The 55672-nt window shown below is 65.3% G+C and carries 54 protein-coding genes and 1 pseudogene (1 of these 55 cut by a window edge); 37 read left to right on the plus strand and 18 right to left on the minus strand.

Annotated elements, in window-relative coordinates:
* The coding region (locus tag Q0J54_RS00005; protein ID WP_296303213.1) for a hypothetical protein at positions 1-279 on the minus strand (279 nt) is incomplete at its 3' end.
* A 229-nt stretch (positions 280-508) separates the two neighbouring features.
* On the opposite strand from Q0J54_RS00005, the gene pyrH reads away from it, so the two are divergent.
* The 7 genes from pyrH (at position 509) to tsaB (ending at position 7067) form a co-directional block, all read left to right on the plus strand.
* Positions 509-1225, plus strand: a complete 717-nt coding sequence (gene pyrH, locus Q0J54_RS00010; RefSeq protein ID WP_296303214.1) for a UMP kinase — start codon at positions 509-511, stop codon at positions 1223-1225.
* A gap of 108 nt (positions 1226-1333) precedes the next feature.
* On the plus strand, positions 1334-1894 hold the full coding sequence (gene frr, locus Q0J54_RS00015) for a ribosome recycling factor (RefSeq protein ID WP_296303215.1): 561 nt from the start codon (positions 1334-1336) through the stop codon (positions 1892-1894).
* A 178-nt stretch (positions 1895-2072) separates the two neighbouring features.
* Positions 2073-2795: an isoprenyl transferase gene (locus Q0J54_RS00020; RefSeq protein ID WP_296303216.1), complete on the plus strand. Its 723-nt coding sequence runs from the start codon at positions 2073-2075 to the stop codon at positions 2793-2795.
* Complete coding sequence (locus tag Q0J54_RS00025) at positions 2785-3591, plus strand: phosphatidate cytidylyltransferase (RefSeq protein WP_296303217.1); 807 nt, start codon at positions 2785-2787, stop codon at positions 3589-3591. Before Q0J54_RS00020 ends, Q0J54_RS00025 begins: the two co-directional genes overlap by 11 nt.
* 211 nt (positions 3592-3802) lie before the next feature.
* Entirely contained in the window at positions 3803-5116 is a 1314-nt protein-coding gene (dxr, locus tag Q0J54_RS00030) for a 1-deoxy-D-xylulose-5-phosphate reductoisomerase (protein ID WP_296303219.1), read from the plus strand.
* 1 nt (position 5117) lies between these two features.
* Positions 5118-6233 carry an RIP metalloprotease RseP gene (gene rseP, locus Q0J54_RS00035; protein ID WP_296303220.1) on the plus strand — a complete coding sequence of 372 codons (1116 nt, stop codon included), beginning with the start codon at positions 5118-5120 and terminating at the stop codon, positions 6231-6233.
* 3 nt (positions 6234-6236) lie between these two features.
* Positions 6237-7067: a tRNA (adenosine(37)-N6)-threonylcarbamoyltransferase complex dimerization subunit type 1 TsaB gene (tsaB, locus tag Q0J54_RS00040; RefSeq protein ID WP_296303222.1), complete on the plus strand. Its 831-nt coding sequence runs from the start codon at positions 6237-6239 to the stop codon at positions 7065-7067.
* A gap of 173 nt (positions 7068-7240) precedes the next feature.
* Here tsaB and typA read toward each other — a convergent pair whose 3' ends face one another.
* Entirely contained in the window at positions 7241-9070 is a 1830-nt protein-coding gene (typA, locus tag Q0J54_RS00045; protein WP_296303223.1) for a translational GTPase TypA, read from the minus strand.
* A gap of 119 nt (positions 9071-9189) precedes the next feature.
* On the minus strand, positions 9190-10032 hold the full coding sequence (locus tag Q0J54_RS00050) for a purine-nucleoside phosphorylase (RefSeq protein ID WP_296303225.1): 843 nt from the start codon (positions 10030-10032) through the stop codon (positions 9190-9192).
* Between the two features lie 160 nt (positions 10033-10192).
* Here Q0J54_RS00050 and Q0J54_RS00055 point away from each other — a divergent pair, with 160 nt between their 5' ends.
* The 10 genes from Q0J54_RS00055 (at position 10193) to Q0J54_RS00100 (ending at position 20542) form a co-directional block, all read left to right on the plus strand.
* Entirely contained in the window at positions 10193-11623 is a 1431-nt protein-coding gene (locus Q0J54_RS00055) for a biotin carboxylase N-terminal domain-containing protein (protein WP_296303360.1), read from the plus strand.
* Positions 11624-11694: 71 nt separating this feature from the next.
* Positions 11695-13947, plus strand: coding sequence for a carboxyl transferase domain-containing protein (locus tag Q0J54_RS00060; protein WP_296303226.1), 2253 nt, complete (start codon positions 11695-11697; stop codon positions 13945-13947).
* A gap of 18 nt (positions 13948-13965) precedes the next feature.
* The gene (locus Q0J54_RS00065; protein ID WP_296303228.1) at positions 13966-14613 is read left to right on the plus strand and encodes a biotin attachment protein; all 648 of its coding nucleotides are present in this window, start codon (positions 13966-13968) and stop codon (positions 14611-14613) included.
* A 9-nt stretch (positions 14614-14622) separates the two neighbouring features.
* On the plus strand, positions 14623-15378 hold the full coding sequence (locus Q0J54_RS00070; RefSeq protein ID WP_296303229.1) for a hypothetical protein: 756 nt from the start codon (positions 14623-14625) through the stop codon (positions 15376-15378).
* Positions 15379-15437: 59 nt separating this feature from the next.
* On the plus strand, positions 15438-15983 hold the full coding sequence (locus tag Q0J54_RS00075; RefSeq protein WP_296303230.1) for a single-stranded DNA-binding protein: 546 nt from the start codon (positions 15438-15440) through the stop codon (positions 15981-15983).
* A 356-nt stretch (positions 15984-16339) separates the two neighbouring features.
* Positions 16340-17296, plus strand: coding sequence for a UDP-glucuronic acid decarboxylase family protein (locus Q0J54_RS00080; RefSeq protein WP_296303231.1), 957 nt, complete (start codon positions 16340-16342; stop codon positions 17294-17296).
* A 281-nt stretch (positions 17297-17577) separates the two neighbouring features.
* Entirely contained in the window at positions 17578-18138 is a 561-nt protein-coding gene (locus Q0J54_RS00085; protein ID WP_296303232.1) for a hypothetical protein, read from the plus strand.
* Positions 18139-18182: 44 nt separating this feature from the next.
* Positions 18183-18740, plus strand: coding sequence for a hypothetical protein (locus Q0J54_RS00090; RefSeq protein WP_296303233.1), 558 nt, complete (start codon positions 18183-18185; stop codon positions 18738-18740).
* Between the two features lie 42 nt (positions 18741-18782).
* Positions 18783-19511 (plus strand): hypothetical protein, encoded by a 729-nt coding sequence (locus tag Q0J54_RS00095; protein WP_296303234.1) that lies wholly within the window; start codon positions 18783-18785, stop codon positions 19509-19511.
* Positions 19512-19741: 230 nt separating this feature from the next.
* Positions 19742-20542 (plus strand): hypothetical protein, encoded by an 801-nt coding sequence (locus tag Q0J54_RS00100; protein WP_296303235.1) that lies wholly within the window; start codon positions 19742-19744, stop codon positions 20540-20542.
* Positions 20543-21144: 602 nt separating this feature from the next.
* Here the strand turns inward: Q0J54_RS00100 and Q0J54_RS00105 are convergent.
* Positions 21145-22203, minus strand: coding sequence for a glycoside hydrolase family 99-like domain-containing protein (locus tag Q0J54_RS00105; protein ID WP_296303236.1), 1059 nt, complete (start codon positions 22201-22203; stop codon positions 21145-21147).
* 27 nt (positions 22204-22230) lie between these two features.
* On the minus strand, positions 22231-22920 hold the full coding sequence (locus tag Q0J54_RS00110; RefSeq protein WP_296303238.1) for a DUF721 domain-containing protein: 690 nt from the start codon (positions 22918-22920) through the stop codon (positions 22231-22233).
* A 99-nt stretch (positions 22921-23019) separates the two neighbouring features.
* Here Q0J54_RS00110 and Q0J54_RS00115 point away from each other — a divergent pair, with 99 nt between their 5' ends.
* From Q0J54_RS00115 to Q0J54_RS00175, 13 genes are all read left to right on the plus strand, one after another.
* A complete protein-coding gene (locus Q0J54_RS00115; protein ID WP_296303239.1) occupies positions 23020-23949 on the plus strand; it encodes a metalloregulator ArsR/SmtB family transcription factor in 930 nt (309 codons plus the stop codon).
* Between the two features lie 34 nt (positions 23950-23983).
* Positions 23984-25405 (plus strand): adenosylhomocysteinase, encoded by a 1422-nt coding sequence (gene ahcY / locus Q0J54_RS00120; protein WP_296303240.1) that lies wholly within the window; start codon positions 23984-23986, stop codon positions 25403-25405.
* A gap of 263 nt (positions 25406-25668) precedes the next feature.
* Complete coding sequence (locus Q0J54_RS00125) at positions 25669-26115, plus strand: 6-carboxytetrahydropterin synthase (RefSeq protein WP_296303241.1); 447 nt, start codon at positions 25669-25671, stop codon at positions 26113-26115.
* Positions 26112-26843, plus strand: a complete 732-nt coding sequence (locus Q0J54_RS00130) for a 7-carboxy-7-deazaguanine synthase QueE (RefSeq protein ID WP_296303243.1) — start codon at positions 26112-26114, stop codon at positions 26841-26843. Before Q0J54_RS00125 ends, Q0J54_RS00130 begins: the two co-directional genes overlap by 4 nt.
* Positions 26844-26891: 48 nt before the next feature.
* A complete protein-coding gene (gene rnhA, locus Q0J54_RS00135; protein ID WP_296303244.1) occupies positions 26892-27371 on the plus strand; it encodes a ribonuclease HI in 480 nt (159 codons plus the stop codon).
* A gap of 346 nt (positions 27372-27717) precedes the next feature.
* Positions 27718-28680, plus strand: coding sequence for a hypothetical protein (locus Q0J54_RS00140; RefSeq protein ID WP_296303245.1), 963 nt, complete (start codon positions 27718-27720; stop codon positions 28678-28680).
* Positions 28681-28798: 118 nt separating this feature from the next.
* On the plus strand, positions 28799-29302 hold the full coding sequence (locus Q0J54_RS00145; protein WP_296303246.1) for a C-GCAxxG-C-C family protein: 504 nt from the start codon (positions 28799-28801) through the stop codon (positions 29300-29302).
* Positions 29299-29544 carry a hypothetical protein gene (locus Q0J54_RS00150; protein ID WP_296303248.1) on the plus strand — a complete coding sequence of 82 codons (246 nt, stop codon included), beginning with the start codon at positions 29299-29301 and terminating at the stop codon, positions 29542-29544. The genes Q0J54_RS00145 and Q0J54_RS00150 overlap by 4 nt, the downstream gene beginning before the upstream one ends.
* Before the next feature lie 100 nt (positions 29545-29644).
* Positions 29645-30349, plus strand: a complete 705-nt coding sequence (locus tag Q0J54_RS00155; protein WP_296303249.1) for a site-2 protease family protein — start codon at positions 29645-29647, stop codon at positions 30347-30349.
* 189 nt (positions 30350-30538) lie between these two features.
* Entirely contained in the window at positions 30539-31519 is a 981-nt protein-coding gene (gene trpS / locus Q0J54_RS00160) for a tryptophan--tRNA ligase (RefSeq protein ID WP_296303361.1), read from the plus strand.
* Positions 31520-31526: 7 nt separating this feature from the next.
* Positions 31527-31997, plus strand: a complete 471-nt coding sequence (gene ruvX / locus Q0J54_RS00165) for a Holliday junction resolvase RuvX (protein ID WP_296303250.1) — start codon at positions 31527-31529, stop codon at positions 31995-31997.
* A gap of 127 nt (positions 31998-32124) precedes the next feature.
* On the plus strand, positions 32125-33174 hold the full coding sequence (gene mltG / locus Q0J54_RS00170; RefSeq protein ID WP_296303251.1) for an endolytic transglycosylase MltG: 1050 nt from the start codon (positions 32125-32127) through the stop codon (positions 33172-33174).
* 8 nt (positions 33175-33182) lie between these two features.
* The gene (locus Q0J54_RS00175) at positions 33183-33431 is read left to right on the plus strand and encodes a hypothetical protein (protein ID WP_296303252.1); all 249 of its coding nucleotides are present in this window, start codon (positions 33183-33185) and stop codon (positions 33429-33431) included.
* Between the two features lie 373 nt (positions 33432-33804).
* Here the strand turns inward: Q0J54_RS00175 and Q0J54_RS00180 are convergent, their stop codons facing one another.
* The 3 genes from Q0J54_RS00180 to Q0J54_RS00190 form a co-directional block, all read right to left on the minus strand.
* Positions 33805-35250, minus strand: a complete 1446-nt coding sequence (locus Q0J54_RS00180) for a tetratricopeptide repeat protein (RefSeq protein WP_296303253.1) — start codon at positions 35248-35250, stop codon at positions 33805-33807.
* Positions 35251-35315: 65 nt separating this feature from the next.
* The gene (locus tag Q0J54_RS00185) at positions 35316-36713 is read right to left on the minus strand and encodes a sel1 repeat family protein (protein ID WP_296303254.1); all 1398 of its coding nucleotides are present in this window, start codon (positions 36711-36713) and stop codon (positions 35316-35318) included.
* A gap of 16 nt (positions 36714-36729) precedes the next feature.
* Entirely contained in the window at positions 36730-37014 is a 285-nt protein-coding gene (locus tag Q0J54_RS00190; RefSeq protein WP_296303256.1) for an integration host factor subunit alpha, read from the minus strand.
* 70 nt (positions 37015-37084) lie between these two features.
* Here Q0J54_RS00190 and Q0J54_RS00195 point away from each other — a divergent pair, with 70 nt between their 5' ends.
* A complete protein-coding gene (locus tag Q0J54_RS00195) occupies positions 37085-38266 on the plus strand; it encodes a radical SAM protein (protein ID WP_296303257.1) in 1182 nt (393 codons plus the stop codon).
* Between the two features lie 83 nt (positions 38267-38349).
* Positions 38350-38511, plus strand: a pseudogene (locus Q0J54_RS00200) (serine dehydratase beta chain); the annotation flags it as partial.
* A gap of 44 nt (positions 38512-38555) precedes the next feature.
* Here Q0J54_RS00200 and Q0J54_RS00205 read toward each other — a convergent pair.
* The 6 genes from Q0J54_RS00205 to Q0J54_RS00230 are packed head-to-tail and all read right to left on the minus strand — an operon-like array spanning position 38556 to position 44731.
* Positions 38556-39383 carry a glycosyltransferase gene (locus Q0J54_RS00205; protein ID WP_296303258.1) on the minus strand — a complete coding sequence of 276 codons (828 nt, stop codon included), beginning with the start codon at positions 39381-39383 and terminating at the stop codon, positions 38556-38558.
* Positions 39380-40687, minus strand: coding sequence for a glycosyltransferase (locus tag Q0J54_RS00210; RefSeq protein ID WP_296303259.1), 1308 nt, complete (start codon positions 40685-40687; stop codon positions 39380-39382). The genes Q0J54_RS00205 and Q0J54_RS00210 overlap by 4 nt, the downstream gene beginning before the upstream one ends.
* A 29-nt stretch (positions 40688-40716) precedes the next feature.
* Positions 40717-41529 carry a histidinol-phosphatase gene (locus tag Q0J54_RS00215; protein ID WP_296303260.1) on the minus strand — a complete coding sequence of 271 codons (813 nt, stop codon included), beginning with the start codon at positions 41527-41529 and terminating at the stop codon, positions 40717-40719.
* On the minus strand, positions 41526-42539 hold the full coding sequence (gene ribF / locus Q0J54_RS00220) for a riboflavin biosynthesis protein RibF (protein WP_296303261.1): 1014 nt from the start codon (positions 42537-42539) through the stop codon (positions 41526-41528). Before ribF ends, Q0J54_RS00215 begins: the two co-directional genes overlap by 4 nt.
* Positions 42540-42541: 2 nt before the next feature.
* A complete protein-coding gene (locus Q0J54_RS00225) occupies positions 42542-43015 on the minus strand; it encodes a hypothetical protein (RefSeq protein WP_296303263.1) in 474 nt (157 codons plus the stop codon).
* 12 nt (positions 43016-43027) lie between these two features.
* Positions 43028-44731 (minus strand): DEAD/DEAH box helicase, encoded by a 1704-nt coding sequence (locus tag Q0J54_RS00230; RefSeq protein ID WP_296303264.1) that lies wholly within the window; start codon positions 44729-44731, stop codon positions 43028-43030.
* 431 nt (positions 44732-45162) lie between these two features.
* On the opposite strand from Q0J54_RS00230, the gene thiS reads away from it, so the two are divergent.
* The 5 genes from thiS to Q0J54_RS00255 all read left to right on the plus strand — a co-directional run bounded on the left by thiS (position 45163) and on the right by Q0J54_RS00255 (position 52333).
* On the plus strand, positions 45163-45363 hold the full coding sequence (thiS, locus tag Q0J54_RS00235) for a sulfur carrier protein ThiS (protein ID WP_296303265.1): 201 nt from the start codon (positions 45163-45165) through the stop codon (positions 45361-45363).
* An 85-nt stretch (positions 45364-45448) separates the two neighbouring features.
* Positions 45449-46267 carry a thiazole synthase gene (locus Q0J54_RS00240; protein WP_296303266.1) on the plus strand — a complete coding sequence of 273 codons (819 nt, stop codon included), beginning with the start codon at positions 45449-45451 and terminating at the stop codon, positions 46265-46267.
* A gap of 18 nt (positions 46268-46285) precedes the next feature.
* The gene (gene thiH, locus Q0J54_RS00245) at positions 46286-47407 is read left to right on the plus strand and encodes a 2-iminoacetate synthase ThiH (protein WP_296303267.1); all 1122 of its coding nucleotides are present in this window, start codon (positions 46286-46288) and stop codon (positions 47405-47407) included.
* Positions 47408-49179: 1772 nt separating this feature from the next.
* Entirely contained in the window at positions 49180-50157 is a 978-nt protein-coding gene (locus tag Q0J54_RS00250; protein WP_296303268.1) for an AEC family transporter, read from the plus strand.
* A 457-nt stretch (positions 50158-50614) separates the two neighbouring features.
* Complete coding sequence (locus tag Q0J54_RS00255) at positions 50615-52333, plus strand: amidohydrolase (protein WP_296303269.1); 1719 nt, start codon at positions 50615-50617, stop codon at positions 52331-52333.
* A 406-nt stretch (positions 52334-52739) separates the two neighbouring features.
* Here Q0J54_RS00255 and Q0J54_RS00260 read toward each other — a convergent pair whose 3' ends face one another.
* The 4 genes from Q0J54_RS00260 to Q0J54_RS00275 all read right to left on the minus strand — a co-directional run.
* Positions 52740-53867, minus strand: coding sequence for a DUF362 domain-containing protein (locus Q0J54_RS00260; RefSeq protein WP_296303270.1), 1128 nt, complete (start codon positions 53865-53867; stop codon positions 52740-52742).
* Positions 53864-54448, minus strand: coding sequence for a flavin reductase family protein (locus Q0J54_RS00265; RefSeq protein ID WP_296303271.1), 585 nt, complete (start codon positions 54446-54448; stop codon positions 53864-53866). The genes Q0J54_RS00260 and Q0J54_RS00265 overlap by 4 nt, the downstream gene beginning before the upstream one ends.
* Positions 54449-54624: 176 nt before the next feature.
* Positions 54625-55071, minus strand: a complete 447-nt coding sequence (locus Q0J54_RS00270) for a pyridoxamine 5'-phosphate oxidase family protein (RefSeq protein ID WP_296303272.1) — start codon at positions 55069-55071, stop codon at positions 54625-54627.
* 79 nt (positions 55072-55150) lie between these two features.
* A protein-coding gene (locus Q0J54_RS00275) for a flavodoxin family protein (protein WP_296303273.1) crosses the window boundary here: on the minus strand, positions 55151-55672 show its 3' portion. It continues 138 nt past the right edge of the window; 522 of the gene's 660 nt are visible here — the last part of the coding sequence; its start codon lies beyond the right edge, outside the window; its stop codon occupies positions 55151-55153.

The following is a 55672-nucleotide window of genomic DNA, read 5'->3' on the forward strand; positions in this document are numbered from 1 at the left end:
TGCCGTACCAAAATGGTGGTCCATCCGCTTGTCATTGAAAAATTCCCTGCCCTGGTCATAGGTAATACTTTTGAAAAGCCAGGCAGGAACTCGCGAAAAAAGCTGTTTGATCCCTGCCGCGACAACGGTGCTTGAGCGATTCGCGCTGTACGTCGCCATGAGAAAACCGCTCTTGCGTTCGACAGCTGTAATGATGTAGCCACTTTTGCGGTTCCCATGGAGCATGCCGCCGGGGACTGTCGGACGGGGGACGGCCTGCGGGGTTCGTTTGCCCGTCATCTTTCCCGGCAAGGTTTTTTGCGGGATGGATGGGGGGGCGCGGGGGGAAGGAAGGGGGCTTTTTTGCAAAAAAGCCCCCTTCCTTCCCCCCGCATGATACCGGCAGAAGACGCCATGCACGGCCTCTGGCGGGGGAGGGGAGGCAAAAACGCTTTGAGATGTGCGCCGATTCTGCTAAGCTGACGCCACTTTGTCCGATAACGCATCAACCCTAACAAAGGTGGTCCACATGGCGAATCTGCAATACAGGCGCGTTCTGCTCAAGCTGAGCGGCGAGGCGCTGGCCGGCGAGCACAAGACCGGCATCGATCCCGATACCGTGGCGGCCATCTGCGACGAGATCGGCGGGCTGCTGGAAATGGGCGTGGAGCTGGCGCTGGTCATAGGGGGCGGCAATATTTTTCGCGGGCTTTCCGGCTCCGCCCGGGGCATGGAGCGTTCTTCGGCGGACTACATGGGCATGCTGGCCACGGTGCTCAACGCGTTGGCGGTACAGGACCGGCTGGAGAAGCAGGGCTTTCCCACGCGGGTGCTCTCGGCCATCGACATGCAGCAGGTCTGCGAGCCCTTCATCCGTCGCCGGGCCCTGCGGCATCTGGAAAAGGGCAGGGTGGTCATCTGCGCCGCGGGCACGGGCAATCCCTATTTCACCACGGACACCACGGCTGCCCTGCGCGGCATGGAGCTGAAGTGCGACGCCATCATCAAGGCGACCAAGGTGGACGGCATCTACGACAAGGACCCCGCCAAGCATAGCGATGCCGTGAAGTTCGACAGCATCAGCTATGACGAGACCCTGTCCCGTCATCTGGGGGTCATGGATGCGGCGGCCTTTGCCCTGGTGCGGGACAACAACGTCCCCATCATCGTCTGCCGCATGTTCGGCGGCGACATCCGCCGGGCGGTGCTTGGCGAGCCCGTGGGCACCATCGTTCACGACTGCTAGCGATCTTCCCCGTGCCGGGAGCTGTCGCGCCCGGCGGTGGTCCGCGAGCCATGTCCGGCACGGAGACATGGCGTTTTCCCCTAACGAACAGACATTCAGGAGCTTTTCATGGATATCGAAACCATCCTGCTGGATACCGAAGACCGCATGGAAAAAGCCATGAGCGCGCTGGAGCGCGAATTCGCCAAGCTGCGTACCGGCCGCGCCTCCACCTCGCTGGTGGACGGCATCAAGGCCGACTACTACGGCACGCCCACGCCCATTTCCCAGATGGCTTCCGTGGCCGTGCCGGACAGCCGCACCATCACCATCCAGCCCTGGGACAAGGGCGGCATCGCCGTGGTGGAAAAGGCCATCCTCAAGTCCGACCTGGGGCTCACGCCGGTCAACGACGGCAAGATCATCCGCATCAGCATCCCGCCGCTCACCGAAGAGCGTCGTAAGGAGCTGGTGAAAGTCTCGCGCAAGTACGGCGAAGAGGCCAAGGTGGCGGTGCGTAATGTACGCCGCGACGCCAACGACAGCCTGAAGAAGCTGGAGAAGGACAAGACCATCACCGAAGACGAGCAGAAGAAGGCCGAGGCCGACGTGCAGAAGCTGACGGACAAGTTCGTCGGCGAAGTGGACAAGAAGTGCGCGGCCAAGGAAAAGGAGATCATGGACATCTAGGTCCTGTGCGGGCTGCCTGCGCGCCGCACGACAGGGCGGCTTTCCGGGCAGAGCGGGCAGGGCGGACGGGGCGGAAGGTTCGCCGCAGGGCGGCGACACGCTCTTCCGCTTCGCCCGGATGCCCGCCGGCCGCCCCGGACAGGAGCGGCGTCCCGCCACAAACAGACGCTCACGCGCTATGGAACAGCAATTCCCTCACCTTCCCCGACATCTTGCCATCATCATGGACGGCAACGGCCGCTGGGCGCAGTCGCGCGGTCTTGCCCGCGTCGAAGGCCACAAGGCCGGCGCGGAAGCCGTGCGTACGGTCGTCACTGAATGCCGCCGGCTGGGCATCCCGCACCTGACGCTCTATGCCTTTTCCAGCGAGAACTGGAACCGGCCCAAGGCCGAGGTGGCGGCCCTTTTCAGCCTGCTGCTCGAATTTTTGGGCAAGGAAGTGCCGCGCATGGAGCGCGAGGACATCCGTCTCATGGTGCTCGGCGATGTGGACGGCCTGCCGCTGCCGCAGCGGACGGCCCTGCGCCACGGCATGAACCGTACCGCCCACTGCCGCAGCATGACGCTCAATCTGGCACTCAATTACGGCGGCCGGGCGGAGATCGTGCGCGCCGCGCGCCGTATGGCCGAGGCGGGCCTTGCCCCCGGCGACTACACCGAGGAGAGCTTTGCCGATTATCTCTATACGGCCGGCCAGCCCGACCCCGACCTGCTCGTACGCACCAGCGGCGAGCAGCGCCTGAGCAATTACCTGCTCTATCAGTGCGCTTACAGTGAATTCTACTTCACCCCCGTGGCGTGGCCCGATTTCGGCGTCGAGGCGCTGCATGAGGCGCTACGGGCCTTTGCCGGACGATCCCGCCGTTTCGGGAAAACGCAGGAGCAAATTGATGCCTGTTGACCATGCTACCGACATTCGTCGCACCCTGACCGGTGTCCTTCTGGGCGCGATCATCCTTGCCGTGCTGGCTGTGCGCGGCTGGCCGCTGTTGTGCGTCATCCTGGCGGTGTCCGCCCTGGGGCTCTGGGAGTTCTTTTCCCTGTTCTGGGGCCCGCGCGGCCGTATCCCCAGCCGCATCTGCGCCATCGCCCTGGGCTGGGGCATGCTCATCCTGAGCTGGATGCACCGGCCCCAGGACGCGCTGGTCTGTCTGGGGGCGGGCTTTGTGCTGGCCTCCATGAGCTTTCTCTTCCGCTGGGACGTCATCGAAGAGGACGCCTTTTCCTCCAGCGGCATCTTCATGGCCGGTCTGGCCTATGTGCCGCTGCTGCTGCTGCCGGCCACCTATCTGTCTTCGGTGAAGCTGCTTTTCGTGCTGGCGGCCGTGGCCATTTCCGACACGGCGGCCTATTTTGTGGGCACGCGCTTCGGCCATCACAAGCTCTGGCCCCGGGTCAGTCCCAACAAGAGTTCCGAGGGCGCGGTGGGCAGTCTCGTGGCCTGTGTCCTGTTCTGCATCATCTACGGGGCCTGCCTGGGGACGGCCAACTGGTTCGCCTTCGCCCTGCTTGGCGTGGCCATCAATGCCTTTGCCCAGGTGGGCGACCTCTTTGAATCCGCGCTCAAGCGTTCGGTCAACGTCAAGGACTCCGGGCATCTGCTGCCCGGCCACGGCGGCGTGCTGGACAGGGCCGACAGCGTCCTTTTTGCCATGCCCATGTTCGCCGTGGTGGATCAGTGGTTTTTCTTTTTCTGAGGCCGACCGCGCCGTGCCGCGAGACGTTCGGTCCCTGAGCGGCGCGGACAGGCCCGGGCCGCCGCGCCGTCGTTTGGCCAGCCTGCCCGCTCCGTTTCCCGCCATCTCCACGATCCGCCGGCTGTCCGTTCTCCGCACGGTGGCTCCCCTTCTTCCGCAACGCTCCGCAATACCGCAAGAACAGCCGCCCTGTGCGGCAAGGTGAGGAATTATGTCCAGTTGCTGGCCGGGACGCGAAGGCCCGGCGATTCGTTATATTTCAGCCGCCCCCTCGCCGGAATGGCAGCAGAGGCAGCGGCATGATCTCGTCATCCTTGGCTCCACCGGCTCCATCGGGCGCAATGCCTTGGGCGTGGTGGACAGCCATCCGCAGCGCTTCCGCATCCTGGCGCTCTCCTGCGCCCGCAATGTGGACATGCTGGCCCGTCAGGCCCGGCGCTACCGCCCGCGTCTGCTGGCCGTGCTGGATGAGGAATCGGCCTATGACCTGCGGACGCTCCTGCCGGCGGACTATCGGCCGGAGATCCTCGTGGGGCCGCGGGGCTATGCCGCGGCGGCCTCCCTGCCCGAGGCGGACACCGTGCTCTCGGCGCAGGTGGGCGCCGCGGGGCTGGAGGGCACGCTGGCGGCCGCTCTGGCCGGCAAGGTGATCTGTCTGGCCAACAAGGAATCGCTGGTGCTGGCCGGAGAGCTGCTGCGCCAGCTGTGCGAGCGTACCGGCGCGTCCATCCTGCCGGTGGATTCGGAACACAATGCCATCTTCCAGTGCCTTGCCGCGCGGGATCAGGAAGTGGCGCGCCTTGTGCTGACCGCCTCCGGCGGGCCCTTCCGGGATCGCGGTCTCGAGGAGCTGCAACACGTCACGCGCGAGCAGGCGCTCGATCATCCCAACTGGGTCATGGGCGCCAAGATCAGCATCGACTCGGCCAGCATGATGAACAAGGCGCTGGAAGTGGTGGAGGCATTCCATCTTTACGGCGTTCCCGTGGACCGTATCGACGTGCTGGTGCATCCGCAATCGCTGGTGCATTCGCTGGTGCAGTTGCGGGATGGCAGCCTGCTGGCTCAGCTGGGCACGGCGGACATGCGGCTGCCGCTGGCCCATTGCCTGCTCTGGCCGCACACGCTGGATTGCGGCGTGCCGCCGCTGGATCTGGCGGCCGCGCCCGCGCTGGAGTTCCGGCATCCCGATACCGGGCGCTTCCCGGCGCTGACCTTTGCCCGCCGGGCCCTCAGCGAGCGCGGCGGGCTGTGCGTGGTGATGAACGCCGCCAATGAGGCCGCCGTGGAGCTCTTCCTGGCCGGCCGCTGCGCCTTCACCGACATCACCCGCTTCATCGATGAAGCCATGCGGCGTCATGCCTCCACGGGGCCGGGCCATGCGCCGCTCTGCGGAAAATTGCACGCGCCGGCCGGCGACGACCTTGCCCTTCGCACGGAAGTGGCTACCTATGTACGACAGATAGAATACCTCGATACCCAGAGCCGCGCGCTCGTACACGAGCTGGCGCGGGACGGAGCCTGACATGCTGTTGACCATCATTGCCGCCGTCATCGTTCTCGGCGGCCTTATCTTCTTCCATGAGCTCGGACATTTCCTGGTGGCCCGCGCCCTGGGCATGGGCGTGACCACCTTTTCGCTGGGCTTCGGCCCCAAACTCGTCAAAGTGAAACGCGGCAAGACGGAATACGCCCTGTCGCTGGTGCCCCTGGGCGGCTATGTGGCGCTGGTGGGCGAAAACGACGACAGCGAACTGCCCGAGGGCTTCACCCAGCAGGAGAGTTTCGCGCACCGGCCCGCCTGGCAACGCCTGCTGGTGGTGCTGGCCGGTCCGCTGGCCAATGTGCTGCTGGCCTGGCTGCTCTGCTGGATGCTCTGTCTCGGCTGGGGACAGGCCATTCTGTTGCCGCAGGTGGGCAGCGTCACGGCGGACAGCCCCGCCGCGGCCGCCGGCTTGCAGCGCGGCGACCTCATCCTGCGCGTCAACGGCGCGGAAACGCCGGACTGGCAGAGCATGGCCGACGCCATCGGCGCGAGCAACGGCCGGCCCGTGACCCTTCAGGTGCTGCGTCCCCTGCCCACGGCCTCGGGCGAACTGCGCCCCGGCCTGCCGGAGACCGGCGAGGAGCTGCGCCTCACCCTGACGCCGAAGCGCGCCATGCGGACCACCATTTTCGGGGAGCAGGAAAGCGCCTGGCTCATCGGGGTCAGCGTCAGCGGCAATATGCGCTATGAGGAGCTGAGCTTTGCCGAGGCGGCGCTGGCCGGCGCGCGGCAGACCTGGGGCATGGTCGAGCTGACGGCGGAAAGCTTCCTCAAGCTGGTGCAGCGGGTGGTCCCGCTGGATCAGGTGGGCGGGCCCATTATGATCGCCCAGCTCGTGGGCGAACAGGCCGAGCAGGGACTGGCCGGCGTGCTGGGCCTGGCGGCCCTCATCAGCATCAACCTGGCCATCCTGAACCTGCTCCCTGTCCCCGTGCTGGACGGCGGCACGGCGCTCTTCTGCCTCATCGAGATGATCTTCCGGCGGCCCGTGCACGAAAAGGTGCAGGAATGGGGCATGCGCGTGGGGCTTGCCCTGCTGGTGGCCCTCATGCTGCTTGCCACCTACAACGACATCGCCCGCATCATCACGGGGTAGGCCATGAACGGCACAGGACCGGAGCTCATCCTCAACGCCGCCGAAGGGGCGTTACAGATCATCCTGACCGAGGACGGCCGCCCGCTGGCCGCGCAGGAATGGCACAGGCCGGAACGCGCCACGGAGATACTGGCTCCCGCCCTGGCGGAGATGCTCCGGCGGCTGGAGCTTGGGACGGGGGATCTGCGCCGCATCGCCTGCGTGCGGGGGCCGGGCTCCTTCACCGGCATCCGGCTGGTGCTGGCCACGGCGGCCGCCCTGCGCCGGGCGGGCACGGCCCGTCTGGCCGGACTGGACTACATGCAGGCGCTGGCCACCTCGGCGGTCATGGCGCGGGGCATGCTCTGGGGCGGCCAGATACATGTGCTCACCCATGCCCGGCGTAACCTCGTGCATTATCAGCCGTTCATGGCATATGGGCCGGTCATCCCGGCCTATCCCACGGCGAATGTGCGCCTCCTGCCGCCCGCCGAGGCGCTGGAGGCCGTCAACGCCGCCGTGGCGGACAGGGCGGGGCATGAACCGGCGGAAAGCCGGGCCGGGCTGCCGCTGGTCTGCGGCGGCGCGCTGGCGCGTAACGCGCTGTTCGCGCCGCTGGACGAGCGGCATGATCTGGCCGCGCTGCCGCGCCTGGTCCAGCCCTCGCTGGAGGCCCTCTGCCTGCTGGCCCGTCACGGCGATTATTTTGCCGCGGATGTGGAACCGCTCTATGTGCGCCCCTGCGATGCGGTGGAGAACCTGCCGGAACTCTCCCGCCGGCGGGGGCTGGACGGCGCGGCCACCCTGGCCGAACTGGAACGCCTGCTCCAGCTGCCGCCGCGGAGCGAGTGCTGAGGGACCTGGCGCGCCCGCGGACCGCGGGGCACATTTTCCCCGCCTGCCGGTGTTTCCCCTGGCTTTTTTCTTGCCGTTTTCTGCCGACAAAAAGGGCGTCCCTGCCGGGATGCCCTTTCTCTTCTCGTGCGGGCGGCGTGCCGTCGCCGTCTCCGTCGGGGACACGCCCGGGCCTAGCCCTTCTTCTTGGCTCCGGCCATCTGGTAACGCTTCTGGGCGGAAAGTTCCGTCTTACGCAGGCGGATGGACTGGGGCGTCACTTCCACGAGTTCATCCTCCCGCACGAAGTGCAGGGCATGTTCAAGGGTCATCTTCTTGACCGGGGTCAGGATGACGTTCTCGTCCTTGCCCGCGGCGCGCAGGTTGGTCAGCTTCTTTTCCTTGGTGGCGTTGACGTCGATGTCGTTGTCCCGGTTGTGTTCGCCCACGATCATGCCTTCGTAGACCGGGTCGCCCGGCTCCACGAACAGCGTGCCGCGCGGCTCGAGATTGAAGAGGGCGTAGGCCACGGCGTTGCCGGGACGGTCCGCCACGATGGAGCCGGTGAAACGGGTGGGGAAGTCGCCGCGCCATTCCTCGTAGCCGTCAAGGTAGGAGTTCATGATGCCGGTTCCCTTGGTGTCGGTGAGGAATTCATCCCGATAGCCGATGAGCCCGCGCGAAGGTACGGTGAACTCCAGACGGACGCGGCCGGTACCGTTGTTGATGCAGTTGAGCATACGGCCCTTGCGCTGGTTGAGCTTGTCCGTCACCACGCCCATGAAGTATTCGTCGCAATCCACATAGAGATGTTCGACGGGCTCCAGGGTCTTGCCGTTCTCGTCCTTCTTGAGGATGACCTCCGGGCGGCCCACGGAGAGTTCGAAGCCCTCGCGGCGCATGGTCTCGATGAGGATGGCCATCTGGAATTCGCCGCGTCCCTTGACGAGGAAGGCGTCCTTGTCGGCCGTGTCTTCCAGACGCACGGCCACGTTACGCAGGCATTCCTTCTCCAGACGGTCGAGGATGGCGCGGCTCTGTACGATCTTGCCCTCACGCCCGGCCAGCGGCGAGGTGTTGATGCCGAAACGCATGGCCACGGTGGGCTCGTCCACCCGGATGCGGGGCAGGGCGCGCGGCTTTTCGCGCGTGCAGATGGTGTCGCCGATGGTCACGTTATCGATGCCGGCCAGCACCACGATGTCGCCGGGGCCCGCCGATTCCACCTCGGCGAGCTGGAGCCCGTCGTACACTTGCAGCCTGGTGGCCCGCAGGGGGCTGGGCTGTCCGTCCTCGCCCATGCAGACCAGCGCCTCCTTGGCGTACACCGTGCCGTGCATGATGCGGCCCACGGCCAGCCGTCCCAGGTAGTCCGAATAGTCGAGGTCGGCCACCAGCATCTGGAAAGGTTCTTCAGGATTGTACGTCGGCCCGGGGATATGCTTCAGGATGGTCTCGAACAGGGGGGAGAGGTCCACCCGTTCGTCCTCCAGTCCGTACATGGCCACGCCGTCGCGGCCGATGGCGTAGAGCACGGGGAATTCGAGCTGTTCGTCATTGGCTCCGAGGTCGATGAAAAGGTCGTAGACCTCGTTGAGCACTTCGTCCGGGCGGGCGTCCTTGCGGTCGATCTTGTTGACCACCACCACCACGGGCAGCCCGGCTTCCAGCGTCTTCTTGAGCACGAAGCGGGTCTGCGGCAGCGGCCCTTCCGAGGCGTCCACCAGCAGGATGGCCCCGGTGGCCATGGACAGGGAGCGCTCCACCTCGCCGCCGAAGTCGGCGTGGCCGGGCGTGTCGATGATGTTGATCTTCACGCCCTTCCAATGTACGGCGCAGTTTTTGGCGGCGATGGTGATGCCGCGCTCGCGTTCCAGATCCATCTTGTCCATGATGCGGTCGTCCACCTGCTGATCGGCGCGGAAGACGCCGCTCTGGCGGAAGAGGGCATCCACCAGCGTGGTCTTGCCGTGGTCGACGTGGGCGATGATGGCCACATTGCGAAGGGAGGAGTTCTGTTCCATGAAAAAGACCTTTGCCTGCCGTTACATGTGATGCGCGCGCCCCGGGGACGCGGAGCGCCCAGCGGACGGACGGGGCAGGCCGGCCGTCCCGCAGGGCGGGCAGAAGATGTACGCACTTTTCAGAATTTTGTCACCATGTCGAGCAGCAGGCGTTCCAGCTGCCGGCCGGCGCGTCCGGCCACCGTGATGACCTCCTCGATGGGAACGGGCGCCATGCAGTCCGGCAGGTTCTTGTTGCTCAGGCAGGAGATGCCCAGCACCCGCAGGCCCATGTGGCGGGCGGCCAGCACTTCCAGCACGGTGCTCATGCCGATGGCGTCCGCCCCCCACTGCCGGTACATGCGCGTCTCGGCGGGGCTTTCCATCTGCGGGCCGTGCACGCCGATGTAGACGCCGCGCTCCAGCCGTATGCCCAGCATGGCGGCGCTCTCCAGCGCCAGCGAGCGCAGCTCCGGGTCGAAGATGCAGCTCATGTCCGGGAAGCGCGGCCCCCATTGCTCCACATTGGGGCCGACCAGCGGCGTCGTGCCGGTGAAGTTGATCTGATCGGTCATAAGCATGAGGCTGCCGGCGTCGAATTGCGGATTGAGCGCCCCGGCGGCATTGGTCACGACCAGCGTGCCGATGCCCAGAGAGGCCATGACCCGAACGCCCATACAGACCTGGGCCGGGCTGTAGCCCTCGTACAGGTGGCAGCGGCCCTGCTGGGCGAGCACCGGGATGCCCGCCACATCCCCCATGACGAAGGCCCCGCTGTGCGAATCCACCGTGGAGAGGGGAAAGCCCGGCAGCCCGGCATAAGGTATCGTCACCGGGTCGCGCATGGCCGCCACCAGCCCGGAAAGTCCGGTGCCGAGCACCATGCCCACGCGCGGCTTGGCGGCCCGCCCGCTGCGCCCCGCCTCGGAAAGCTTTTGTTTCAAGGCTGTTACGGCAAGCTGGACTTCTGGCAGATTTTGCATAAAAATACCCTTTGCATTCGTCAGTTTTTCGTGCCTGCGCCCTCCTGCCCACGGCAGGCGGTCGCATCCGCGCGTATCATATCCCGGCCCGCCTCGCAGTTCAAGCGAAGCTTCCGGCCGGCAGGAGTGTATCTTGCTGAACCTACAGGATCTCTATGCCATGCCGCTGGAAAGCCACAAAGTCCTTGTGGCCAACCGCGGCGAAATCGCCATGCGCATCATGCGGGCCTGCCGCAAGCTGGGAGTGGCCTTCACGGCCATCTATACCGAAGAGGACGCCGCCTCCGGCCATGTCCGCCTTGCCCGCGAGACCGGCGGCGAAAAGAGTCTTTACCGCGTCTCTTCCTACCATGACGCCAACGAGCTCATGTCCGTGGCGGACGAGGCCGGCTGCACCGCCGTGCATCCGGGCTACGGCTTCTTTGCCGAGGACTTCCGCTTTGCCCGCCGGGTCATGAAGCGCGACCGCACGATGATCTTCATCGGCCCCTCGTGGAAGATCATCCGGGAGCTGGGCGACAAGATCAACACCAAACGCCTGGCGCGCAGCCTGGGCGTGCCCACGGTCCCCGGATCCGACCGGCCCATCTATGATGAGATGGAAGCCGAACGCATCGCCCGCAGCGTCTTTGAATTCCAGGAACAGCAGGGCATCCGGCGGCCGCTCGTGCTCGTCAAGGCCTCGGCGGGCGGCGGCGGCATGGGCATCGAGGAAGTGTACGACATCGACGTCTTCCGCTCCGTTTACCGCCGCATCCGCAATTACGCCCTGCGGCAGTTCAAGGACGAGGGCGTGCTCATCGAGCAGCGCATCACCGATTTCAATCATCTGGAGGTGCAGGTGGTGTCCGACCGGACGGGCCGTAATCCCGTCCATTTCGGCACGCGCAACTGTTCCATCCAGTCCACGGGCCTGCAAAAACGCGTGGAAGTGGCCCCAGGCTTCGCCCCCGGCCCCATCACCTATTCTTTCGATGCGGCCAAGGTGCTCACGGACATCGTGGATTATTCGCTCACCATGGCCCGCAAGGTGGGGTACGACAACGTGGGGACTTGGGAGTGGATCGTCACCCGCAAGGGCGATCCCTTCCTCATGGAAGTGAATACCCGCATCCAGGTGGAGAACGGCGTGTCGGCCTGCATCTCCCGCATCCGCAAGGACGGCAGGGTCATTGACGACGTGGACCTGCTGGCCGAACAGGTTCGCATCGGCCTCGGCCAGCCGCTCGGCTACACCCAGGACGACATCAGCTTCGACGGCGTGGGTGTGGAATACCGCCTCATCGCCGAGGACCCGGACAATCGCTTCACGCCCTGGGTGGGGCGTATCGAACGTTTCCAGTGGAAGCCGCAGCCGTGGCTGACCATGCTGACCCATGTGCCCACGGACGAGCCCTACGAGATCCCCACGGAATTCGACCCCAACCTGGCCCTGGCCATCATCTGGGGCAAGGATCTGGCGGAAGCCAGGGCGCGCGGCCTCTCCTTCCTGGATGATCTGCGCCTTGAAGGCCGGAACAATGCCGGCGAGGAGCTGAAGTCCAACGTCAACTTCCTCCGGGCCAATACGGAACGGATCCTGCGCTTCTAGCGCCGGATGCCGCGCCTGGCGCGGCGCCCCCATACGACAAACAGAGCGCTTTGCGGCGTGTGCGAAACAAGATGGACAACAATATTGAAAAACGCGTTCAGGGGCTGACGGACAGGCTCACCTACGCCCGCGACATCTTTGCCGGCAAGCATGAGGAAGACATCAGGCTGCTGGAGGAAAAGCTGGCGGTCTTCGTGGAACGGGCCCGCCGCGGCGAGCTGGCCGATCCCTACAATGACGTGCTGGGGCTGGAAGAGCTCTTCGCCTTTGTGGAAAAACGGCTGGAAAATGCCGTGACCCCTATGGACAAGGTACGCATCGTGCGGCATCCGCAGCGTATCTGCCTGCGCGACATCCTTGAAAACGTTTACGACAACTTCACCGAGGTCGGCGGGCAGGACGAGCACAGCCTCGACCCCAGCATGCTCATCGCCCGGGCCGTCATCACCCGGCGGCGCGGCAAGAAGACCTACACCCAGTCGGTCATGGTCATCGGGCAGGAAAAGGGCCACGGCGCGGAATTCCGCAACGGCGGGTCGGTGAAGCCCTGGGGCAACGCCAAGGCGCTGCACTACATGAACGTCGCCGAGACCGAGGGCATCCCCATCCACACCTACATCTTCACCCCCGGTTCCTATCCCATCGAGGATTACCCCGGCGCGGCCCAGCAGATCGCCCGCAACATCTACGGCATGGCGGGCCTGCGCGTGCCCATCGTGGCCGTAATCTCCGAAGGCGGCTCCGGCGGGGCCGAGGCCATCGGTCTGGCGGACAAGCGCCTCATGCTCTCCCACGGATACTACTCGGTCATCTCCCCCGAAGGGGCCGCGGCCATCGAGGGCCGCCTCAAGGCCGGCCAGCGCGCCACGCCCGAACTTATCGAGCACTGCGCCGGCAGCCTCAAGATCACCGCGCAGGACAACCTTGCCTTCGGCTACATCGACCGTATCGTGCAGGAGCCGCCGCTGGGCGCGCGCCCCTATCACTTCGACTTTTTCCGCTCCCTGCGACAGGAAGTGCTGCGCGCCACGGATGAAGTGGTGCTGAGCCACCGCAAGTGGCCGGGCTTCCGCGGGCTCGCCGTGGCCCGGGTGCGCAACCCCGAGGCCAACCTTGACGAAATGCACACCCGCTGGGGCCTGAGCGCCTCCGCCAAGGACAGCATGGTGGAGCACCGGCAACAGAAGTTCCTGCGCCTCTCGCGGGAGGCGGCCATCGACAACCGTCCCTTCATGGCCAAGAACATGGCCGCCCTCCAGGACTGGTTGAGCGAGCCGTGGATGCACGTCAAGTACGACTTCTTCCGCAAGCATCAGCGCAAGATCAGCACCTTCATGGAAGAAATGGGCAATGAAGTGGAGATGGTCAAGAACCGCCTCCTCAGCCCGTGGTACAAGATGACCCGCCGCCTGCCCGGCCGACAGACGGAAGACAAGGCGCAGGAGCTCACCGCGCTCTCCACCTGGACGGACGACTCCCGCCGCAGCCGCTGGAACTACCTCTCCCCGCGCTACAAGATCGACCGTACCCTGACCTGCCCCAACAGCGAGTCCTACGGCTGCCTCGACCTCTGGGGGCCTGATCTCTTTGCCGAATTCGCTGGCGTATGCAGCCATTGCGGCCACCACTTCCCTATGGAGCCGGAATGGTACGTCAAGAACGTCTTTGACGTGGAGTCGGTCTATGAATTCAACGGGGAGATCGAGGCGGGCAACCCGCTGGCCTTCCCCGGCTTTGAGGAACGCATCGCCGAAGCTCAGAAGAAGAACAATACCAAGAGCGGCTGCATGACCTTTGAGGCCCGCATCGACGGCATCAAGATGGTGGTGGCCATGCTCATGGGCACGTTCCGCGGCGGCTCCGTGGGTGCGGCCGAGGGCTACAAGTTCGTGGAAGCCGCCCAGCGGGCCCAGAAAAAACGCTATCCCTTCCTGGCCTACGTCCACGGCACGGCGGGCATACGCATCCAGGAAGGCACCAACGGCGTCATCCAGATGCCGCGCTGTACGGTGGCCGTGCGCCGCTATGTGGAATCCGGCGGCCTCTATATGGTGCTGTACGATACCAACTCCTTTGCCGGGCCGGTGGCCAGCTTCCTCGGCTGCTCGCCGTATCAGTTCGCGGTGCGCTCCTCCAACATCGGCTTTGCCGGACCGGGGGTCATCAAGGAGACCACGGGCATGGACATCCCGCCCAAGTACCACCGCTCCTACCATGCCCTGTCGCGCGGACACATCCAGGGCATCTGGGATCGTCGCCAGATCCGCGCCAACCTCAAGCAGGCCCTGCTTACCATCGGCGGGCGCAATCTGTACTACCGCTAGCGTACGGCAGGAGAGCATATGATCAACATCTCCGAATTGCTGGAAGAAATCAAAGCCTCGCCCTTCCGGGAGATCACCGTGAGGACGCCGCATACCGGCCGCGTGACCTTTGCCGGCCTTGCGCAGGGACAGGAAGTGCTCGGCCCGCAGGGCCAGTGGAAGGAACGCCCCGGTACCCTGCTGGCCACCCTGGAGCGCGAGCGCAACCCCAAGCCCATCTGTGCTACGGAAAAGGGCGTCATCGACAGGATATACAACGAACTGGAAGGACAGTTCGTGGAAGCCGGCACGGCCCTCATGGTCATCCGGCACATGCTGACCCGCGACGAGGTGGAGTACCTCATCCTCAAAAAGGCGCTCCATCTCTTTCTGGCCCCGGAACGGGCGAAATACTACTTCACCCCGGAAGTGGACAAAAAGATCCGCGCCGCCGATGCCCACTCGGTGGTGGTGCGCGACGGCATGGAACTCATGATCATGTCCCGCATGAAGCGTGAAGTCCCCCTGCATTACAGCGGGCCGGAGGGCGTCATCTACGCCGTATACTTCAAATATAATGAAAATATCGACGCGGGCGCGCCGCTTATCGGCGTTTGCCCGCAGGACCAGCTTCCGGCCATCCAGGACGTGATCATGCGCGTCAGGACGGAATGGACGGAAAAATAAGGAACCATCATGGGCAAGGCACTGCAAATCCGTCTGTTGGCCGTCACGTCGGATGTCGATAAGGTATCGGCGCGCTGGCCGCAGCTTTCCCAACGCATTTGTGATGCCATCACCGACGACGACCTGCCGAAGCTGCCGGCCTGCCGTAGCGTGCTGGATCTGGCCCGCGCCCTGCCCCAGACCCTGCGCCTGTCGCTGAGCGAAGCCGAGCCCGTGGTGCGCGCCGTGGCCCGCCTTGAGGACGCCTTGGGCATGTGGCAGGTGGAGGCCGCCACGCGCGCCGCCCGTGAACTGGAAAACCGTCTGGACATCCACGAGGAAAAGCTGGCCGCCCTTCAGGGCTCTTTCCAGCGACCGCCCGTGGATATGCCGGTACTGGAGCTGCGTACCACAGCCGACAGCTGGAATCCCTCCCTGCTGCCCAAACTCTGGCCCACGCTGCATACGCGCCTCTTTGACCGCAGCGGCGACAAGGGACAGGGCGTGGCCGAGATGGTCCAGGCCCTGCAGGACCTGGGCCGGCGTCATGGCTGGACGGCGGAAAGCCACCCCGCCCTCGGGCATCTGCTGGAAGAGCTGGGGGCCAGATGGCATGCGCTGGAGACCGCCTGCGGCATGAACGATCCCCGCACCGCCAACCGGCTCAGCGACCAGATAGAAGAACTGCTGACCCGTCTGGAACAGGCCATGCCCTACGGCGGCCCCCCCACCCCGCAACTCAAGCGCAGCCTCTGGGCCATCTTCGGCCGAAAGCTGCGAAACTGACATCAACCGACACTTCCCCGCGATGCCGCCCCGCGCGGCCAACATCCGAGGTTATCGCCATGCTCAATAAAGTCATGCTCATCGGCCGCCTGGGCCGCGATCCCGAATTGCGCTATACCCAGAGCGGCTCCCCCGTCGCCAGTCTGAACATCGCCACCGACGAGTCCTATGTGGACCGCGACGGCAACAAGGTCGAACGTACGGAATGGCATCGCGTCTCCGTCTTCCAGCGGCAGGCGGAAAACTGCGCCAACTATCTGGCCAAGGGCAGCCTCGTCTATGTGGAAGGCAGCCTCCAGACCCGCAAGTGGCAGGATCAGAACGGACAGGACCGCTATACCACCGAGATCAAGGCTCAGCGCGTGCAGTTCCTCGACCGTCGTAGCGACGCTCCCCGCGGCGGCGACGGCGCTCCCTCCGGCGGTTACGAGGACGAATACGCTCCGGCGCCGCAGCGGCAGACCTACCGTAACGCGCCGCAAGGGCAGGGCGGCCAGCGCTCCGCGCCACGACGCCAGCCCCCTCAGCCGGCGCACCATGATGACGACCTCGGCCCCGCCTTCCCCTCCGAAGCCACGGCCGGCATGGACGAAGTGCCGTTCTGATCTCACCGCCCGGGAGACCGGGCGGTTTTTTGTTGCGTTCGAGCATGTTGTTTTCTTTTCTTTTTTTGTGGGGGGAAGGGCCCCTTTGTGGCAGATTGTCAATTGAAAGGTAACAGAGAAAGCCCTCTGTTAACTTTCAATTGACAATCTGCCGGGCTGGCAAGCCCCTGTCCCCTGCCGCCCGCCGCGCAGGCGACCACGCCCACATGCCGGGCCGAAGCCGTCAGACCCTGGAGCGATAAAAAAGAAAAGCGAAAACGCCCTGCCTCGCCGCCGCAAGCCCGCCGTCGCGTTTGCATCCTGTACCCATTCAGGGTAAAGAACAGAGATACGCTTTTCGGAGGTCAGCGCAAGCCATGCATTTGCGGAAAAGGATTCTTGTGACGGGCGGTTCGGGCTTTCTGGGATCGCATCTGTGCGCGCGTCTGCTGGATGAGGGGCATGAAGTCCTCTGCGTGGACAACTTTTTTTCCAGTGCCCGCGCCAATGTGGAAGAGCTCATGGATAACCGGCGTTTTGAGCTGATGCGCCATGACGTGACCTTCCCGCTGTTTGTGGAAGTGGACGAGATCTACAACCTGGCCTGTCCCGCTTCGCCCATTCATTATCAGCATGACCCGGTGCAGACCATCAAGACCTGCGTCCACGGGGCCATCAACATGCTGGGCCTGGCCAAGCGCCTCAAGGCCCGCATCTTCCAGGCCTCCACCAGCGAGGTGTACGGGGACCCCGACGTCCACCCCCAGCCGGAGACCTACTGGGGACATGTGAACCCCAACGGTATCCGCGCCTGCTATGACGAGGGCAAGCGTTGCGCTGAGTCGCTCTTCTTCTCCTACTGGCGACAGAGCGGCCTCAAGATCAAGGTAGGCCGCATCTTCAATACCTATGGGCCCAAGATGCACCCCAATGACGGACGGGTCGTCTCCAACTTCATCGTGCAGGCCCTGAAGAATGAGCCCATCACCATTTACGGCGACGGCAGCCAGACACGCTCTTTCTGCTATGTGGATGACCTTATTGAATGCATGTGCCGCCTCATGGCCTCGCCGGACGAGGTGACCGGCCCGGTCAATATGGGCAATCCCGGAGAGTTCACCATTCGTGAACTGGCCGAGAAGGTGGTGGAGCTTACCGGCAGCGCTTCGAAGATCGCCTACGAGCCTCTGCCGGGGGATGACCCCAGGCAGCGCCGCCCTGATATCAGCCTTGCCCGGGAGCTGCTGGGCTGGGAGCCCCGGATAGCGCTGGAAGAGGGGTTGAAAAAGACCATTGCCTATTTTGAAGGGCAGCTCAGGGCCGGACTGGCCTGAGGCACGGTAACGAATGAAAAGGCGGAATTTTTTCCGCCTTTTTTGCTAAGAAAAAGCGTCTCGTTCCGTCATCCAGCTACGTCAGGGCAGCCGTATGGGTGGTCAGGCTTTGCGCCCCCTGCGGACGGCCGCGCCAAGCCGAGAAGATAGTGTAATTTTTATATTTATATCAATTAGTTAGTTGTTTTTTTGTGTGGCGGCTTTGCCGCAAGGCAAGCCGTCGGGGGAAAGTCGCAACGCACGTTCCACGCGAAACAATCAGAAAAAAAGGAGAAACGACTGTGGGAGATTACGCAACCTATCTGGTGCCGGAGCGTTGCCGTGTCGATGCGCCCGAACGGGAAGAGCTGGCGCGGCGTATGGTCGGCTGGCTGCAGGACAAGGGCTGGATCGCGCGGGAAAAGAGCGACTGCGTGCTGGGCGGGGACGGCAACGGCTGGCGATTCACGCCGGAGGGCATGCGCCATATGGCCGATGCGGAGGATATCGGACGGCATACCTGCGGTTTCGGAGTGGAGACATACGAGGAAAAGGGCGTTTTCTGCAACTATGAGGGCGGGGCGGTGGAATCCGCGTGCTGCCCCATTTGTGAAGAGGATATCGGGGAAGGCTTTTTTGAGGTGGTGGCAGCGTGGAACACTGACGAGGACTGGACGCGGGCAGTCTGTCCGGCTTGCGGCGAAGAGTCCGCCATAACGGACTGGCAGGTCGAGCCGGCCTGGGGATTCAGTCAGATCGGCTTTGCCTTCTGGGGGCTTGATGCGGAGCTGACGGAAGATTTTGTGGATGAGTTCGCCGCCGTGCTGGGCGAGCCTGTGCGTGTCGTCCCGGTCGCGCTCTGACGGACGCTTGAGAGGAAGGCCCGGATGTGACGGGAGGAACCTGCATGGGAGATTACGCAACCTATCTGGTACCGGAGCGTTGCCGCATCGACGCGCCGGAACGGGAAGAACTGGCGCGGCGTATGGTCGGCTGGTTGCAGGAGAAAGGCTGGATCGAGCGGGAAAAGAGCGATTGCGTGCTGAGTGGGGACGGCAACGGCTGGCGATTCACGCCGGAAGGGGCGCGCCATATGGCCGATGCGGATCATGAGGACTTGGTAACGTACGGTTTCTGTGTGGAGACACACGAGAAAAAAGGCGTCTTCACTAATCATGAAGGCGGATTGGAATCCGCGCGTTGTCCGGTTTGCGGGGCCGGGATCGTCGATGATTTTTATGACCTGGTGGAAGCGTGGTACATGGCCGAAGACTGGCCGCCGGTGGTCTGTCCGGTCTGTGGCAAGGCGTCCGACATTCGGGCATATCAGCTTGAGCCTGTCTGGGGCTTCAGCCAGATTGGTTTCGGATTCTGGAATCTGAACGAGGATCTGACAGAGGAATTTGTGGCCGAGTTCGCCGCCGTGCTGGGCGAGCCGGTGCGTGTCGTCGAGGTCGCGCTCTAACCGCATTTGTGGGGGATCAGCCGGAAGTGAGGGGAGAAACGTATGGGAGATTACGCCAACTATCTGGTGCCGGAGCGTTACCGCATCGACGCGCCCGAGCGGACGGACATGGAACGGCGCATGATCGGCTGGATGCAGAAAAACGGCTGGCTCAAGCCGGGGAAAAAAGGCAAGCATCCCCAGATAATCAATGAAGAGGGCTGGGGGGTGACCGCCAGGGGGTCTCGCCACATGCACCCGCTGGAATCCCACCAAATGAGGATAGAGGGGAAAGTTCGGTGGATGCGCGAGCAAGGCAATCTCACAGGGCCTGAGGATCGTCCGCAGCTGACGCCGAAGGGCATGCTCACGGTGTACGGATCGGGCGGGCCGGATGCCGTATCCCGCCCGTTTTCCGTGGAAAGCTGGCTGGAAGAGAAGGGGGCGCTCGGCGGCGTTGCGGTCGAGGTGGTTGCGGAAGGCAAGGGCGTTTTCACCAGCCTGGGGGCCGGACTTGATGAAGTGACTTGCCCCAAATGCGGCGCGAGCATCGTCGAGCAGTTTGTGGAAATGGTGGCGACGTGGTGCACGGCTGAGGGCTATCCGCTCGTTCCCTGTCCCGAGTGCGGGGCCGCTTCCGAGATTCGGGATTACAAGATGAGCATGCCCTGGGGCTTCAGTCAGATCGGCTTTGCCTTCTGGAATACTGTCGGGGATCTGTCGGAAGACTTTGTGGCCGAGTTCGCCGCCGAACTGGGGGAGCCTGTCCGCCGCGTCTTCCTGAAGTTGTAACGTGTTTTGCGTTGAAAGTGCGCTGCCGGCGGAGGAGAAGCGACCGCCGAAAAGCGGAAGCGCAATGCCTTTGCGCCGCCACCTGCCGGCAAGCGGCTTTCCCGTTTTGGCGGTATACAATGTCAAAGTGGATAACCCCCCTGCGCCGGGACGCCTGCGCGCATCGCGAAAAGCGCCATGTCGTGCAGAAAAGCCGGTGTGCGCCGGATTTGTGGAAAAGGGGGCAGATCATGAGACGGCATTTGCTCTGCGCCCTCCTGGCGCTGTGCTGCTGGTGCGGCCCGGCACAGGCGACGGGCGGAGAGGGGCAGCTTTCCCCTGCGGCGTGGGAGGAGCAGCGCCTCCTCAAGCAGTGGGGGCTTGCCTACTGCCTTTCCACATATGCCCATGCGGGGCGGCTTTCCTCGCTGGCTGCGGAGGCGGCCGAGAGTCTGTACGGCAGGGACGCGGCCCTGTTCGACGTACGGGCCGCAAGTCTCCGGGCTTTTCTTGCGTCGCGGGTCCGCGACCGCATGCCGTGCAAGGATGGCGAAAACTGTTCCCTCATCGGCTGCCTGAACGCTATCGAACATCTGGATCTTGCGGTCTTGCTGGATGAACCGGAGACGCCTGCCGCCTTTGGGGAGACCGTCCGTCCGGCGGAACGTGCGGCCGGGGAGGGCGTCTGTCCTCGAGAGAAACGGGCGAACCTGGCCCGCCGTGCCGCACGGGCCCAGCTGAAAAAATTCGCGCTGGCTTCCTGCCTCAGAACACACGCGACGCGCGACCGGGCGGATGCAGGCCGTGGGGCGGCGGAGCGGGCGCGAGCGGCCTTTCGGGGCGATCTGGGCCTGCATGCCGCGGATGAAGCGTACGCAGCGGTGGAGGCGGCTGTGGGCAACCTGCGTTGCGAGGGCGGCAACGCGCTGCTTTGCTGCCTTGATGCGCTGGAAACAGAGGCCTTCGACGCCCTGATCAGGGCGCAGGACGGCTACGCGCCCGAAGCTTCCGCCGATACGCTGGAGGAGCTGCTCCGGGGCGGGCACTTGTGAGCCGGCTTGCCTCCTCTTACGGCCTGTTTGGGGGGAAGGGAAACCCCTCCGCCGGCGCGGGAGCGGGTTTCCCTTCCCCCCAAGCCCCCCATCCCTTCCCCAGCGCGCTTTTATCGGGGGAAGAATCGGTGACATGAGGCCCCTCCACTCCCAAAGCAAACGGAGCACGTACGGATTGTTTTGTTTATATTCTGAAATTATTTGTAAAATTTTCGTTGGAGCATTTTGCCTTTGAAAAAAGGCAAAATGCGAGGCGGCAACACAGCGCCGCCCGGTCCAAACCAGGCGGAAAAACCGTGCTTTTTCTGCGAAACGACAGGTTGTATGGTTTGAAACGCGAAGCGTTTCAAACTGAAAATGTCTAATAGGATCTTGCCGACGCACGAGCCTTACGGGCATCGACAGCAGAGCGCGACCGAAAGGCGGCCGCAGGCCGTGCCCGTTAGGCGAGGTAGGAGCCTTACGGGCATCGACAGCAGAGCGCGACCGAAAGGCGGCCGCAGGCCGTGCCCGTTAGGCGAGGTAGGAGCCTTACGGGCATCGACAGCAGAGCGAGGGGGTCCCCTTCCCTCCAAATAATCAACGAATGGTGCTGGCAGGCCTTAGCGGCAGGAGACGGCAGAGGCCGGCATGGTCTCGGCCTGGGCCAGAGCGGACATGACCGCCCGCAGCCAGGCGAAGCCGTGGCGGGCGTCCGGCTCGATATGGCAGCCCTCGCCCCATTCGTTCCAGGCGTTGATGAAGACATATTGCAAGGCGGGCGGCAGGATGCGGCGGGTGTAGGCGGCAAGGAAGGTCAGCGATTCCCGGAAGAGCTCCGGGGAAGCGCCCACACAGGCAAGCCCGTTGCGGCCCCGGCGCGGCGTGTTGTCCCAGCCGGGGAAGGTGGAGCGCAGCCGGAGGTACGGCGGCACCGGCTTGCCGCACATGAATCGCAGGGTGCGGGCGTAGTCCATGCGGCGGGGCTGTTCATCCGGGCCGGAGACCTGACTCTCGGGCCGCCAGTCCGGCGCGAATTCCAGCATGCCGTCCAGTCCCCATTGCGCGGGATGGGAGGCGGCGTAGGCTTCCACCCCCAGCAGGAACACGCCGGGAAAGCCTCGTTTGTGAGCGGCCTCGCGCAGGGTGTCGGCATAGAGGCGGACATGCGGCAGGCGCTCCGGGGCCCAGAAGAGGAAGAGAGGCCTGCCCTCCACCGTCAGATGGCGGGGATGCTCGAAGTAGGGCAACAGATCCTCGGCCAGCCGTGCGGCCTGCGCGGCATCGTAGACCTGCGGCAGGAAGACGGCCTGCCTGCCCTGCCGGTTGTCGTACCAGCTGACATGCGCCCAGCAGAGACAGAAGTCGTTGCGGATGTCCCTGCTGCGGAGGATGATCTCCAGCGGTTTTTCCAGGAGCCGCCTGCCCGCGATATTGTAATAGTAATAGCAGAAGCCCGTAACGCCGAACTGATAGGACAGCGCGTGCTGGCGCACCAGAAAGGCTTCATCCAGCAGATCGTAGAAGCCCACGGAAGGATGGGGGAACTGGGGCTGTTCATGCCCGGCAAAGAGCGGCCGGGCCGCGCGCACATTGTCCCATTCCGTGAAGCCCTTGCCGTAGATGGCTTCATTTTCGGGGATGACGTGATACTGGGGAAGGTAGAAGGCGATGGCTTTCATGCGGGGCCTCGGGGGGGGCGGAGGGCTTCAGGTCCGGGAGCGGGACGCGCGGGCCAGCGCCACGAAGCGGGCATAGCAGCGCGCCACGGCCGAATCGGCCCGCATGCCCGCGAGGGCGCTGCCGGTGAGCTGCGGGCGCTCCGCGGCGGGGAGGGGCGGCGGAGGCGGCGGGGCGATACTGTCCAGCTCCGTACGCTGGAAGCGGAGGCTCACCTTCACGGTCGCAAAGTACGGCCCTTCCATGAAGGCGTTGACGCGCTCCAGGATCTCGCCGGACTGCAAATGCAGTTCCTGCATGAGCATGGCATCCTCCGCGCCGATGAGCAGCGTGTCCTTGTGATGCCCCAGCGGCCGGGCCAGCGGGGCCAGTTCGGGGCCGAGCACCATCTCCCAGTGCCGCCAGAGCTGCACCAGCCGCATACGCAGCGGGTCGCCTCCCATGCCGGCCAGCACGTCGGGCAGCAATTCGCCTACGCCGCGGGCCGTGGGGGGCGGGCGGTCAAAGGGCGTGTCCGCCGCGTGGTCGCGCCGGCGGCGTAAAAAGGGGCGGGCGGGCGTGGCGTCCCGGGCCGTGGCGGGCACGGGGGCGCGGGGCGCTGCGCGTCTGTCGCGCTGAAGGCGGGCGGCATCCTGCCGGGGCGACGCCGTGCGGCCGTCCTCCCGCTGCGGCGATGCGGAGGGCATGGCCTCTTCCGGGCGGCGTGGGCTGCGTTTCATGCTGGACTGCCTACTTGACTATATGCGGATAGATTGATATTTGCATCAGGCAATCCTGATACGGATGCGGAAACAGGACGACAAACCGGGCAAAAACGCATGTCCCTCGCCTTTTTCAAAGCTCTTTCCGACGAAACGCGCCTGCGCCTGATACATATTCTGCTGCATTACGAGCTCTCGGTCAACGAGCTTGTACGCATTCTGGATATGGGCCAGTCCCGCGTCTCGCGTCACCTCAAGATCCTGACCGAAGCGGGACTGCTCTGTTCCCGGCGGGACGGGCTCTGGGTGTTCTACGCGGCCACGCCCGAAGGGACGGCCCATGATTTCCTGGCGGCCATCACGCCCTTCATGCCGGCGGATGCCGCCATGCGGGCCGACATGGGCATGGCGGCCCATATCCTGGAAGAGCGCGCCCGCAGGACCCGGCAGTTTTTCAACGCCATTGCGGAAGACTGGGACGAGCTCAACCATGAGGTGCTGGGCGATTTCGACCTTCCCGGGCGTGTGGCGGCCGCCGTGCCGCAACGATGCCGCACGGCCGTGGACCTCGGGTGCGGGACAGGGGCCGTGCTGGCCCGGCTGCTGCCGCAGGCGGAAAGCCTCATCGGCGTGGACGGATCGGCGCGCATGCTCGAGATCTGCCGCCGCCGCCTCGAGGGCGAAGGCGTGCCCGAGTCGCGCTATTCGCTGCGCATCGGCGAGCTGGATCATCTGCCTCTGCGCGACCATGAGGCGGATTTCGCCTGCATCAATCTGGTGCTGCACCATCTTTCCGAACCGGCGGCCGCGCTGGCCGAGGCCCAGCGCATCCTGGCGCCGGGCGGGCGGCTCTTTGTGGCGGACTTCCTGCGCCATAACGACGAGACCATGCGCAGCCGCTACGGGGACCGCTGGCTGGGCTTCGCGCAGGATGCCCTGACGGAGCATCTGCACAACGCGGGCTTTGTTCTGACGGACAGCGAACAGTGCCCCGTGGGACGGCATCTCCAGCTCGTGCTGCTCACGGCCGAGGCCCGCACCGCATAATTTTACCAAACCACAGCATCCATTTGGAGGAACCATGACCCAACCCCTCGATCTTTCCCTTGCGTACAAGGTGGCCGACATGAGCCTTGCCGACTTCGGCAAGAAGGAGATGCAGCTTTCCGAGCGCGAGACCCCCGGCCTCATGGAGTGCATCCGCAAATACGGCGACAGCAAGCCCCTCAAGGGTCTGCGCGTCACCGGCTCCCTGCACATGACCATCCAGACGGCCATGCTCATCAAGACCCTGCATGCCCTGGGCGCGGACATCCGCTGGGCTTCCTGCAACATCTTCTCCACCCAGGACCATGCCGCCGCCGCCATCGTGGAGCAGGGCATGGCCAAGGTCTTCGCCTGGAAGGGCGAAAGCCTCGAGGACTACTGGTGGTGCACCGAAATGGCCCTGACCTGGCCTGACGGCAGCGGCCCCGACCTCATCGTGGACGACGGCGGCGACGCCACCCTGCTCATCCACAAGGGCGTGGAAGCCGAAAACAATCCCGCCATCCTCGAGCAGAAGGCCGACAGCAAGGAATTCCAGTGCGTGCTGGATCGTCTTGCCCTGCGCCTCAAGGAAGACCCGCAGCACTGGCACAAGGTGGCCGCGCGCATCAAGGGCGTCTCCGAGGAGACCACCACCGGCGTGCACCGCCTCTACCAGCTGGAAGCCGAAGGCAAGCTGCTCTTCCCGGCCATCAACGTCAACGACTCGGTGACCAAGTCCAAGTTCGACAACCTCTACGGCTGCCGCGAATCGCTGGCCGACGGCATCAAGCGCGCCACGGACGTCATGGTGGCCGGCAAGGTGGTCGTGGTCTGCGGCTACGGCGATGTGGGCAAGGGCTGCGCCCAGTCCATGCGCGGCCTCGGCGCGCGCGTGCTGGTGACGGAGATCGACCCCATTTGCGCCCTGCAGGCCGCCATGGAAGGCTATGAAGTGACCACCGTGGAAGACGCCCTGCCCATCGGCGACATCTACATCACCTGCACCGGCAACTACCACGTCATCACCGGCAAGCACATGGAAGGCATGAAGGACGAGGCCATCGTCTGCAATATCGGCCACTTCGACAATGAGATCGAAATGACCTATCTGGAAGACACCCCCGGCATCAGCAAGCTGAACATCAAGCCGCAGGTGGACAAGTGGACGCTCACATCCGGCCGCAGCATCATCGTGCTGGCCGAAGGCCGTCTGGTGAACCTTGGCTGCGCCACGGGCCATGCCAGCTTCGTCATGTCCAACAGCTTCACCAACCAGACCCTGGCCCAGATCAAGCTGGCCACGGAAACGCTGGAAAAGAAGGTCTACACCCTGCCCAAGGAACTGGATGAAGAAGTGGCCCGCCTGCACCTCGGCCGCCTCGGCGTCAAGCTGACCCGCCTGACCCAGGAACAGGCCGACTACATCGGCGTGAAGGTGGAGGGCCCCTACAAGTCCGACAACTACCGCTACTAGGCGACGGCACAGCGCCGCCCGGCCCAACGTGAGCGGAAAAACCGCGTTTTTCCGCGAAACGCCAGGCCGTATGGTTTGCAACGCAACGCGTTTCAAACTGAAAATGCTCCAGGGAGGCGTTTCCGGTGTGGGGACGCCTCCCCTTTTTGCCGCGCCCCACGCGGCCTGCCGTTGGCGGGACTTGACGGAAGCGCCCGATGCGGGCAGCCTACATCCGGCCGTCCGCCGGCGGGGCGGCTCTTTTTTTGCCGGGGAGAGTTCACATGCAGCATGACGGCATCCTGACCGTGACCAAGATATTTGAATTCGCCTACGCCCACCGCCTGCCGTCCTATGCGGGCAAGTGCGTGCATCCCCACGGGCATACCGGCAGGCTGGAAGTGGAGGTGGCGGGGCTCGCGGGCAGCAGCCCGTATCCGGGCATCGTGGTGGACTTCCATGATCTCAAGGTCCTGCTGGCCCCCATACTGGAAGAGGTGGATCACCGCTGCCTTGACGACGTCATCAACGGGCCGGACTGGGCGGACTGGGCCGCGGCGCATCTGCCGCGCGTGCGCAGCGAAAGCGGCGACGAGGTCTTTGCGGCCACGGCGGAGAATATGGTGCTCTGGGTGCGCCATCGCCTGCGGACGCTTTATCCCGGGCTGGACGTGCGCCGCCTGCGCTGGTGGGAATCCGGCTCATCCTATGCCGAATGGAGGCTGCCATGAGCTGCCGGGGCTTCCGGGTCGAAGACAGCCTGCGTCTGCGGGTGACCTCCCTCTTTTTGAGCATCGACGGCGAGGTCACCGCCGGCGGGCAGGGGACGCCGGCCTTCTTCATCCGGCTGGCGGGCTGCAATCTGCGGTGCTGGCAGGCGTGCGGGGGCTGCGATACGCCGTATTCCTTCGGTCCCGGCGAGGAGATGTCCGTGAGCGAGCTGCTGCGGCGGGTGGCGGATTCCGGCTGCCCCAGGGTGACGCTGACCGGCGGCGAACCGCTCCTGCAACGGGGACCGGCGCTGGCCGCCCTGCTGGATGGGCTGGCCGCCGGCAACATTGCCGTTTCCGTGGAGACCAACGGGACCCTGCCGCCGGATTTTGCCGGGCGCGAGCATGTGGCGAGCCTCGTCTATGACTACAAATGCCCGTCCAGCGGCTGTGAGGCGGCCATGCTGCCCTTTGACGCGATGTATGCGGCGCTCGGCCCGTCCGATTACATCAAGTTCATCATCGCCGATGAGGCGGATTATGCCTGCGCCCGCGACAAGGTGCTGCTGGCGCGCCGTCTGGCGCATGAGGGGCCGCGACTGGCCTTTTCGTCCTTCCTGCCCGTGCGGCCCGGCGGTCTGACGCCACAGGCGCTGGTGGTCCGTCTGCTGGCGGACCGCCTCTTCGAGGTGCAGTATAATCTTCAGATACACAAATTCATCTGGCCGGATGCCGAAACGGACATCTGACGTCCACCGGCACGTTTCCCCATTGCCATAAACCGCCGGCGGTCGCGCATGAAAAACGTCACCATCTATACGGACGGCTCCTGTCTGGGCAATCCCGGTCCCGGCGGCTGGGCCGCCATTCTGGAACTGGACGGGACCGGACACCGGCGGGAGATGTCCGGCGGCTATGCCCGCACCACCAATAACCGTATGGAGCTGCGGGCCGTGCTCTTTGCCCTGGGCGCGCTCAAGGAGCCCTGCGCCGTGGAGCTCTACACGGATTCCCAGTATGTCTGCCACGCCGTGGAGAAGGGCTGGCTCTGGGGCTGGAAAAAGCGCGGCTGGGTCAAGGCCGACAAAAAGCCGGTGAAGAACGTGGACCTCTGGCAGCGGCTGCCGGCCCTGCTCATGCGGCACGAGGTGCGCTTGCACTGGCTGCGCGGGCACGCCGGCCATCCCGAGAACGAGCGCTGCGACGAGCTGGCCCGGCAATGCGCCGCCCGGCGGGAGCTGCCGCCGGATGAGGGCTTTCGGCCGGATGACGTGTAGGGGCGGGACGTCCTGTTTCTTGAGATGCGTCCTTTTCTTTTGCGGCGTGACTACCGGGAGAGCATGGGCCGGGAGACTTCGGGCCGGGAGGTCTTCCGTGCGGTTGTGCCGCCCCTGTCCCGTGGCCTTGCTCCACAAGGCGATCCCGTTTGCGGGCGGCCTGAGCGGCGTGCAGAGAGCATTTTCAGTTTGAAACGCTTTGCGTTTCAAACCATACGGTCTGGCGTTTCGCGGAAAAAACGCGATTTTCCCGCCTGGTTTCGACCGGGCGGCGCTCTGCTGCCGCCTCGCATGTTGCCTTTTTCAAAGGCAACATGCTCTCATAACCTGAGCATATAGATAAGATATGTCTTTGGAATCCCTGCTTTCTCTCTGGCATGCCCTGGGGCTGCCGCTGTGCCGCCTTTTGCTGGGGCTCGCCCTGGGGCTGCTGCTGGCCAACACGCTTGAGGCCCTGCGCTGGACGCGCCATCTGGCCCGGCTGGCGCAGCCGCTGGCCCGGGCGGCCCACCTGCGCCCCGTGGCCGGGGCGGCCTTCGCGCTGGCCTTCGTGTCGCCGGCCTCGGCCAACGGCCTGCTGTCCGAGGCGCACGAGGCGGGACGGCTCTCGCGTCAGGAGCTCGTGCTGGCCAATGTGTTCAACAGTCTGCCCGCCTTCCTCACCCATACGCCCACCATCTTCTTCCTGACCTGGCCGGTGCTGGGCAGTCCCGCCGTCCTCTATGTGCTGCTGACGCTGGTAGCGGCCATCCTGCGTACGGGGGGAACGGTGCTGGCCGGGCGGCTGCTGCTGCCGCCGCAGGCCCCGGCGGCGGACGACGGCGAGGCGGAAGCGCCCGCCCCCGGCTGGCGCGCGGCGCTGGACAAGGCCTGGAAGCGCTTTTTGCGCCGTCTGCCCAAACTGGTGTACTTTACCGTTCCCGTCTATGTGCTCATGTACTGCCTGCAGCGCTACGGCTATTTCGCCGCGGCGGAGGACTGGCTGTCCCGGCATATGGAGTGGCTGTCCTTCCTCAAGCCGCAGGCCGTGGGCGTCATCGTGCTGCATCTGGCGGCGGAGCTGGGGGCGGCGCTGGGAGCGGCCGGCAGCCTGCTGCAGACGGGCGGTCTGGCCGCACGGGACGTGGTGCTGGCGCTCATGGTCGGCAACATCCTGTCCACGCCCATGCGGGCCATCCGGCATCAGCTGCCATCCTATGCCGGTTTTTACCGACCGTCGCTGGCGCTGCGGCTCATCCTCGTCAATCAGGGCCTGCGGGCCCTGAGCATGGCGCTGGTCACCTGGGCATATTACCTGCTGACCCGCTGAGGCCGGAGCGCGTCTTGCCGGAAAGCCGGCTTTTGCGCTATGCTGCCCGGCAGGCGTATGCTGCACGGACGGATCATCCGTCACATGGAAAATAACCACTTGTTTTTTGGGAGAAGATATGGTTGAGCCCGAATTTCTGCCCCTGCGCGGCGAGGACAGAGAGGCCAAGGCCCGTGCCAACAAGGCGGCGGGCTACCGCTGCTCGCAGCAGATAGGCTGTTCCTTTGCCGAGGAGCTCGGCGAGGATATGGGGCGTCTCATCCGGCTGGGCATGCCCTTCGGCAGCGGCATGGGCCGCGGACAGGTCTGCGGCTGCGTCGTGGGGGGGCTGCAGGTGCTGGGGTTGCGCTTCGCGCCCGCATCCGTGGCGGACAAGGCGGCCCGCAAGGTGTTGACCCGCAAGCAGAATGCGTTCCTGCAAGCCTTTGAGGCCCGGCATGGCTCGATCATCTGCCGCGAGCTCACGGCGCATGCCCGGCAGGGCGGCGCGGTGGAAGCGGGCGGCAGTTTTTTTGCCGGTTCCTGCATCGGTCTCATGGTCAGCGCCAGCCACCTGCTGGAAGATCTGCTTGCCGACGACAGCACGGCGGACAGGGAGCGGGAGAAGGAGGCGGACGCATGAGCCGCGAACATCCGACCGTCATCCAGCCGCAACACGACGGCGCGCGTGTCCTCGTGCGCGTGCAGCCGGAGGAGACATGGCTTTCCCTGCCGCGCCCCAAGCTGGCCCGGCAATTGCTGGACGCGCTCGGCATAGGGGAGGAATGCGCGCTGGTCGCCCGCGGCGGGGAACTGCTGACCCCGGACAGGCACATCTGGCCTGACGACGAGCTGCTGGTACGCAAGGTGGCCTCGTCGGGATAGCGCCGGATACGCGCGGCGGCCGCTCCCCTCCGGGGCAGGCGGGCCGTCGCGGCCGTGCCGGACTATCGACATTCGCCGTTGCCCGTGGTATTTTGCTAGGATGTTCTCTCCCGATGTAGATCTGGTCCAGTCCATACGTCTGCTGACCGCCTCCCTCGTGCCCATGATGCTGGGCATGATCGTACATGAGGTGGCGCACGGTCTGGCCGCGCGCCGTCTGGGCGATCCCACGGCCGACATGATGGGGCGGCTTACGCTCAATCCCGTGCCGCACATCGATCCGCTGGGCCTGCTGTGTTTCGTGTTCACCAGCATCCTGGGGGGCTTCATTTTCGGCTGGGCCAGGCCCGTACCGGTCAATCCCCGCTATTTCCGCAAGCCCGCACGGGACATGATGCTGGTGGCGCTCGCCGGGCCGGGCAGCAATTTTGTGCTGGCGCTGCTTTTCGGCCTGGCGCTCGCGCTCATGGTCATCGTCAGTCCCGAGAGCTTTGCCGGGCGGATGTCCCCGGTACGACCCTCGGCAACCGCACAGTTCCTCGTGCTCATGTGCACGCAGGGCATCCTGATCAATCTCTGTCTTGCCTGGTTCAATCTGCTGCCGCTGCCGCCGCTGGACGGCAGCCGGGTCGTGGCCTATTTTCTGCCCATGCACCTGGCGCTCTCCTACGCCCGGCTGGAGCGGTACGGTTTCGTGGTGCTGCTCGTCCTGCTGTTCAGCGGCGTGCTGGGCCGGGTGCTGGGGCCGCTGGTGAACGCTTCCTTCAGTCTGGTGCTGCATGTGACGCTTTCCCTGGTGGCCTGAGGGGCCGTTTTTTCTCCGCGGCGCGTGCCGGTTGCGCATGGCGTCGCGGAAGGGCCCGTCCGGCGGAGGACGGTCCCCCAAAACCACGGGGACCGGGACCGCCGGTCGTTTTTTTCGTCAACCGCGGCCGCCGGCCGCGCAAGTGCCGCTGTCCGCTTACGGGCAGCCATTTCAGAGGATACCATGAGCATGGAACGTCCCCGCACCGTATCGGGTATGCGTCCTACCGGGCCCCTGCATCTGGGGCATTATTTCGGCGTGCTGAAAAACTATGTGGCTCTCCAGTATAGCGAGGAAGCCTATTTCTTCGTGGCGGACTGGCATGCCCTGACCAGCGATTACGCCGATCCGTCCAATATCCGCCGGAACATCGCGGAAATGGTCAAGGACTGGGTGGCCGCCGGGCTGGAACCCAGCCAGTGCGTCATTTTCCGGCAGTCCGCCGTCAAGGAGCATGCGGAGCTTTCCCTCCTGCTGTCCATGATCACGCCGGTCTCGTGGCTGGAGCGCAATCCCACCTACAAGGAGCAGCAACAGCAGATCACCAACAAGGATCTGGGCAATGCGGGCTTCCTCTGCTATCCGGTGCTCATGGCGGCGGATATCCTCATGTACCGGCCGCACGGGGTCCCCGTGGGCGAAGATCAGCTGCCGCACATGGAGCTGACGCGGGAGATCGCCCGGCGCTTCAATTATCTGTACGGGGAGAACACCTTCCCCGAGCCGCAGGCCATGCTGACGCCCGCCGCCAGGTGCCCGGGGCTTGACGGCCGCAAGATGTCCAAAAGCTACAATAACGGTATCTTCCTGCGGGACACGATGGCCGACATCGAGCCCAAGGTGAAGACCATGTTCACGGACAAGAACCGTCTGCGCAAGTCCGATCCCGGCGATCCCTCCGTATGCAACCTTTTCCCCTATCATGTGCTGCTGAGCAGCCCTGAGGAACAGGAGGAGATCCGGAAGGGCTGCGTCAGCGCCAGCATGGGCTGTGTGGACTGCAAGAAGCGCTTCCTCGCGCATCTGGCGGCCTTCCTGGAGCCCTTGCAGGCGCGCCGGTCGGAGCTGACGGACAGCCGCGTGGCGGAGATCCTTGCCGACGGCAACGACCGGGCCCGCGCCTTTGCTTCCCGCACGCTGGATATGGTGCGCGAGCGCATGGGCTTGTGAGCGTTTCGTGAGATGCGTCGGCATTGATTACGGTCTGGAGCGGACAGGGCTGGCCGCCTGCGATGCGGCGGGCGTGCTGGCCTATCCGCTGACCACGCTGCGCCTTGCGGACTTCCCGGACCGCAAGGCCTTCCTGGATGCGCTGGCCGGGCGCGTGCTCGCCGAGGACCCCGCGGCCGTGGTGCTGGGGCTGCCGTTGCGTGAAGACGGGACGGAAAGCCTCACCACCCGGCAGGTACGCAATGTGGCCGGGCGGCTCATGCGGCGCATCCCCCGTCCGTTTTACTGGATGCCGGAACTGCTCAGTTCCGTGGAGGCGGAAATGGACCTGCGCGAGGCGGGCCTTGCGCGGCGGCGTCACAAGGCCGTGCTGGACCAGCAGGCCGCGGTCCGCATCCTTGCATCCTTCCTTGCGCTGCCGCCCGACAGGCGACAGCCCGTGGCCCCTCCCCCGCCGACGCCGGCCGCCGGCGTCTGACAGGGCGGGAGGCGGCGTCCGGTATGCCGCTTGCGCCCCTTCTCCCGCACAGCGGGCCGGCCTTGAGAAAGCGGCGTTTTCCCGGTAAAAGGAGGGCATCCCGACCGTCCTGCCGCGAGGAGCCCGCATGAAGATCCTGCTTCGTCTGCTTGCCCTGCTGTGTGTCTGCCTCCTCCTCGCCGGAGGGGGGCTTGCCTGGTTTGTCTATGATTTCCTGCACACGCCGCCGGAACCGGCGGGCCGGGAAGTGCTCTTCGACGTCGTGCCCGGGGCAAGCTTCGGCAAGATCGCCCAGGGGCTGGAGCAGAAAGGGCTTGTGACCAGTGCCGAAAAATTCGGCTGGCTGGCCCGCTACCGCAAGATGGACGGTCGCCTCCAGGCCGGACGCTTTGCCCTGCGGACGGACTGGAGGCCGGATCAGGTGCTGGACTGGCTGGTCAACGGCCAGCCTGTGCTCTTCCGTGTGACGGTCCCCGAGGGGCTGACCTGGTGGCAGACGGGCAGGCTGCTGGAGGCGGCGGGATTCGTCCGCTTTGAGGATTTCCGGGCCGTGGTGCTGGACAAGGAATTCCTGCGCAAGTACGGCATCCCCTTCGCTTCCGCGGAAGGCTTTCTCATGCCGGACACCTATCTGCTGCGCAAGGACGATGCGCCGGATCTGGATTCCGCACGCAGCGTGGCCGGACGTCTGGTGGACACCTTCTGGCGCAAGGCCGGGACCTGCTGGCCGGGCGGAAAAAAGCCCGCGCCCGCGGAACTGAAACGACTGGTCATCCTTGCCTCCGTGGTGGAAAAGGAGACCGCCATCGACAGCGAGCGGCCGCGTGTGGCGGGGGTGTATGCCAACCGGCTCGCGCGTAACATGCTGCTGCAGGCGGATCCCACGGTCATTTACGGCCTGGGAGCGGGCTTTGACGGCAATCTGCGGCGTAAGCATCTGGACGATCCCGCCAACCCCTACAATACCTATCAGCGCCCCGGCCTGCCGCCCGGGCCCATCTGTTCGTTCGGCACAGCGGCGCTGAAGGCCGCCATTGCGCCGGAGGCACATGATTTTCTGTATTTCGTCGCTCGTACCGATGGCGGCGAACATATCTTTTCCACCAATCTCAACGACCATAATCGCGCCGTGCGCCAGTATCTGCGAAACCGGCGCAAACCGCGTCAGGCGGAGTGAGGCCATCCATGAAATACCTTATCATGCAGGATTTTTCCGGGCAGGCTGTCCCCTTCATCTTTCCCCGGCGTGTGGATCATAGCGATATGCGCGAGCAGCTCCCCTACGCGCAGGTGCTGTCCGCAGGCTTTGTGGAGCATGAGGCCGGCGGTTTCGTCTGCCACGGCGGCAATGCCGAACTGCGGGTGCGGGCCCGCCCGGAGGAGGATGCCGCCATCATCGCCGAAGCCCTGCGCCCGGAAAGTCGGCGTACATAGAGGTTGCCGACAGGTTTTCGCCGCCTGCCCGGGAGGAAGGGAAAGCCCGCGCTCTGCTGTCGATGCCCGTAACTTCCTTCGTCGTAACGGGCACGGCCTGCGGCCGCCGGTCCAGGCGCTGGATGGTCAGGCGCTGGCTCTTCCTGTGCCTCCGGGGCCGCGTTGCGCATGCAAGAAAAAAACGGCGTTCCGTCTGCTGACGGAACGCCGTTTGGCGTCGTTGACATCTGCCGGGAGCGCCGGCCTGGGGCTGCATGGGTGGACTGCGCGGATTGCGCGGCAGGGCGGGAAGCGCAGACTATGCGCTGTTGACACAATTTTTACAACGCGTCCCCGCCTTCTTCCCCCAGACAAGGCGCAAACCGTGTGCGCCCTAGGCATTCTTCTCGCTGCCGATCTTGGCGTTGATCTCCTGCAAGAGCTTCTGGGCCTGAGCATTGTCGGGCTCCATCTCCAGCGCCGTACGCACCAGCGGCAGGGCATGCATGCTGTCATTGACGGCAAAGAAGACCTCGGCGATGTTGCAGGCGATGACCGCCGATTTCTGCGGCAGACTGGGGTTGAGCGCCATAGCCTTGAGCATGGAGGCGCGGGCGGATTCGTAGTCCTTGCCTTCGGCATAGGCAAGGCCGAGATTGTAATGCAGGCCGTCGTTGTCCGGCACGACCTTGAGGGCCTTCTTGTATTCCTCGGTGGCTTCCTGCCAGCGGCCGCTCCGGCGCAGCAGCATACCCACGCGGTTGAACACCACCAGATCGTCCTTGCTCCAGTAATCGCGCTTGGCTTCCAGACCGCGTTGCAGGAAGCTGATGGCCATGTCGGGGTCCACATCGGAGTAGGCGTCCGCCACGCGGAAGGCTACGCCGCCCACATGCTCCATAGCTTCGCGGCTGGCCAGCTCGACGCTCTGATTGAACATCTTGCGGGCGTCCTCGCGGCGGTTGAGCTTGAGATAGAGTTCGCCGATGGCCAGCTTGCGCTCCACGTTGAGCGGCGAGAGCTGATCCAGCCGTTCAAGGTATTCAAGCTGCTTGAGCGGCTTTTTCATCTCTTCGTAGAGATCGGCGAGCTTGCGCAGCGGTTCGAGGTACATGTCGGCGCTGCGGCTGGCGTTTTCATACGCTTCGCAGGCCTTTTCACGCTGTCCCATGGAGCGGAACACGTCGCCGATGATGAGCAGCACGGCCGCGGAATTGGCCTTGAGTTCCAGCGCCTGACGACAGACCTGGAGAGCGCGCAGGTTCTCTCCCTGCGAGTGCAGGGTGCGGGCCCATTCCAGCATGCGGCTCATCTTGCCGTGCGGGCGTACGGTGGCCGCCAGCCGTTCCAGCAGCTGATCTTGATTGTCGGGTTTGGCGAAAAAGGCGTCCGCGCCGGCTTCATGCAGGAGCACATAGCGTTGCTGCTCCGTTTCCGCGGCGATGAAGACGATGCGCACCTCGGGGAAGCCGTTCTTGATGAGGCGGACCATATAACTGAGGTCGCGACCCTTGAGGCTCTGCTCGATGAGCAGCAGGGGCGTCGCGTTTTCGGAGCAGACATTGCGCAGAATCCGCAGCAGCATGTCGGCATCATGGGCGATGCTGATCTTGTCGGCCGGCAGCCCGAGGTTTTCGTTCAGCACGTCCCGCAGCATATCCGTCAGCGCGACATCATCGGAAACGCAGATCAGATGGCCGCTGTCCTTGAGAAACTCGCGGATGGCGTCTTCGTACTGCTTGCTGTCCTGCGGTGCGGATTTTTCCTTGCTTATGCTCGCCTCGACCTGCCGCATCGCCATGCGCTGCGCAAGGCCCGACGTCGCGTTGGAATTTGCCATTGCTTCCTCCTGTGAGGCTTGCCGGACAATTCGTGTGTTGTCCGCCAATCCTTAGACTGGCAGATTCACTGCCCTTGCGTCAAGTAGTATACGCGCGGAATCATATACATGAGACTGGCTATCTTTTTTTCCGGCATGTACTGCACCGCCACGAGCACCTTGCCGAGATTCCAGAGGCAGGACATCTCTCCTTCCACGGCATCGGGCTTGCCGAAGCGCTGCTCCGCCATTTCCCGGACGCGCTTGCCGAAACTGGCGTCGCGGGCGGGATAGTCGATGGAGACGAAGGCCAGCGGCTGGCGGTCGCCCGGGCCGTAGCACATGGCCATCTGATCGGCGCCGGGGATGAGCTTGCCGCCCTTGTAGACGTCGCAGATGTAGCCGTCCTTTTCCCGTTCGGGCACGGCGCCGGCCTGCTTGAGCGCGGTCCGCATGGCGGCGCGGTCGACCCCGTCCAGGCGCAGGCCGAAAAGGACGGCATTCTGCGTGCGACCGGCGCTGGCGTCGGCCATTTCTTCCAGTTCCTTCATGGCGGCGGCATTGCCCTGCATGGCCGCCCCGTAAAGGAGGAGGGTGGCGCTTTCACGATTTTTTTTCACCACGCGCCCTTCGCGGTAGAAGTGGCCGAGCCGGGCAAGGGCATTGGGCTGATTGGCGGCGGCGGCCCGGCTGTACCAGGCGGCGGCTGCGGCGTCGTCCTTGCCGACGCCGTGGCCCTGTTCATAGAGCATGCCCAGATTGTACTGGGCTTCCGGCTGCCCCTTGCGGGCGGCGAGGTCGAACCAGCGGGCGGCCTCTTCGACGTCCTGGGGGATGCCGCGGCCCTGCTCGAGCATGCGGCCGAAATTGCACATGCCCGAAGGATGTCCGGCCTCGGCGGACTTGGCGTACCAGTGCAGCGCGCGGCCCACGTCCGGCTCCACGCCGAGCCCCTTGTCATAGAGGACGCCCAGATTGTTCATGGCCTGCGCGTCGCCGGCCTCGGCGGCGGGCTGCCAGAGTTGCAGGGCCAGATGGTATTCGCCGCGGCCATAGGCCGCCAGCGCCTTACGGTTGCGCTCCTCGGCGCTTTCCGTCGGCAGGGGACCCGGTGTGGCCGCGGCCGGCGTGCTGCCGGGCACGGGATTTGCCGGGGCGGCGTCGGGAGCGGCCGCCGCCGGGGCGCTGCTCCCGCCCAGCGCCGGCATGGGCTGGGCCGGGGCCGGGACGGAGTAGTCCGGCGGCTGGGGGGCGCGCGTCTGCCCGCCGACCGGCTGTGGCGGGACGGGGGCAAGGGGCGTCTGCACCTGCGGCGTCTGTACCTGCGGGCGGGCGATCTGCTGCACGGCGGCCGAAGCGCCGCCGGCGCAGGCAAGGCCGAAGCCCACCATGAGCAGCAGGCATACGCCGCCTGTGCCACGCCCCGTCTTACCATAAATGATGATGCGCGCCTTGCGGCGCGCATACCTCAAAAAACCCGTCATGGGGATTCCCTGCCTGTCAGGAGTTGATCTCGGCCCGGAATTTCCGGGAAAGCCGAAAAACCACCACGCGCCGGGGCGGCAGGGTGATGGCTTCATCCGTCTGCGGGTTGCGTCCCCGCCGGGAAGCCTTGTCATAGGATTCGAACTTGCCGAAACCGCTGATGAGCAGGGCCCTGTCCTTCTTGATGGCGTCTTTCATAATGTGCAGCAGTTTTTCCACCACATTTTTCACATCGACGCGATTTTTGTCCGTACCTTCGTAGATCCGCTCTATAATATCCGCTTTGGTCAGTGTCTTCATGGGAGAACCTCGAGAATTGGCAACTTCACAAGGGAAATCTTTTTCGATAAATTATGGCAAAAAGGCGCGTGTGGCAAGGGTTTTCTCGCTTTCCGGGCGTCTGAAGACCCTGTTCGACGTCCTCGCGTTTTCGTTTTCCCTTGTTGCCATGAGCTCATCCCGCATCGTCACCCTGTCCTGGCCGGAGGCCGCCGCGCATCCGCCCGTTTTCCCCGTGTTCCTGCCGTTTTCCGGCTGTCCCGTGCGCTGCGTCTTCTGTGCTCAGGACAGGCAGACCGGCTGCGCGCCCCGACAGGCGGCGGACGCTCTTGCCGTGGCCGGCCGCCAGTTGCGCGAACGGGCCGGGCGCGCGCATCCCGCCCCGGAGCTGGCCTTTTACGGCGGGACCTTCACGGCGCTGCCCCCGGAGGACTTTGCCGCCTGCCTGACCTTTGCGCGCATGGCCCGGCATGAGGGGCTCATCTGCGGCCTGCGCTGTTCCACCCGTCCCGACCGGCTGGCCACGGACAGGCTGGCGGCCCTGCGGGAGGCGGGCTGCGCCTGCGTGGAGCTGGGCGTGCAGAGTTTTGCCGATGACGCCCTGCACCAGAGCCGCCGCGGCTATGACGGCGAGACGGCTCGCGCGGCCTGCGCGGCGGTGCGGGCCGCGGGCATGCGGGTGGGGGTGCAGCTCATGCCCGGCATGCCCGGCTCGCGGCCGGCGCGCTTTCTGGAGGATGTGCGTCTGGCGCTGGAGCTGGGGGCGGCCTGCCTGCGTTTCTACCCCTGTCTGGTGCTGGAGGGGACGGAGCTGGCGGCACGCTGGCGGGCCGGAGGCTTTCGGCCGTGGCCGCTGTCCATGACCCTTGACGTGCTGGCCGAGGCGCTCGCGCTGGCGCAGCGGGCGGGCGTGCCCGTCATCCGCATGGGGCTTGCCCCGGAAGCGGGATTGACGGCGGCCGTGCTGGCCGGGCCGCGGCATCCGGCGCTGGGGGCCCGGGTGCAGGCGCGCTGTCTGTGGCGTCAGGTGGCGCGCTTGCTTGCGCGGGCGCGCGCCGAAGGACGGTTGGGCGGGGATGCGCCGGTGAGGCTGGTGCTGCCGCGCCGCCTGCAGGGCATGTACCGGGGGCATGCGGGCGAGCTGGCCCCGCTCTGGGCCCGGCTGGGCGTGACGCCCGCGCGTGTCCGCTTCCACGAGGGGCGGCGGGAGGTCTTTGTCGAGCGCCCGGATGTCTCGGATGACGATGCTGCAATACCGCATGAGGGATTTTGATTTGACGCGGCGGCTTTCCCGCGGCTGGCGTGGAAAGACGTGAAAATCCATACCGCCGCCGACCCCGCGTCAGAGAGGTTCCCATGCCGCAGCCCCATCCTGTCGAACCGCTTGTCCCGCGTCGTCCCCCCATCGACACGACCCTCTTCGATTTCTTCAAGATCGGCCCCGGACCGTCGAGCTCCCACACCATCGGGCCCATGAAGGCCGGCAGCGACTTCGTGGAGCGCTGCGCCGCGCTGCCGGCCGCCGCGCTGTTTTTTGCGGAAACGGCCTGCGGGAGGCCGCCTCAGGCCGTTTCGAGGCCGGCCAGCTCCTCGGGGCTCAGCCATGCCATCCATTGCCGGCTCATCCGTGCAAAGTCGTTGATGGCCAGCTCCCGCGCCCATTTCTGGGGGCTGTTGCCCTCCCAGGGCTTGGGGCCGTGAAAGTGGACGATATGGGCCGTGGCATGGCAGTCGGCATGGTAGGGCGGGCGATTCCAGCGGTCATCGAGGCGGGTGATGCGCTTGCCGAAATAGTAGTTGAGCAGCGACTGGTCGAGATTGCCGATGCGGTCGAGATTCTGCTGGCTGAAGGCCAGGAAGTGGTCAATGAGGCGCAGACGCCGCAGGCGGGCAAGATGGAAGAGCGTGACCCCGCTGGAGAACGTCCAGATGGGGAAGGGCATGGGCACGGTATAGGTGCGGCCGTCCAGGTCATAGGTCAGCTTGCTGTGCTCGTGATAAAAGGGCGTGGTGTATTCCCGGGCCATGCCCATGTAGGGCGGGCGCAGGGCAAAAAGCTCGTCCAGCGGCCGCAGGAACATGACGTCCGTGTCGCAATAGAGCACATGCTCGTCATCGGCCAGCTCGGGCAGCAGCGCCAGTTCCAGCTTGAGGAAGCAGCCCCGCGAGGCGCGGACATGCTCTCCCGCGCTTTCAAAGGAAAGACGCGGCGTGTGGCGGGCGACGGGGATGCCTTCCCGGGCCAGCAGTTCCAGCGTCGCGCGATTGTCGCCGGCATAGACGCAGAGGCAGGGGGCATCCCGCCCCATGACATGCCGCAGCGAGCGTACGGCGACCTTGAGCAGGGTCAGATAACGCGGTTTGTCATCGGTGCAGAAAACGACTTTCATCCGGCGTGTCCTGTGGACGGCAGCGGCATGCCGTCGGTTTGCAGAGCCTGGGCCAGCCGCATATGGGGCCCGGCAAAAAAAGCGGCGGCATCCTGGCGGAGGGCTTCCGTCCGTGCGGCGAGCGCCGGTTCTCCGGCGTCCAGCCATTCCGCCTGGAGGGCCCGGAGGCGTGCTTCGCGCGCTTCGGGCGTGATCAGATAGCCCGCCAGCTCTTCCCGCAGCAGGGCGATGGTCCGGGCATCTTCCGGGGCCATGCGGAGGACGAAGGCCAGCAGGGGCAGCAGGGTTTCAGGCGAACTGTGCAGGCGTGCGGCCAGCGTCAGGGTCTCCAGCGCGTCGCCGGGCCTGCCCTGCGCCTCCTGCTGCCGGGCCAGCAGCAACAGGCCTTCCTGCCAGAGGGGTTCGCCCCGCACGGCCTCGGTCAGCGCGGCGAGGCCCTCTCTGGCCTGCCGCAGCAGACGGAGCCGGACCGTCGGGGGGAGGCCCGGCGCAAGGGTCAGCCAGGGCGAAAGTTCCGGCTGATAGCCGTCGTCCCGCCAGCGGGCCGGTTCGTCCATACGCAGCAGATGGCGGCACTGTCTGAAGCAGCGGGCGCTGTTGGCCGCCTCACTGTCCCGCCGGCCTTCGCTCCGGCCGGCCAGATGGATGATGCGCGCCTCGGGGATGACGCGCTGGTGCAGGTCTTCGCGGCAGAGACGCGCGCAGAACTCCACGTCCTCAAAGCCGTTGATGAAGCCCTCATCCAGTCCCCCCAGCGCCAGATAGCGCTGTCGGGGGATGAGCAGGGCGGCTCCGGTGATGATCTGCAGGCGGCGGGGCCGGCTGACGACGGGATGCCGTTCGGGCAGATATTCGTACAGATGGCTGACGCGGCTGCCCTGCGAGAGGACGACGCCGAGGTGCTGCACCCTGTGCAGGCCGTCCTTGTCCGGGGGATAGAGCAGCAGGGGGCCGGCCGCGCCGAGCCGCGGGTCCTCGTCAAAGGCGCGCAGCAGCGGGGCCGCCCAGCCCGGCTGGGGAAGGGTGTCGTTGTTGAGCAGCAGGAGCCAGTCGCCCCTGGCCTGCGCCGCGGCGATATTGTTGGCTCCGGCATAGTTGCGGTTGACCGGCTGCGGCAGATAGCGGAAGCGTTCGCCGAACAGACTGCGGCCCAGCGCCGGGCAGGCCTGGGGCGTCGCGTCCGTGGAGGCATTGTCCACCACGAGGACTTCCGTGTCGTCGCCGGGGTTGCTGGCCGCCAGGGCCTCCAGACAGGAGCGGGTCAGCTCCCAGTTGTTGTAGACGGGGATGAGGACGGAGATCACGGGGCAGCTCACAGCGGCACGGCCGATGGTCAGAAAGGCAGGAAACGGCGTTCCCCGCCCACCACGATGCCGCTTTCCCGGTAGCCGTAGCTGCGGGCATAGCGGGCCAGCTCGTCGAACTGTCCGGCCACGTCTTCCGGCCGGTGCGCGTCCGAGGCCAGCGAGATGCGGACATCCTCACGAGCGGCGATGTCCATGATCATGGGGCCGGGGTAGGGCTCGCAGAAAGGCTGCCGCAATCCGGCGGACGAGACCTCCAGCAGGACGTTGTTCTGCCGCAGGGCCTGCATGGCCTCGCCGATGACCAGACGGCTCAGCGGCTGGTACAGCCACTCCTGGAAGAGATCGAAGCAGTGCAGCTTGATGAAGTCGGGGTGGGAGGCGATGTGGATGAGGCCGCTGCGGGCCATGTCCGCCATCGCCTGGTAGTAGGCTTCGAAACGGCGGAAGGCTTCCTCCACGGGACAGTCCCAGTTGGCGTTGAAGCCGATGGACATCTCATCCAGGAAGTGGAGCGAGCCGATGACGTAATCAAAGGGTTTGCCGGCCAGCAGATCGCGCATGTACGGCATATTGGAGGGTATCCAGTCCAGCTCGATGCCCAGCAGCAGCCGCGGCGAGCCTTCCCGCCGGGCGAGGGCCAGCACCTCGTCGCAGAGGGCGGGGAAGTCCTCAGCGAAATGCTCCTGATAAAGCCGGCAGGAAAAGCCGGGCGGCAGCGGGCTGTGTTCGGAGATGCCCAGATATTCCAGGCCGGCCGCACGCGCGGCGGCGTACATCTCTTCCACGGTGGCCACGCCGTGGGAGACCTTGGTGTGCGTGTGCAGATCCGCAAGAATCATGCTTCCTCCGCAGGGGCGGCGCGGTCCGGCGCCGGGCAGGGGTGAGGGGAGAGGATGCCGGCCGGCCCGGAGGCGGCATCGGCGAGCAGGCGGCGCGCCTGCGCCACATCCTGGCCGATCTGCCGTATGAGGGCGTCCGGGCCGTCAAAACGACGCTCCTCGCGCAGGCGGGTCACGAATCCCAGCCGCAGCGTCCGGCCGTAAAGGTCGCCGTGCGCGTCCAGGAGAAAGCTCTCAATGCTGAGTTTCGCGCCGCCAAAGGTGGGATTGTGCCCGATATTGGTCACGGCCTGCCGCGTACCGGGCAGATCGTCCACTTGCGCCAGCGTGGCGTAGACGCCGGGCGGCGGCAGCAGGGTGTCCGGCAGGCCCATGTTGGCCGTGGGGAAGCCCAGCCCCGTGCCGCGTCCCATACCGTGCGTGATGGGGCCTTCGACGCTGTGCCAGGTCCCCAGCAGGGCCGCGGCCGTCTCCACGTCGCCTTCAGCCACGCAACGGCGGATGCGCGAGGAGCTGACGATGCCGCCCAGATGCCGCACGGGGGCCAGCTGCTCCACCTGGAAGCCGTATCGTGCGCCCAGGCCGCGCAGCACGTCGGGGCCGCCGCTGCGCCCTCTGCCCAGCGAAAAGTCATGGCCGATGAGCAGATGCCGCACATCGAGCGGCATGAGATGCCGGCGGACGAATTCCTCGGGCGCGGTGATGGCCAGATCAGGGGTGAAGGGGAGTTCCAGCAGTTCGTCCACGTCCAGCGCCAGGATGCGGCGGCGGCGTTCCGCACGGCTGGTCAGGGGCGGCGGAGCCTGCCCGCCGCCGAGCACGGCGCGCGGATGCGGCCAGAAGGTCAGCACGAGGCAGCGTTGTCCGCTGGCGCGGGCCACGGCGCAGGTACGCCGGATCAGGGCCTGATGCCCCAGATGCACGCCGTCGAAATTGCCGATGGTCAGGGCGGCTGGCGGACGCCTTGCTGTCCGGGCAGTGGACGGGGACGGGAAATCTGTTGCGGACATGGTCAGATGAGACGCCGGAAAATATCGGTGTAGGCCTTGCGGATGATCAGGGCGAGCTTGAGTTGCAGGGAGCGGGCATCCTTTTCGTTCAACTGGCAGAGGGAGCAGAAATGGCGGGCGACTTCCGTGAAGTCGCTTTCCCGGGTGACGCGCATCATATCCCAGTATTGCTCCGCCCGTTCCAGCATCTGCGGCGTCTGTTTGTCCCTGTGCCGTTCCCGGTAGGAACGGCGGAAGGCCTCCAGCATGGCGTCGGCATCCTGCGGGAAGGAGCGCCCCAGGGCCAGCCGCCAGAGCGCCACATAAAGGCCGCGCCACTCCTGCAAAAGCTGCTTGCGGCGGGTGAAATGCAGCCGTCCCACGCCCATGAGGTGCAGATGGGCCGTGAAATCGGTATCATCCAGCAGAACGGCAAAGTTGTCCAGCGCCTCCTGCACGAAGTTCTGATGGGAGGTTACGTCAGCCGCTTGTGCCATCGCCTGTCAGCCTCATTCTGTCTGCGCGGGGGGCGTCGGCTCCGTCGGGGCGGCCTCCGCCGGCGTCCTGCCGCCACGGCCGCGACGACGGCGGCCGGAACGGCTGCGCGATGCGTGCGGCGTCCCGTCGGCGTCATTGGCGGGGGAGCCCTCTCCGGCATCCTGCCGGGCGGGGGCATCCTGCCGGGGGGCGGCCTCGCCGTCCCGATCCCGCCGGGAGGAGCGCTTGCGCCGCGAGCGGCCGGACCGGCCCTCCCCGTCGGTGCGCTGTTCCGGCAGGCCCTCGGGGAAACGGCTTTCCCGCAGGCTCTGCTGATGGCAGGCATCCAGCAGCATGGCCAGCATGAGCTCGCCGTCCCCGCCGTCGTCCTGGTCGGTCAGACTGCGTACCAGCGGCGCATAGCGGGCGACGCGCAGGCGTTCAAGCCCGTTGAGCTTGCGGAAGCGGGCTTCCAGCTCGGTCAGCAGGCGGGCCCCGGCCACGGCGGCCACATCGTCGTCCGTGGGGGCGGGCATCTCGGTGAGATTGATCTTGAAATGCCGGGCGATGCGTTCCAGCTCCATACGCTGCATGACGTCCACGAGCGAGATGACGGTCCCCGCCGCTCCGGCACGGCCCGTGCGCCCGGCGCGGTGGATATAGCTTTCGTGATCTTCCGGCGGTTCATAGAGGAAGACGTGGGACAGCGCGGGGATGTCGATGCCGCGCGCCGCGACGTCCGTGGCCACGAGGTATTGCAGCGCGCCGCGGCGGATCTTGTCCAGCACGGCTTCGCGACGGCTCTGGGAAAGGTCGGCGGAGAGCTCGTCCGCGCAGTAGCCGAAGCCCTGCAGGACACTGGTCACATAATGGACGTTGGCCTTGGTATTGCAAAAAATGATGGCCGAAGCCGGATTTTCCGTCTCCAGCAGGCGTACGAGCAGCCTGTCCTTTTCCATGGGGCGGCAGGCGCAGAACAGATGCTGCACCTCGGCCACATGCACCTCCTTGCGGGACAGGGAGAGCATGGCCGGATACTGCATGAATTCACCGGCCAGCCGCAGCACATGCGGCGGATAGGTGGCCGAGAACATGCAGGTATGCACGCGGCGGCGCGGCAGATGGCGCTGTACTTCCTTCATGTCGGGGTAAAAGCCGATGGAGAGCATCCTGTCCGCCTCGTCGAAGACCAGCAGGCGCAGATGTTCCAGCGAGAGCGTGCGCCGGAGCAGGTGGTCGAGCACGCGTCCGGGCGTGCCCACGATGAGCTGTGCGCCGTCGCGCAGGGCGTCCACCTGCTTCTTGTACCCAACGCCGCCGTACACGGCCGCCGGGCGGATCCCCGTGTCGGCAAAGAGGGTGCGGGCCTCGTGCTCCACCTGCACGGCCAGCTCGCGCGTGGGCACGAGCACAAGGGCCTGTGCGTTCTGCTGCCGTGCGTCCAGGCGGGGCAGCAGGGGCAGCAGATACGCGCCCGTCTTGCCGCTGCCGGTGCGGGACTGCACCATGATGTCCCGGCCGGCCATGAGATAGGGCAGGGCAAGGGACTGCACGGGCATGAGGCTCGTCCAGCCCGCCCGGCCGCAGGCGTCGCGCATGGCGTCGGGCAGATCTTCCAGGCTGACGCGGGGCAGGGCATCTTCCGGTTCGATGACGGAGATGTGTTCCTCGATCAGGGCGGCGGCATCGGCGGGCGCGGATGCCCCGGGGCCGGCTTCGTGTGACAGTTCGGACATGGATTTCTCGGCGCTGGGCGCGGTTATGGTAAGAAGTGCACCGCTCTGTATGGCACAGATATGCCGGCTTCGCAAGCTGTCGCGCGCTCGTTCCGGCCTGTGAAAAAAGACTTGCAATTGCCGCACGCCGGGCCTATCGTACACCTGTTCCGGCTGGGGGAGCCCACTTGACGGCTGAGAAAGGGTGTGAGCGCCCTGACCCCTAGGACATGCGGATGCATGTTCCTGCACCTGACGCAGATAGTGCTGACGAAGGGAAGCTGGCGACCCGCTTGCCGGGTCTGCGCGTCGCCCGCTTCCCGTTGCTGGATGCGGGTATTTTTTTTGCCCGCTGTCCCGCCATCCCTCAGGATACGCCGGGAAACGGCGAATGCGCAAAAGGACGCCCCGCGCGCCTGGCCGGGCGGGGCGATGACCCGGGAGGAGTCACCATGCTGCTTACCGTCAATGGGGAACAGGGAGACTACGCCGACGATCTGACCGTGGCGGGCCTGCTGGATCAGCGCGGCCATGATGCGGCTGTCGTGGTGGTGGAGCGCAACGGCGGGATCGTGCCGGCTGCCGACTTCGCCACGACGCGGCTGGAAGCGGGAGACGTGCTCGAACTGGTGCAGTTCGTGGGCGGAGGCTAGCCTCTCGTCGCGGTCGGAACAGGAATCGACGCCGCCTCGGGCGGCGGGGCCGCCATGTCCTCCCGCACGGGATGACGGCCGGCTGATGCGCCCCCCCGGGCGCAGGATCGCTGCGGGTTTAGGAGTAAGAACAGTGGAAGACAAATTCATCCTTGGCGGCGTGGAACTCAAAAGCCGCCTCTTCATCGGCACGGGCAAATACAGTGCGGACAACCTCATCCCCGCCGTGTGCGAGGCCAGCGGCGCGGAAGTGATCACCGTGGCCATGCGCCGCGTGGAAAAGGGCCAGCAGGGCATCGTGGCCCATATCCCCAGGAGCATGCGCCTTTTGCCCAACACCTCCGGGGCCCGTACCGCCGATGAGGCCGTGCGCCTGGCCCGTCTGGCCCGCGCCGCCGGCTGCGGCGACTGGATCAAGATCGAGGTCATCTCCGACGTGCGCCACCTCCTGCCCGACGGCTACGAAACGGCCAAGGCCACCGAAGCCCTGGTCAAGGAAGGCTTTACCGTCCTGCCCTACATCAATCCCGATCTCTATGTGGCCCGCGCCTGCGTGGATGCCGGCGCCGCCGCTGTCATGCCCCTCGGTGCGCCCATCGGCACCAACCGCGGCCTGCGTACCAAGGAAATGATCGGCATCCTCATCGACGAACTGGATGTGCCGGTCGTGGTGGATGCGGGTATCGGACGTCCCTCGCAGGCCTGCGAAGCCATGGAAATGGGCGCGGCGGCCTGCCTCGTCAATACGGCCATCGCTTCGTCCGCCGACCCGGTGCGCATGGCCGCCGCCTTCCGCGCCGCGGTGGAAGCGGGCCGCAATGCCTGGCTGGCCGGCGCGGGGGCCGTCAAGGCGCCCGGCGAAGCCGCCGAAGCCTCCTCGCCGCTCACCGGTTTCCTGCGCTAGGCTGGAGGAGGTCCCGTCATGGAAAATTTTGAACAGTTCCTGGCAAAATGGCCGCGCGAACGGCGTGCCCGCATCGCCGAAAACGCCACCGAAGAACAGGTGCTCGTCGCCCTGCGCAAGGATACCCTCCAGCCCGAGGACTTCCTGGTCCTGCTCTCCCCGGCGGCCGCCCCGCATCTGGAGGATCTGGCCCAGCGCGCCCATGAGCTGACTTTGCGCTATTTCGGCCGGGCCGTGAACCTCTTCACCCCCCTGTATATCTCGGACGTCTGCACCAACCAGTGCCGGTACTGCGGTTTCAACGCCAAGAATACCCAGCCCCGCCGCCATCTGAACATGGATGAGATCGAGGCCGAGGCCCGCGTCATTGCGGACATGGGCCTCCAGCATATCCTCTTGCTCACCGGCGACGCGCGCAAGCTCTCCTCGCCCGAATACATCGCTGATGCCGCCCGCCGCATCAAACCCCTGTTCGCGTCCGTCGGCGTGGAGGTCTACTCCCTGACCGAAGACGAATACCGCCTGCTCATCGCCGCCGGCGTGGACAGCATGACCATGTTCCAGGAGACCTACAACCCCGAACTCTACGACTGGCTGCACCCGGCCGGCCCCAAGAAGGATTACTCCTTCCGCCTCAATGCGCCGGAACGCGCCGCCCGCGCGGGCATGCGCTCCCTCGGCGTGGGCGCGCTGCTCGGGCTCGACGAGTTCATCCAGGACGCCTTCTGCACCGGCCTGCACGCCTGGTGGCTCATGCGGCATTACCCCGGCGTGGACGTGGGCATCTCCATCCCGCGCATCTGCTCGCACGAGGGCAGCTTCGACATCCCCCATGCCGTGGGTGACCGGCAGTTCGTGCAATACGTCACGGCCATGCGCTGCTTCCTGCCCCGGTCCGGCATCACCTGTTCCAGCCGGGAAAGCGCCTTCATGCGCGATCACCTCATCCCCCTGGGCGTGACCCGCGTGTCCGCCGGCGTCTCCACCGCCGTGGGCGGACGCGCCACCGAGGCCGACAACTCCGGCCAGTTCGACATCACCGACCACCGCAGCGTGGAAGAAATGACAGCCGCCCTGGCCGGCATCGGCTATCAGGCCGTCGTCAAGGACTGGGAAGATCCCACCACGACCCACGCCTGATCCCAGCCGTCGCCTTTCCTTATGCACCGCCCCTGTGCCGTCCCGTACGGCACGGGGGTCTTTTTTTCTTGCGGGGGGAAGGAAGGGGGCTTTTTTGCAAAAAAGCCCCCTTCCTTCCCCCCGCGCCCCCCATCCATCCCGCAAAAAACCTTGCCAGGGAGGATGGCGGGCAACCGTCCCGCGCAGGCTGCCCCTTCGACCGACAGTCTCCCGGTGACATGACGAGGAAACGCCCTCACCTCGACGCCTTTTTCCTCATCTTCCCGCCGCCCGTCATCTCTGGCCGCGACTCAGAAAGGGCCGTCGCCCGCCGGATGCCCGTCAACGCTGGCTGCCCCAGGCGGGGATGGGGGTCGCAGGGGGCAAGGGGCTGGCAAGCCCCTGTCCCCTGCCGCATCTCTGCTGTCGATGCCCGTAAGGCTCCTTCGTCGCCTGACGGTCACGGCCCTGCGGGCCGCCATTCGGTCGCCCGCCGCGCAGGCGACCACGCCTGCATGCCGGGCAACATCCGCCAGCCTCTGGTGCGATAAAAAATAAAGCTCCTGTCCCTTTGGTTGCCGCAGGAGGACAGTCCGAGGATACCCAGCGTCAGAAAACAAGTTCCCGCCTGCCGCGACGCCTTTTTTCTCATCTTCGCGCTGTCCGTCATCTCTGGCCGCGACTCAGAAAAGGACGCCTTCCTGCCCCAGCCCCTATTCAAAGACGAACCTTCCGGCCCCATGCGCCTTTCGTCATCTTGTCCCACGGCGTCAGCGCGTCATGGCGCGGAGGAGATCGCCGCCCCGTCGGGGCGGCAGCTCCGACGCCGCCCGGTCGCTCGTGCCGCGCAGTGCGCGGGACAGCGGGAGGGCGATGCCCTATGACGCGCGACAGGGAGGAGAACAGGGCAGGGCCGCCGCCCGCCGGATGCCCGTCAACGCTGGCTGCCCCAGGCGGGGATGGGGGTTGCAGGGGGCAAGGGGCTGGCAAGCCCCTGTCCCCTGCCGCCCGCCGCGCAGGCGACCACGCCTGCATGCCGGGCAACATCCGCCCGCCCCCAGCGCCAAAAAACAAGAACTACCTCCCACCTGTCGCCGCATATCATTTTGCTGGTACTACAGCCTTCCCTGTATGATGTATCTTCCCTCACCTCGACGCCTTTTTCCTCATCTTCGCGCTGCCCGTCATCTCTGGCCGCGACTCAGAAAGGGACGCCTTCCTGCCCCAGCCCCATTCAAAGAAGAACCTTCCGGCCCCATGCGCCTTCCGTCATCTTGTCCCACGGCGTCAGCGCGTCATGGCGCGGAGGAGATCGCCGCCCCGTCGGGGTGGCAGCTCCGACGCCGCCCGGACGCTCGTGCCGCGCAGTGCGCGGGACAGCGGGAGGGCGATGCCCTATGACGCGCGACAGAGAGGAGAACAGGGCAGGGCCGCCGCCCGCCGGATGCCCGTCAACGCTGGCTGCCCCAGGCGGGGATGGGGGTTGCAGGGGGCAAGGGGCTGGCAAGCCCCTGTCCCCTGCCGCATCTCTGCTGTCGATGCCCGTAAGGCTCCTTCGTCGCCTGACGGTCACGGCCCTGCGGGCCGCCATTCGGTCGGCGCAGGCGACCACGCCTGCATGCCGGGCGAAGCCGCCATCTGCCGGCGCAATAAAAAACGAAAAGCTGCACTTGCCTTTCCCCTCCTTGCCCGTGCTGTGGACCGCAATAGAAACTGTTTGATTGAACAAGCTATCTTCTGGACAATGCCGGCGCAAAGGCGCACAGTAGGCCATCCAATTTGGGAGGGATGTCATGCTGGTTGCGGTCTGGGCCGTGTTGCCGGTCTTTCTGATCATCGGTATGGGGGTTTTTTTGCGGGCGCGGGATCTGCTGCCCGACAGTACCGGCAAAGTGCTGGGGCTGTATGTGCTCAGGCTGGCCCTGCCGCTGCTGCTCCTGCATGTCATGGCGCAAGCCGACCGAAACGCGCTGGCGCACGGCGGCTTCTGGCTGGGCGCGCTGGGCGCGCCGTTGGGCTGCTACGCGCTGGGCTACTGGGCGGACAGACTGTTCTGTCGGCGCGGCGCAGGCGCTGCGGTTATCTCGGGGCTGGGCTGTAGCGCCTGCAATGCGGCCTTTGTGGGCCTGCCCATTGTGGAAAGCCTTTTTCCCGGCAATACCGAGGCACTGGTGGTGGCGGGCCTGATGACGCTGACGCCCAATGTGGTGGTCATCGTGGGTCAGGTGCGGCTGGATCTGCTCAACGGCGCGACGGCCTGGGAGGAGGGGCAAAGCCGGGCCTGGATTCTTTTCCGGGCGCTGGTGCTGGGCAATCCCATTCTGCTGTCCACGGTGGCCGGTCTGGGACTGGCGATCGGGGGCGCGGGGCTCTGGACGCCGCTTGACAGGGCCTGCGCGCTGGTGGGTTTTACGGCGGCTCCGTGCATGCTCATCGCATTGGGGTTCGATCTCGGTCAGAAACTGCGGCTGGCCCTGACCCGCAGCGTGGGCCACGCCATCTGGCGTCAGGTCTGGCTGGTCAGCTGCAAGCTGGTACTCTGTCCGCTGCTCTGCTGGCTGATCATGGCGCCGCTGGATGTGGAGCCCCTCTGGCTGGGAGTGGGCGTGCTCATGAGCGCAACGGGCACGGCGCTGGTGGCCTCCGTGCTGGCGCAGGTCTACAACGCCCTGCCGGAAGAGGCGGCTTTTACCGCCGTCCTCAGTAACGGGGCCAGCCTCGTCACATTGACGCTCTGCATCCTGTTGCTGCAATCCAGCGGCTATTTTTAGAACATTTTGCCATTGAAAAAGGCCAAATACGAGGCGGCGGCACAGCGCCGCCCGGCCAAAGCCAAGCGGAAAAACCGCGTTTTTTCCGCGAAATGCCAGGCCGTATGGTTTGAAACGCAAAACGTTCCAAACGGAAAACGCTTTAGACTGGAAGCTCCTGTCTTCTGACTGTCCACGGAGGCATGACGCCATGCGCGCCATGCCTCCTCGCGTTTTTCGGCGCGGTCAAAGGCGGGGGCGTGCCTCCAGTGTATTATTGTGAGTATTTTCACAATAGGTGTTTATCTATGCTTGTATTTCACAGTGTAACAGCCGTTGAGCTGGCTGGGGAGATGAGAAAAAAATAGTGGTTGCTCAAATCAAAGGAAAATGCCTTGCCTTCTGTCTGTATATTCCGTATCGTCATCGGAAGGAAAAAAATACTTTTTTTCACAATCCAACAGAAATGAGGTGTGCCATGATCCGTAGAACTTTTCTGAAAAGCGCCTTTGCCACAGCCGTCCTGTTGGGCTCGTCCTCCACTGGGCTGTTCGCCTCCCAAAACAGTGTTCGCGTGTATGTGGGCGGTCCGATCTTCACGATGAACAAGAAAAACGACATCGTGGAAGCGCTAGCCGTCAAGGGGGACACCATTCTTGCCGTGGGCAAGCGTGCCGATGTGCTGAAAGCCGCCGGCAGCGATGCGGAGATCGTGGACCTCAAGGGGCGTGTCCTGATGCCGGGCATGATCGACGGACATAGCCATTTCCCCGATACTTCCCGCCGGAACATACTGATGGTGAACCTCAATGTGCCGCCTTTGGGGCCGGTGACGTGTATCGCCGACATGCAGCGTCTGCTCAAGGAGCGTGCTGCTGAAACGCCTAAGGGGCAGTGGGTCATCGGCTACAACTACAATGACCTGGCCATGAAGGAACAGCGCCATCCCACCCGCGCTGAATTGGATGCCATCTCCACTGATCATCCCATCTTCATCCGGCATGTGACCGGGCATCTTGGCGTTGCCAACTCGAAGGCGCTGGAGCTGGCGAATATTACGGAAAAAACGCCCGATCCCGCTGGCGGACGCTACCGGCGTGATGCCGACGGCAAGCTGGACGGCGTTCTGGAAGGGCCGGCGGCGCGCGCTCCCATCGACAAGCTCATGCCGAAGCTGACCCCTGAGCAGGAGCTGCAGGCCATCGCGATGGACAGCATGATGTATGCGGCGGCGGGGGTGACCACAGCCAATAACGGCGGCAGTCCCTCCATAGATGAACATTTCCTGAAGGCCAGCCGTAGCGGAGACCTCAAGATCCGCGTGGTCATCTGGCCCAACGGACGCAACGCCAAGCTCATCGAAAGTTACGGCAAGAAGCGCCAGGGAACGCAGCTGGACGCCGAAGGCAAGGTCGTCCTCGGCCCTGTCAAGCTCTTTGCCGACGGCAGTCCGCAGGGTTATACGGCGTGGTTCTCCAAGCCCTACTACAAGCAGCTGCCGGGCAAGCCGGCGGACTATCGCGGTTTCCCGGTCTTCAAAAACCGTGATGAGCTTTTTGCCCTGGTGCAGAAGTTGCATGACGACGGCTGGCAGATCACCACGCATACCAACGGCGACCAGGCCATCCAGGATATGATCGACGCCTATTCCGCCGCGTTGAAAGCCAATCCGCGCAAGGACCATCGCCATATCCTCAACCATTGCCAGTTCTGCCGTCCCGACCAGGTGGACGCCATTGCCGAAATGGGCTTCGTGCCCTCCTACTTCGTGACGCATACCTGGTTCTGGGGCGACATTCACCGCGACATGGTGGCCGGGCCCGAACGCGCGGCCCACATCAGCCCCCTCAAGGCGGCGCTGGACAAGGGCATCACCTTTGCCCTGCACAACGACACCCCGGTGACGCCCATCAGCCCGCTCATGGACGTGTTCTCCGCCGTGACCCGTCTGACCTCCTCCGGCAAGGTGCTGGGCCCGGATCAGCGCATCACGGTTATGGAAGCCCTGCGCGGCGTCACCATCAACGGCGCGTACATGCAGCGGCTGGAAGACAAGATCGGCTCGCTGGAAAAGGGCAAGCTGGCCGACCTCGTGATCCTGGACAAGGACCCCACCAAGGTCGCCCCCGAGACCCTCAAGGACATCAAGGTGGATGAGACCATCGTGGGCGGCCAGACCGTCTACAAGCGCGCCTGATCCGCCGTCACTGATCCCTGTTGAAGCGTCCCCCTTCCGGCATGTGGCCCAGCCCTTGCCGGGAGGGGGGACTTGTCATCTGAGGGGCGACCCCGGCGCAGGCGGAAACGCAGTGCCGCGCTGCACGAACTTGTTGGAAAAACTGCACTTTTTCGTAAAGCGACAGGCGCACGGTGGAACATGTCCCAATGAGCGCAACACTGTTACGGTCTTGCGGAAACTGGCCTGACAGCCCTCGCGAACTTTTTGCGGAGAAGCCCCGGGCGTTGCTTCGCTCTGCTAAAAGCGCGCTGGGGAAGGGATGGGGGGCTTGGGGGGAAGGGGAACCCCTTCCGCGCCGGCGGAGGGGTTCCCCTTCCCCCCCAAGAGCAAATCCTGAATACCTCAAGGCGGGGAGCGGCGTCTCTCAGGCCTCGATGGTATGCAGCGTGTACTGGCGGGTGCCCAGACCGATGCGTTCGGCGTGTTCGAGCTGGCTTGCGCCGTGGGTATCGGGATGGATGTCGGTGAAGCAGTCGCCGTGGCTGCGCTCGCACTGGCCGAGGCGGCTGGAGGCGATGACCGGCGCGGCGTTGACGGCGTCGATGCAGGCCTGGTCCAGCGCCACGGGGTCGGGGGAGGCAAAGATGCCGATATCCGGCACGATGGCCGCATCATTGCCGCCGTGGCAGTCGCAGCAGGGCGAGATGTTGTTGGCGATGCTGATGTGGAAATGCGGGCGGCCATGCAGGACGGCTGCGGCGTATTCGGCCATGCGGGCATTGAGGATGTCGCTGGCGGCGTCGATGGGGCTGGCGATGGCGTCATGGTTACAGATGCCGATGCAGCGGCCGCAGCCCACGCAGGCCTCCTGATCGATGCGGGCCTTGTGCTGTGCATCCCAGCCGATGGCCTGCTGGGCGCAAAAGCGCATGCAGGCCCCGCAGCTCCGGCATTTTTCCGTGGTGACTTCGGGCTTGCTGCAACTATGCATGGCCATCTTGCCGGCCCGGCTGCCGCAGCCCATGCCCACGTTTTTGATGGCGCCGCCGAAGCCCGTGCGTTTGTGTCCCTTGAAATGATTGAGGGAAATGAAGACGTCGGCATCCATGATGGTGCGCCCAATGCGGGCCGTCTGGAAGATTTCCCCGTTGGGCACGGGGACCTCCACATCGTCCGTGCCCTTGAGACCGTCGCCGATGAGCAGCTGACAGCCCGTGGAAAGGGGGCTGAAGCCGTTTTCCTGCGCGGCGGCAAGGTGTTCGAGGGCATGCTTGCGCCGCCCCACATAGAGCGTGCTGCAATCCGTGAGGAAGGGCAGGCCGCCCCGTTCACGGATCATGTCGGCCACGCAGCGGGCGAAGTTGGGCCGCAAAAAGGCCAGGTTCCCCGGTTCGCCGAAGTGCATCTTGATGGCGACGAATTTCCCGGCCACTTCCAGCGCATCCAGCCCCGCGGCCCGCAGCAGCTTCTTCATCTTGGTCAGCAGGCTGTAGTCCACGGGACAGCGCATGTCCGTGAAGTAGACGTCGGCAACGGACTGGGCGGCGTTCATTGCTGCTGCTCCTGCTTGTGGATCAGGCCTGCCGTATAGGCCTTGGCCACCTCCCCGCCCAGCCGGTAGTAGCGGCGGCCGGCCGCGTCGTACACCAGCGGGTCGACTTTGGCGATGTCCGGCTGATCCCCGTCCATGCAGCTTTCTAGGGCGCTCACGTTGCAGATTTCGCCGATCATCAGCGTATGGCTGGGCAGCTCCACATGTTGCAGCAGGCGGCATTCCAGCACGATGGGGCATTCCCCGGCGTAGGGGGCATCCACACGCTGGCTGCGGCAGAGGGTAAGGCCGGCGGCGGCGAATTTGTCCACCGTGCGGCCGCAGGTGATGCCGGCAAAATCCGCCTGCGCGGCCATCGCCGCGGAGGGGATGCCCAGCGTGAAGGCCTTGCGCCGGAGGAGCGGGTCATGCGTCCAGCGGGACGGGCGTATGGACACGCTGACGCAGGGCGGCGCGGAATTGCAGATGCCGCCCCAGGCGGCCGTCATAAGGTTCGGGCGGCCTTCGGCGTCGTAGACGCCCACAAGCAGGGCCGGCATGGGATAGGTGAGAGGGCGCGGGCCAAGATCGCGGCGAGACATGGCGGGACTCCTTGCAAGGGTTGGCCGGCAGGGGACGCGGGCGCGTCCGCGGGCGGCGGAGAGCGTATCCTTTTCTGCTACCGCGCCGCCCGGCAACTGTCCAGCCCGTGGTGGCCCGCCGTGTCCCGTCGTCGACACGGGCCGGCACAGCCGCATGCCGGGCGCGCGGGCCCTCCTCAGCGGGGTTCCCGTTCCTTGCCGCTGATCTCCGCCACTTCGATGCAGAGCACGTTGACCTGTCGCAGCATGGCGTCGGGAGCGGGGCGAGGACAGCGCGCCGCATAGCGCAGGCTCAGGGCATCCAGGGCCCGGCGCTTCTCGTCGGTGTCGGTCACGACGCGGATGCGCCCGCAGCCGCTGACGCTCTTGTACCAGGTGGTGCTCTGTTCCCGGTCGATGGTCACGTCCAGTGCGGCGGCAAAGCCCACACGATCGTCCTGCCGGAGCAGATCGAGCTTGCGGCCCGTGAAGCCGCAGTGCAGATACAGGCGGCCCTCAAGCCAGACGAAGTTGAGGGGCAGCACATACGGGAATTCCCCGCCGGAAAAGCTGACGAAGATTTCGTCGGCGCGCTGGAAGAAGGCATCCAGCCAGGCGGGGTCGTAGCGAAGTTGTCTTTTCATAAGGCTATGCTCCATACGGGAAGGGAGAGGGGAAAAGTGGTTTCGTGGATGCCGACATTATCAAACTATGCTCCGTACGTCAAGGGAGAGGGGGCAGGGCCGGCGGGATCGCCTGGGGGGCAAGGGCGGCCAGCACGGCCCGCCAGCAGGCGCAGGCGGCGGCGATATCGCCGGCATCCGGGTGGCGGGCGGCTTCGGCCAGACGGGCGGCGCGTCCCTCGGTCATGGGGTGTGTGCCCTTGCGGGCGGAGGCGGCCAGCACATGCGGACTGACCCTCCCCTGACAGAGGAATTCGCCCACGATCCGGTTGCCGTTGGCCGTCAGCAGGGCCCGGGCCCCCTCGAGACAGCGGCTGGCGTGGGGCGAATGGGGCCAGGCCCCCAGTGTGCCGAAAAGAAAGATATGCTTGGCACGGATGCCGGCCCAGCAGCGCTGCGCGCGAGCGTCCGGCAGGCCCTTTCGTACCCAGAAGCCCAGAGCAAGCAGATCGTATGCCGTGGTGTCGGGCTGCTGCGTCACGCTGAAGAGCGGGAGATGCCCCAGGGTGAGCGCTTCGGCCAGCCGGCGGGTATTGCCCGTCACCGAGGAGTAGATCACGGC

Source organism: uncultured Desulfovibrio sp., assembly GCF_944324935.1.
Classification (GTDB): Bacteria; Desulfobacterota; Desulfovibrionia; order Desulfovibrionales; family Desulfovibrionaceae; genus Desulfovibrio.

Excerpts from the sequence above, each read along its gene's own strand:
- pyrH (WP_296303214.1), top strand. The coding sequence starts at position 509 with ATGGCGAATCTGCAATACAGGCGCGTTCTGCTCAAGCTGAGCGGCGAG.
- frr (WP_296303215.1), top strand. The coding sequence starts at position 1,334 with ATGGATATCGAAACCATCCTGCTGGATACCGAAGACCGCATGGAAAAA.
- Q0J54_RS00020 (WP_296303216.1), top strand. The coding sequence starts at position 2,073 with ATGGAACAGCAATTCCCTCACCTTCCCCGACATCTTGCCATCATCATG.
- Q0J54_RS00025 (WP_296303217.1), top strand. The coding sequence starts at position 2,785 with ATGCCTGTTGACCATGCTACCGACATTCGTCGCACCCTGACCGGTGTC.
- dxr (WP_296303219.1), top strand. The coding sequence starts at position 3,803 with ATGTCCAGTTGCTGGCCGGGACGCGAAGGCCCGGCGATTCGTTATATT.
- rseP (WP_296303220.1), top strand. The coding sequence starts at position 5,118 with ATGCTGTTGACCATCATTGCCGCCGTCATCGTTCTCGGCGGCCTTATC.
- tsaB (WP_296303222.1), top strand. The coding sequence starts at position 6,237 with ATGAACGGCACAGGACCGGAGCTCATCCTCAACGCCGCCGAAGGGGCG.
- typA (WP_296303223.1), bottom strand. The coding sequence starts at position 9,070 with ATGGAACAGAACTCCTCCCTTCGCAATGTGGCCATCATCGCCCACGTC.
- Q0J54_RS00050 (WP_296303225.1), bottom strand. The coding sequence starts at position 10,032 with ATGCAAAATCTGCCAGAAGTCCAGCTTGCCGTAACAGCCTTGAAACAA.
- Q0J54_RS00055 (WP_296303360.1), top strand. The coding sequence starts at position 10,193 with ATGCCGCTGGAAAGCCACAAAGTCCTTGTGGCCAACCGCGGCGAAATC.
- Q0J54_RS00060 (WP_296303226.1), top strand. The coding sequence starts at position 11,695 with ATGGACAACAATATTGAAAAACGCGTTCAGGGGCTGACGGACAGGCTC.
- Q0J54_RS00065 (WP_296303228.1), top strand. The coding sequence starts at position 13,966 with ATGATCAACATCTCCGAATTGCTGGAAGAAATCAAAGCCTCGCCCTTC.
- Q0J54_RS00070 (WP_296303229.1), top strand. The coding sequence starts at position 14,623 with ATGGGCAAGGCACTGCAAATCCGTCTGTTGGCCGTCACGTCGGATGTC.
- Q0J54_RS00075 (WP_296303230.1), top strand. The coding sequence starts at position 15,438 with ATGCTCAATAAAGTCATGCTCATCGGCCGCCTGGGCCGCGATCCCGAA.
- Q0J54_RS00080 (WP_296303231.1), top strand. The coding sequence starts at position 16,340 with ATGCATTTGCGGAAAAGGATTCTTGTGACGGGCGGTTCGGGCTTTCTG.
- Q0J54_RS00090 (WP_296303233.1), top strand. The coding sequence starts at position 18,183 with ATGGGAGATTACGCAACCTATCTGGTACCGGAGCGTTGCCGCATCGAC.
- Q0J54_RS00095 (WP_296303234.1), top strand. The coding sequence starts at position 18,783 with ATGGGAGATTACGCCAACTATCTGGTGCCGGAGCGTTACCGCATCGAC.
- Q0J54_RS00100 (WP_296303235.1), top strand. The coding sequence starts at position 19,742 with ATGAGACGGCATTTGCTCTGCGCCCTCCTGGCGCTGTGCTGCTGGTGC.
- Q0J54_RS00105 (WP_296303236.1), bottom strand. The coding sequence starts at position 22,203 with ATGAAAGCCATCGCCTTCTACCTTCCCCAGTATCACGTCATCCCCGAA.
- Q0J54_RS00110 (WP_296303238.1), bottom strand. The coding sequence starts at position 22,920 with ATGAAACGCAGCCCACGCCGCCCGGAAGAGGCCATGCCCTCCGCATCG.
- Q0J54_RS00115 (WP_296303239.1), top strand. The coding sequence starts at position 23,020 with ATGTCCCTCGCCTTTTTCAAAGCTCTTTCCGACGAAACGCGCCTGCGC.
- ahcY (WP_296303240.1), top strand. The coding sequence starts at position 23,984 with ATGACCCAACCCCTCGATCTTTCCCTTGCGTACAAGGTGGCCGACATG.
- Q0J54_RS00125 (WP_296303241.1), top strand. The coding sequence starts at position 25,669 with ATGCAGCATGACGGCATCCTGACCGTGACCAAGATATTTGAATTCGCC.
- Q0J54_RS00130 (WP_296303243.1), top strand. The coding sequence starts at position 26,112 with ATGAGCTGCCGGGGCTTCCGGGTCGAAGACAGCCTGCGTCTGCGGGTG.
- rnhA (WP_296303244.1), top strand. The coding sequence starts at position 26,892 with ATGAAAAACGTCACCATCTATACGGACGGCTCCTGTCTGGGCAATCCC.
- Q0J54_RS00140 (WP_296303245.1), top strand. The coding sequence starts at position 27,718 with ATGTCTTTGGAATCCCTGCTTTCTCTCTGGCATGCCCTGGGGCTGCCG.
- Q0J54_RS00145 (WP_296303246.1), top strand. The coding sequence starts at position 28,799 with ATGGTTGAGCCCGAATTTCTGCCCCTGCGCGGCGAGGACAGAGAGGCC.
- Q0J54_RS00150 (WP_296303248.1), top strand. The coding sequence starts at position 29,299 with ATGAGCCGCGAACATCCGACCGTCATCCAGCCGCAACACGACGGCGCG.
- Q0J54_RS00155 (WP_296303249.1), top strand. The coding sequence starts at position 29,645 with ATGTTCTCTCCCGATGTAGATCTGGTCCAGTCCATACGTCTGCTGACC.
- trpS (WP_296303361.1), top strand. The coding sequence starts at position 30,539 with ATGGAACGTCCCCGCACCGTATCGGGTATGCGTCCTACCGGGCCCCTG.
- mltG (WP_296303251.1), top strand. The coding sequence starts at position 32,125 with ATGAAGATCCTGCTTCGTCTGCTTGCCCTGCTGTGTGTCTGCCTCCTC.
- Q0J54_RS00175 (WP_296303252.1), top strand. The coding sequence starts at position 33,183 with ATGAAATACCTTATCATGCAGGATTTTTCCGGGCAGGCTGTCCCCTTC.
- Q0J54_RS00180 (WP_296303253.1), bottom strand. The coding sequence starts at position 35,250 with ATGGCAAATTCCAACGCGACGTCGGGCCTTGCGCAGCGCATGGCGATG.
- Q0J54_RS00185 (WP_296303254.1), bottom strand. The coding sequence starts at position 36,713 with ATGACGGGTTTTTTGAGGTATGCGCGCCGCAAGGCGCGCATCATCATT.
- Q0J54_RS00190 (WP_296303256.1), bottom strand. The coding sequence starts at position 37,014 with ATGAAGACACTGACCAAAGCGGATATTATAGAGCGGATCTACGAAGGT.
- Q0J54_RS00205 (WP_296303258.1), bottom strand. The coding sequence starts at position 39,383 with ATGAAAGTCGTTTTCTGCACCGATGACAAACCGCGTTATCTGACCCTG.
- Q0J54_RS00215 (WP_296303260.1), bottom strand. The coding sequence starts at position 41,529 with ATGATTCTTGCGGATCTGCACACGCACACCAAGGTCTCCCACGGCGTG.
- ribF (WP_296303261.1), bottom strand. The coding sequence starts at position 42,539 with ATGTCCGCAACAGATTTCCCGTCCCCGTCCACTGCCCGGACAGCAAGG.
- Q0J54_RS00225 (WP_296303263.1), bottom strand. The coding sequence starts at position 43,015 with ATGGCACAAGCGGCTGACGTAACCTCCCATCAGAACTTCGTGCAGGAG.
- Q0J54_RS00230 (WP_296303264.1), bottom strand. The coding sequence starts at position 44,731 with ATGTCCGAACTGTCACACGAAGCCGGCCCCGGGGCATCCGCGCCCGCC.
- thiS (WP_296303265.1), top strand. The coding sequence starts at position 45,163 with ATGCTGCTTACCGTCAATGGGGAACAGGGAGACTACGCCGACGATCTG.
- Q0J54_RS00240 (WP_296303266.1), top strand. The coding sequence starts at position 45,449 with ATGCGCCCCCCCGGGCGCAGGATCGCTGCGGGTTTAGGAGTAAGAACA.
- thiH (WP_296303267.1), top strand. The coding sequence starts at position 46,286 with ATGGAAAATTTTGAACAGTTCCTGGCAAAATGGCCGCGCGAACGGCGT.
- Q0J54_RS00250 (WP_296303268.1), top strand. The coding sequence starts at position 49,180 with ATGCTGGTTGCGGTCTGGGCCGTGTTGCCGGTCTTTCTGATCATCGGT.
- Q0J54_RS00255 (WP_296303269.1), top strand. The coding sequence starts at position 50,615 with ATGATCCGTAGAACTTTTCTGAAAAGCGCCTTTGCCACAGCCGTCCTG.
- Q0J54_RS00260 (WP_296303270.1), bottom strand. The coding sequence starts at position 53,867 with ATGAACGCCGCCCAGTCCGTTGCCGACGTCTACTTCACGGACATGCGC.
- Q0J54_RS00265 (WP_296303271.1), bottom strand. The coding sequence starts at position 54,448 with ATGTCTCGCCGCGATCTTGGCCCGCGCCCTCTCACCTATCCCATGCCG.
- Q0J54_RS00270 (WP_296303272.1), bottom strand. The coding sequence starts at position 55,071 with ATGAAAAGACAACTTCGCTACGACCCCGCCTGGCTGGATGCCTTCTTC.